The 56,191-nt window shown below is 49.8% G+C and carries 66 protein-coding genes, 2 tRNA genes, 1 pseudogene and 2 riboswitches (2 of these 71 cut by a window edge); of the genes and pseudogenes, 67 read left to right on the forward strand and 2 right to left on the reverse strand.

Annotation, left to right across the window (positions count from 1 at the left end):
- The 66 genes and pseudogenes from PHR44_03195 to purN form a co-directional block, all read left to right on the forward strand.
- Nucleotides 1–114, forward strand: the final stretch of a protein-coding gene (locus PHR44_03195) for a zinc ribbon domain-containing protein (GenBank protein MDD4909669.1). It extends 135 nt beyond the left edge of the window; only the last 114 of its 249 coding nucleotides appear in the window; its start codon lies beyond the left edge, outside the window; its stop codon occupies nt 112–114.
- A gap of 55 nt (nt 115–169) precedes the next feature.
- A complete protein-coding gene (locus PHR44_03200) occupies nt 170–814 on the forward strand; it encodes a hypothetical protein (protein ID MDD4909670.1) in 645 nt (214 codons plus the stop codon).
- Between the two features lie 91 nt (nt 815–905).
- Nucleotides 906–1,223, forward strand: a complete 318-nt coding sequence (locus PHR44_03205) for a DnaJ domain-containing protein (GenBank protein MDD4909671.1) — start codon at nt 906–908, stop codon at nt 1,221–1,223.
- Complete coding sequence (locus PHR44_03210; GenBank protein MDD4909672.1) at nt 1,220–1,840, forward strand: class I SAM-dependent methyltransferase; 621 nt, start codon at nt 1,220–1,222, stop codon at nt 1,838–1,840. Before PHR44_03205 ends, PHR44_03210 begins: the two co-directional genes overlap by 4 nt.
- 24 nt (nt 1,841–1,864) lie before the next feature.
- Nucleotides 1,865–2,575 carry an MBL fold metallo-hydrolase gene (locus PHR44_03215; protein MDD4909673.1) on the forward strand — a complete coding sequence of 237 codons (711 nt, stop codon included), beginning with the start codon at nt 1,865–1,867 and terminating at the stop codon, nt 2,573–2,575.
- Between the two features lie 84 nt (nt 2,576–2,659).
- A complete protein-coding gene (locus PHR44_03220; GenBank protein MDD4909674.1) occupies nt 2,660–3,433 on the forward strand; it encodes a sulfide-dependent adenosine diphosphate thiazole synthase in 774 nt (257 codons plus the stop codon).
- A gap of 49 nt (nt 3,434–3,482) precedes the next feature.
- A riboswitch (TPP riboswitch) is annotated at nt 3,483–3,594 on the forward strand.
- Between the two features lie 48 nt (nt 3,595–3,642).
- Nucleotides 3,643–4,464 carry a sulfide-dependent adenosine diphosphate thiazole synthase gene (locus tag PHR44_03225; protein MDD4909675.1) on the forward strand — a complete coding sequence of 274 codons (822 nt, stop codon included), beginning with the start codon at nt 3,643–3,645 and terminating at the stop codon, nt 4,462–4,464.
- 138 nt (nt 4,465–4,602) lie between these two features.
- Complete coding sequence (locus tag PHR44_03230; GenBank protein ID MDD4909676.1) at nt 4,603–5,034, forward strand: Rrf2 family transcriptional regulator; 432 nt, start codon at nt 4,603–4,605, stop codon at nt 5,032–5,034.
- An 86-nt stretch (nt 5,035–5,120) separates the two neighbouring features.
- Nucleotides 5,121–5,342, forward strand: a complete 222-nt coding sequence (locus PHR44_03235) for a DUF2061 domain-containing protein (GenBank protein ID MDD4909677.1) — start codon at nt 5,121–5,123, stop codon at nt 5,340–5,342.
- Between the two features lie 14 nt (nt 5,343–5,356).
- Nucleotides 5,357–6,064 (forward strand): phosphoadenylyl-sulfate reductase, encoded by a 708-nt coding sequence (locus PHR44_03240; GenBank protein ID MDD4909678.1) that lies wholly within the window; start codon nt 5,357–5,359, stop codon nt 6,062–6,064.
- 1 nt (nt 6,065) lies between these two features.
- Nucleotides 6,066–6,542, forward strand: a complete 477-nt coding sequence (locus tag PHR44_03245) for a bifunctional precorrin-2 dehydrogenase/sirohydrochlorin ferrochelatase (protein MDD4909679.1) — start codon at nt 6,066–6,068, stop codon at nt 6,540–6,542.
- Entirely contained in the window at nt 6,511–7,419 is a 909-nt protein-coding gene (locus tag PHR44_03250; GenBank protein MDD4909680.1) for a hypothetical protein, read from the forward strand. Before PHR44_03245 ends, PHR44_03250 begins: the two co-directional genes overlap by 32 nt.
- On the forward strand, nt 7,412–8,074 hold the full coding sequence (gene hemC, locus PHR44_03255) for a hydroxymethylbilane synthase (GenBank protein MDD4909681.1): 663 nt from the start codon (nt 7,412–7,414) through the stop codon (nt 8,072–8,074). Before PHR44_03250 ends, hemC begins: the two co-directional genes overlap by 8 nt.
- Nucleotides 8,020–8,757 (forward strand): uroporphyrinogen-III C-methyltransferase, encoded by a 738-nt coding sequence (gene cobA / locus PHR44_03260; protein MDD4909682.1) that lies wholly within the window; start codon nt 8,020–8,022, stop codon nt 8,755–8,757. The genes hemC and cobA overlap by 55 nt, the downstream gene beginning before the upstream one ends.
- Complete coding sequence (gene hemB / locus PHR44_03265; GenBank protein MDD4909683.1) at nt 8,717–9,673, forward strand: porphobilinogen synthase; 957 nt, start codon at nt 8,717–8,719, stop codon at nt 9,671–9,673. Before cobA ends, hemB begins: the two co-directional genes overlap by 41 nt.
- Nucleotides 9,658–10,905, forward strand: a complete 1,248-nt coding sequence (locus PHR44_03270) for a glutamate-1-semialdehyde 2,1-aminomutase (GenBank protein MDD4909684.1) — start codon at nt 9,658–9,660, stop codon at nt 10,903–10,905. Before hemB ends, PHR44_03270 begins: the two co-directional genes overlap by 16 nt.
- Nucleotides 10,893–11,609, forward strand: coding sequence for a hypothetical protein (locus PHR44_03275; GenBank protein MDD4909685.1), 717 nt, complete (start codon nt 10,893–10,895; stop codon nt 11,607–11,609). The genes PHR44_03270 and PHR44_03275 overlap by 13 nt, the downstream gene beginning before the upstream one ends.
- Before the next feature lie 47 nt (nt 11,610–11,656).
- A complete protein-coding gene (locus tag PHR44_03280) occupies nt 11,657–12,931 on the forward strand; it encodes a TolC family protein (protein ID MDD4909686.1) in 1,275 nt (424 codons plus the stop codon).
- Nucleotides 12,918–14,021 (forward strand): efflux RND transporter periplasmic adaptor subunit, encoded by a 1,104-nt coding sequence (locus PHR44_03285; GenBank protein ID MDD4909687.1) that lies wholly within the window; start codon nt 12,918–12,920, stop codon nt 14,019–14,021. Before PHR44_03280 ends, PHR44_03285 begins: the two co-directional genes overlap by 14 nt.
- A 5-nt stretch (nt 14,022–14,026) precedes the next feature.
- Complete coding sequence (locus tag PHR44_03290; protein MDD4909688.1) at nt 14,027–17,131, forward strand: CusA/CzcA family heavy metal efflux RND transporter; 3,105 nt, start codon at nt 14,027–14,029, stop codon at nt 17,129–17,131.
- Nucleotides 17,128–17,685 carry a YHS domain-containing protein gene (locus PHR44_03295; protein ID MDD4909689.1) on the forward strand — a complete coding sequence of 186 codons (558 nt, stop codon included), beginning with the start codon at nt 17,128–17,130 and terminating at the stop codon, nt 17,683–17,685. Before PHR44_03290 ends, PHR44_03295 begins: the two co-directional genes overlap by 4 nt.
- Nucleotides 17,686–17,691: 6 nt before the next feature.
- On the forward strand, nt 17,692–18,060 hold the full coding sequence (locus PHR44_03300) for a DoxX family protein (protein ID MDD4909690.1): 369 nt from the start codon (nt 17,692–17,694) through the stop codon (nt 18,058–18,060).
- On the forward strand, nt 18,041–19,039 hold the full coding sequence (locus PHR44_03305) for a permease (protein ID MDD4909691.1): 999 nt from the start codon (nt 18,041–18,043) through the stop codon (nt 19,037–19,039). Before PHR44_03300 ends, PHR44_03305 begins: the two co-directional genes overlap by 20 nt.
- Before the next feature lie 87 nt (nt 19,040–19,126).
- The gene (locus PHR44_03310; protein ID MDD4909692.1) at nt 19,127–19,759 is read left to right on the forward strand and encodes a redox-sensing transcriptional repressor Rex; all 633 of its coding nucleotides are present in this window, start codon (nt 19,127–19,129) and stop codon (nt 19,757–19,759) included.
- Nucleotide 19,760: 1 nt separating this feature from the next.
- Entirely contained in the window at nt 19,761–20,786 is a 1,026-nt protein-coding gene (locus PHR44_03315) for a 4Fe-4S dicluster domain-containing protein (protein ID MDD4909693.1), read from the forward strand.
- Nucleotides 20,779–21,600, forward strand: coding sequence for an FAD/NAD(P)-binding protein (locus PHR44_03320; GenBank protein MDD4909694.1), 822 nt, complete (start codon nt 20,779–20,781; stop codon nt 21,598–21,600). Before PHR44_03315 ends, PHR44_03320 begins: the two co-directional genes overlap by 8 nt.
- Nucleotides 21,591–22,163 (forward strand): 4Fe-4S dicluster domain-containing protein, encoded by a 573-nt coding sequence (locus PHR44_03325; protein ID MDD4909695.1) that lies wholly within the window; start codon nt 21,591–21,593, stop codon nt 22,161–22,163. Before PHR44_03320 ends, PHR44_03325 begins: the two co-directional genes overlap by 10 nt.
- Nucleotides 22,160–23,083, forward strand: a complete 924-nt coding sequence (locus PHR44_03330) for an NADH-quinone oxidoreductase subunit H (protein ID MDD4909696.1) — start codon at nt 22,160–22,162, stop codon at nt 23,081–23,083. Before PHR44_03325 ends, PHR44_03330 begins: the two co-directional genes overlap by 4 nt.
- 43 nt (nt 23,084–23,126) lie before the next feature.
- A complete protein-coding gene (gene nuoB, locus PHR44_03335) occupies nt 23,127–23,555 on the forward strand; it encodes an NADH-quinone oxidoreductase subunit NuoB (GenBank protein ID MDD4909697.1) in 429 nt (142 codons plus the stop codon).
- Nucleotide 23,556: 1 nt separating this feature from the next.
- Complete coding sequence (locus tag PHR44_03340; protein ID MDD4909698.1) at nt 23,557–24,036, forward strand: NADH-quinone oxidoreductase subunit C; 480 nt, start codon at nt 23,557–23,559, stop codon at nt 24,034–24,036.
- Between the two features lie 3 nt (nt 24,037–24,039).
- A complete protein-coding gene (locus PHR44_03345; GenBank protein ID MDD4909699.1) occupies nt 24,040–25,209 on the forward strand; it encodes a nickel-dependent hydrogenase large subunit in 1,170 nt (389 codons plus the stop codon).
- Between the two features lie 4 nt (nt 25,210–25,213).
- Nucleotides 25,214–26,866, forward strand: a complete 1,653-nt coding sequence (locus PHR44_03350; protein ID MDD4909700.1) for a proton-conducting transporter membrane subunit — start codon at nt 25,214–25,216, stop codon at nt 26,864–26,866.
- 8 nt (nt 26,867–26,874) lie between these two features.
- Nucleotides 26,875–27,420, forward strand: a complete 546-nt coding sequence (locus PHR44_03355; protein ID MDD4909701.1) for a DUF4040 domain-containing protein — start codon at nt 26,875–26,877, stop codon at nt 27,418–27,420.
- On the forward strand, nt 27,413–27,868 hold the full coding sequence (locus tag PHR44_03360; protein ID MDD4909702.1) for an MnhB domain-containing protein: 456 nt from the start codon (nt 27,413–27,415) through the stop codon (nt 27,866–27,868). The genes PHR44_03355 and PHR44_03360 overlap by 8 nt, the downstream gene beginning before the upstream one ends.
- An 11-nt stretch (nt 27,869–27,879) precedes the next feature.
- Nucleotides 27,880–28,215, forward strand: a complete 336-nt coding sequence (locus PHR44_03365; GenBank protein MDD4909703.1) for a sodium:proton antiporter — start codon at nt 27,880–27,882, stop codon at nt 28,213–28,215.
- Entirely contained in the window at nt 28,212–29,714 is a 1,503-nt protein-coding gene (locus tag PHR44_03370) for a monovalent cation/H+ antiporter subunit D family protein (GenBank protein MDD4909704.1), read from the forward strand. Before PHR44_03365 ends, PHR44_03370 begins: the two co-directional genes overlap by 4 nt.
- Before the next feature lie 16 nt (nt 29,715–29,730).
- Nucleotides 29,731–30,228: a Na+/H+ antiporter subunit E gene (locus PHR44_03375; protein MDD4909705.1), complete on the forward strand. Its 498-nt coding sequence runs from the start codon at nt 29,731–29,733 to the stop codon at nt 30,226–30,228.
- Nucleotide 30,229: 1 nt separating this feature from the next.
- Nucleotides 30,230–30,598 carry a cation:proton antiporter gene (locus PHR44_03380; protein ID MDD4909706.1) on the forward strand — a complete coding sequence of 123 codons (369 nt, stop codon included), beginning with the start codon at nt 30,230–30,232 and terminating at the stop codon, nt 30,596–30,598.
- Nucleotides 30,591–30,926, forward strand: a complete 336-nt coding sequence (gene mnhG, locus PHR44_03385; protein ID MDD4909707.1) for a monovalent cation/H(+) antiporter subunit G — start codon at nt 30,591–30,593, stop codon at nt 30,924–30,926. Before PHR44_03380 ends, mnhG begins: the two co-directional genes overlap by 8 nt.
- Nucleotides 30,923–31,534 (forward strand): 4Fe-4S dicluster domain-containing protein, encoded by a 612-nt coding sequence (locus PHR44_03390; GenBank protein MDD4909708.1) that lies wholly within the window; start codon nt 30,923–30,925, stop codon nt 31,532–31,534. The genes mnhG and PHR44_03390 overlap by 4 nt, the downstream gene beginning before the upstream one ends.
- A gap of 10 nt (nt 31,535–31,544) precedes the next feature.
- Complete coding sequence (locus tag PHR44_03395; GenBank protein ID MDD4909709.1) at nt 31,545–31,991, forward strand: hydrogenase 3 maturation endopeptidase HyCI; 447 nt, start codon at nt 31,545–31,547, stop codon at nt 31,989–31,991.
- On the forward strand, nt 31,973–32,215 hold the full coding sequence (locus PHR44_03400; protein ID MDD4909710.1) for a hydrogenase maturation nickel metallochaperone HypA: 243 nt from the start codon (nt 31,973–31,975) through the stop codon (nt 32,213–32,215). The genes PHR44_03395 and PHR44_03400 overlap by 19 nt, the downstream gene beginning before the upstream one ends.
- Before the next feature lies 1 nt (nt 32,216).
- A pseudogene (locus tag PHR44_03405) lies at nt 32,217–33,113 on the forward strand (HypC/HybG/HupF family hydrogenase formation chaperone).
- A 387-nt stretch (nt 33,114–33,500) separates the two neighbouring features.
- Entirely contained in the window at nt 33,501–34,964 is a 1,464-nt protein-coding gene (gene hydG, locus PHR44_03410) for a [FeFe] hydrogenase H-cluster radical SAM maturase HydG (protein ID MDD4909711.1), read from the forward strand.
- 12 nt (nt 34,965–34,976) lie between these two features.
- Nucleotides 34,977–36,173 (forward strand): MFS transporter, encoded by a 1,197-nt coding sequence (locus PHR44_03415; GenBank protein ID MDD4909712.1) that lies wholly within the window; start codon nt 34,977–34,979, stop codon nt 36,171–36,173.
- Nucleotides 36,173–36,619 (forward strand): hypothetical protein, encoded by a 447-nt coding sequence (locus PHR44_03420; protein MDD4909713.1) that lies wholly within the window; start codon nt 36,173–36,175, stop codon nt 36,617–36,619. The genes PHR44_03415 and PHR44_03420 overlap by 1 nt, the downstream gene beginning before the upstream one ends.
- 31 nt (nt 36,620–36,650) lie before the next feature.
- A riboswitch (cyclic di-GMP riboswitch) is annotated at nt 36,651–36,743 on the forward strand.
- A 105-nt stretch (nt 36,744–36,848) separates the two neighbouring features.
- A complete protein-coding gene (locus tag PHR44_03425) occupies nt 36,849–38,078 on the forward strand; it encodes a glycoside hydrolase family 1 protein (GenBank protein ID MDD4909714.1) in 1,230 nt (409 codons plus the stop codon).
- Nucleotides 38,079–38,162: 84 nt separating this feature from the next.
- Entirely contained in the window at nt 38,163–38,813 is a 651-nt protein-coding gene (locus PHR44_03430) for an endonuclease III (protein ID MDD4909715.1), read from the forward strand.
- A gap of 154 nt (nt 38,814–38,967) precedes the next feature.
- On the forward strand, nt 38,968–39,462 hold the full coding sequence (locus PHR44_03435) for a hypothetical protein (protein ID MDD4909716.1): 495 nt from the start codon (nt 38,968–38,970) through the stop codon (nt 39,460–39,462).
- Nucleotides 39,463–39,471: 9 nt separating this feature from the next.
- Entirely contained in the window at nt 39,472–39,768 is a 297-nt protein-coding gene (locus PHR44_03440; protein MDD4909717.1) for a hypothetical protein, read from the forward strand.
- A complete protein-coding gene (locus PHR44_03445; protein ID MDD4909718.1) occupies nt 39,769–40,407 on the forward strand; it encodes an NAD(P)H-hydrate epimerase in 639 nt (212 codons plus the stop codon). It abuts the gene before it with no gap.
- Nucleotides 40,408–40,621: 214 nt separating this feature from the next.
- Nucleotides 40,622–42,184 carry a sodium-dependent transporter gene (locus tag PHR44_03450; GenBank protein ID MDD4909719.1) on the forward strand — a complete coding sequence of 521 codons (1,563 nt, stop codon included), beginning with the start codon at nt 40,622–40,624 and terminating at the stop codon, nt 42,182–42,184.
- Between the two features lie 117 nt (nt 42,185–42,301).
- The gene (pssA, locus tag PHR44_03455; protein MDD4909720.1) at nt 42,302–43,000 is read left to right on the forward strand and encodes a CDP-diacylglycerol--serine O-phosphatidyltransferase; all 699 of its coding nucleotides are present in this window, start codon (nt 42,302–42,304) and stop codon (nt 42,998–43,000) included.
- Between the two features lie 2 nt (nt 43,001–43,002).
- Nucleotides 43,003–43,074: transfer RNA gene (locus tag PHR44_03460), tRNA-Phe, on the forward strand.
- 84 nt (nt 43,075–43,158) lie between these two features.
- The gene (locus PHR44_03465) at nt 43,159–45,510 is read left to right on the forward strand and encodes an ATP-binding protein (GenBank protein ID MDD4909721.1); all 2,352 of its coding nucleotides are present in this window, start codon (nt 43,159–43,161) and stop codon (nt 45,508–45,510) included.
- Nucleotides 45,511–45,527: 17 nt separating this feature from the next.
- On the forward strand, nt 45,528–45,896 hold the full coding sequence (locus tag PHR44_03470) for a response regulator (protein ID MDD4909722.1): 369 nt from the start codon (nt 45,528–45,530) through the stop codon (nt 45,894–45,896).
- Nucleotides 45,897–45,918: 22 nt separating this feature from the next.
- Nucleotides 45,919–45,991: transfer RNA gene (locus PHR44_03475), tRNA-Thr, on the forward strand.
- A 15-nt stretch (nt 45,992–46,006) separates the two neighbouring features.
- Entirely contained in the window at nt 46,007–47,269 is a 1,263-nt protein-coding gene (locus PHR44_03480; GenBank protein MDD4909723.1) for an MFS transporter, read from the forward strand.
- Nucleotides 47,257–48,531 (forward strand): electron transport complex subunit RsxC, encoded by a 1,275-nt coding sequence (gene rsxC, locus PHR44_03485; protein MDD4909724.1) that lies wholly within the window; start codon nt 47,257–47,259, stop codon nt 48,529–48,531. Before PHR44_03480 ends, rsxC begins: the two co-directional genes overlap by 13 nt.
- Nucleotides 48,528–49,040 (forward strand): RnfABCDGE type electron transport complex subunit G, encoded by a 513-nt coding sequence (locus tag PHR44_03490; GenBank protein MDD4909725.1) that lies wholly within the window; start codon nt 48,528–48,530, stop codon nt 49,038–49,040. Before rsxC ends, PHR44_03490 begins: the two co-directional genes overlap by 4 nt.
- 4 nt (nt 49,041–49,044) lie before the next feature.
- Nucleotides 49,045–50,016 carry an RnfABCDGE type electron transport complex subunit D gene (locus PHR44_03495; GenBank protein ID MDD4909726.1) on the forward strand — a complete coding sequence of 324 codons (972 nt, stop codon included), beginning with the start codon at nt 49,045–49,047 and terminating at the stop codon, nt 50,014–50,016.
- Entirely contained in the window at nt 50,016–50,630 is a 615-nt protein-coding gene (locus tag PHR44_03500) for an electron transport complex subunit E (GenBank protein ID MDD4909727.1), read from the forward strand. Before PHR44_03495 ends, PHR44_03500 begins: the two co-directional genes overlap by 1 nt.
- A gap of 14 nt (nt 50,631–50,644) precedes the next feature.
- Complete coding sequence (locus PHR44_03505; GenBank protein ID MDD4909728.1) at nt 50,645–51,253, forward strand: RnfABCDGE type electron transport complex subunit A; 609 nt, start codon at nt 50,645–50,647, stop codon at nt 51,251–51,253.
- A 14-nt stretch (nt 51,254–51,267) separates the two neighbouring features.
- Nucleotides 51,268–51,657 (forward strand): response regulator, encoded by a 390-nt coding sequence (locus PHR44_03510; GenBank protein ID MDD4909729.1) that lies wholly within the window; start codon nt 51,268–51,270, stop codon nt 51,655–51,657.
- Entirely contained in the window at nt 51,654–52,484 is an 831-nt protein-coding gene (locus tag PHR44_03515; GenBank protein MDD4909730.1) for an RnfABCDGE type electron transport complex subunit B, read from the forward strand. The genes PHR44_03510 and PHR44_03515 overlap by 4 nt, the downstream gene beginning before the upstream one ends.
- Complete coding sequence (gene purN, locus PHR44_03520) at nt 52,481–53,083, forward strand: phosphoribosylglycinamide formyltransferase (protein ID MDD4909731.1); 603 nt, start codon at nt 52,481–52,483, stop codon at nt 53,081–53,083. Before PHR44_03515 ends, purN begins: the two co-directional genes overlap by 4 nt.
- On the opposite strand, the gene PHR44_03525 is transcribed toward purN, so the two are convergent.
- Entirely contained in the window at nt 53,070–53,936 is an 867-nt protein-coding gene (locus PHR44_03525; protein MDD4909732.1) for a hypothetical protein, read from the reverse strand. The two genes, purN and PHR44_03525, sit on opposite strands and share 14 nt — an antisense overlap.
- A 2-nt stretch (nt 53,937–53,938) precedes the next feature.
- Nucleotides 53,939–55,621, reverse strand: a complete 1,683-nt coding sequence (locus tag PHR44_03530; GenBank protein MDD4909733.1) for an AAA family ATPase — start codon at nt 55,619–55,621, stop codon at nt 53,939–53,941.
- Nucleotides 55,622–55,753: 132 nt separating this feature from the next.
- Between PHR44_03530 and eno the strand changes: the two genes are divergently transcribed.
- Nucleotides 55,754–56,191 carry the beginning of a phosphopyruvate hydratase gene (eno, locus tag PHR44_03535; GenBank protein MDD4909734.1) on the forward strand. 840 nt of this gene lie beyond the right edge of the window, so only the first 438 of its 1,278 coding nucleotides appear in the window; its start codon is at nt 55,754–55,756; its stop codon lies off the right edge, out of view.

The following is a 56,191-nucleotide window of genomic DNA, read 5'->3' on the forward strand; positions in this document are numbered from 1 at the left end:
TTCGTGTCTAAAGGCGGCCGCATAATTGGCTCTCAGGGAGGGCAAACCTGCTGCGGCAGGACGGAAAGGTGCGATACGCCGCCTTGTTCAGGAGACGGGGTTTGTAAAAGATGAAATCAGCCTGATCGCCATTAGCGATGCAATGATCGGGAAGCGGCAAGGGGGGTGAATGTTGAAACAAATCTCTCAAGAATTAAAAAGACACACTCCTTTTACTATCTTTGGAGCAATAACAGGTATTGTAATAATGCTCATTTTCCAAAGATTTCCATCAAAGGCAGCCTACAATATTTTTTACATCTTACATCCTATCCACGTGGTTTTAAGCGCGCTTGTTACCTCCGCTATATATAAACTGCATTCTTGTCCTCCCGGCAGGCATATAAAAGGCAAATGTAACCTCTGGATGTTATTTATAATTGGTTATATAGGCTCTGTAGGCATTGCCACGATCAGCGATTCCATTATTCCCTACTTAGGAGAAGTATTGCTTAAAATGCCAAAAAGAGAAATACATTTAGGTTTTATTGAGAAATGGTGGCTGATTAATCCGCTGGCAATATCAGGCATTATCATCGCGTATTTTAAGCCGACAACCAAGTTCCCTCACGCAGGGCATGTTTTAATCAGCACCTGGGCATCGCTCTTTCATATCATTATGGCGACAGGCCAAGAATTAAATTTAGTTTCTTATATCGTCGTACTTTTATTTTTGTTTCTTGCTGTCTGGCTTCCCTGTTGCGTAAGTGATTTTATATTTCCTTTACTTTTTGTTAAGGAAGCAAAGATGACATTTCAAAAGAAAGGGGGATGAGAAATGGAAATTAATGTAAATGACAAGAATCTTAAACAAGAGGTATTGGAATCAAATACCTCTTTAATTAGAGCGTATTCAGGTGAAGACGATGGCAGATTTTAAGCAGATTGATGAAGCGAGGAAATTATTAGGATTAGGGGAATACGCAAGTTTGGAGGAAATAAAAGACGCTTACCGCGATCTTAGCCTGAAGTATCATCCTGATCGATGTAAAGAGGCGGACAAAAAGCGCTGCGAGGAGGCGTTCAAAAAGATAAACCATGCGATGGATATTATCGGCAGCTACTGCGCAAATTACCGCTATTCTTTTAATGAGAAAGAGGTCAGGAAAAACAGCATGTCGAAAGAGGAATATGAACACCTTAAGAGGTTTTTCGACGGCCTGTTTGGAGATCTGGATTTATGACTCATGTTTTCGATAGATATTATAAGAAATATGATGCCTGGTATGACAGGCATAGATTCGCGTTTTTATCGGAACTGGAGGCCATAAAAAAGGTGCTGCCGCGAGATGGAAAAGGGCTGGAAATTGGCGTAGGCACAGGCAGGTTTGCCGCTGCTTTAGGCATTACAACGGGGATAGACCCTTCGCGTAATATGCTTGAGATCGCTCAGGAGAGAGGCGTGAATGTCCGTTTTGGTTTCGGTGAAGACGTCCCTTTTTTAAACGATACCTTTGATCGCGTGGCGATTATTATTACTTTATGTTTTGTAAAAGACCCTCAAAAAGTTCTTAAAGAAGCCAAAAGGGTCTTGAAAAAAAGCGGCAGGATTATTATCGGCATCATAGATAAGGATAGTTTCTTAGGTAAATTCTATCAGAGAAAGAAAAGTATTTTTTATAAGCGGGCAAGGTTTTTCAGCGTTAAAGAGGCCGCGCGGTTGCTCAAAGAGGCAGGGTTTATTAATCTCTCTTATTATCAGACATTATTCAGGACTCCGGATAAGGTGGATTCAATTGAGAAACCCAAAAGAGGTTTTGGTAAGGGCGGTTTTGTGGCGATATCGGGAGAAAAGAGATGAGAGGTACTAACAGGTTTAACTCAAATGCAAATAAAAGTTATTTTTGATAAGAATGTTTCAAGCAGTGACATTTGCGCGGGTTGGGGCCTTTCGTTCTTGATAGACAACAGGGTCCTTTTTGACACCGGGCCCAGGGAAAGCTGTTTTCTCAGTAATATAGAGGCTTTGGGGGTAGATATTGATGAGTTAGAGGCAGTAGTAATATCCCATGAACACTGGGACCATGAGGGCGGATTGCCGGCAGTGCTGAAACGTAACAATAGGCTTAAGGTTTATGCCTGCCCCGGCTTTAGCAGGGAGTTCAAGCGAAGAGTAAGATCTTACGGAGCAGAATTAGTCGAAGCGGACAAGGTTGTTTCGATATGTAAAGATGTATGGAGCACAGGGGAGTTGCCCGGATTATATATCTTTCGCTATCTGCCCGAACAGTCGTTGGTCTTGAAAACGCAAAAGGGCCTGACTATAATGACCGGCTGCGCGCATCCGGGGATCGTAAAGATCATAGAGTATGTTAAACAAAATATTCCGGGGAATATCCATCTTGTATTGGGTGGTTATCATTTGATGGATAGGCCTAAAATGGTGATCGCGAGCATAGTGAGGAAGTTCAAGCGGCTGGGTGTTGAAAGGGCAGCGCCCTCTCATTGCTCCGGACAGAATGCCATAATGTTGTTTCGTAGAGAATACGGCAGTAATTTTTCCGAGGTAAAAGTAGGGGGGATTATAGAGATATAACTATAATATTGACATAGCGCGCGCCGCGTGTTTTAATAAATAAACCTCTATGGCTGCATAGGGGTAGTTTATTAAAGGAGGCATATGAAGTTAGACGACATTAAGATATCGCGGGCGATCATAGAAGCGTATTTTGAGAAACTGAAGGCGGCCTTAGAGGTGGATGTGGCAGTTGTGGGGGCCGGGCCCGCGGGCCTGACCTGCGCTTATTATCTGGCCAAGGCCGGAAAGAAGGCGGCTATCTTTGAAAGAAAGCTGTCTGTCGGCGGCGGGATGTGGGGCGGCGGCATAATGTTCAATGAGATCGTGGTGCAGAAGGATGCCAGGGCGGTCCTTGATGAGTTCGGCGTAAGGACGAAGGCCAACAGGGATGGTTATTATCTGGCGGATTCCATTGAGTGCGTTTCTACCTTATGTTCAAAGGCGGTAAAGGCAGGGGCGAAGATATTTAACCTTATCAGCGCCGAAGACGTAATGGTCAGGCAGAAGCGCGTACGCGGCCTGGTCCTGAATTGGACAGCGGTTGAGATGGCCCATCTTCATGTTGACCCGATCACTATGGCGGCTAAATTTGTGGTAGACGCCACGGGCCACGCCGCCGAGGTGGCGCGTATCGTGGAGAGAAAATCCGGCATACGGCTGAATACGAAGACAGGAAAGATCATGGGCGAACAGTCAATGTGGGCGGATAAGGCGGAAGAAACCATTGTAAAGAATTCAAAAGAGGTCTGCCCGGGCCTCTATGTGTGCGGTATGTGCGCCAATGCCGTATTCGGAGCGCCCAGAATGGGGCCTATCTTCGGGGGCATGCTTTTGTCGGGCAGGAAGGTCGCCCGGGACCTGCTGAAAAGATTGTAACGCGCGTTTTGTATTGACAGAACGCGGTGATCGTGGTTTAATGTGAACGGATTTAAAAACGGGGAGGCCGTAATGCGGCCTGAGAGTTCTGCAGAGTGAGCAGATTACCCGAAGAACCTGATCTGGATAATGCCAGCGTAGGGAAGGAAGAAGAAATGTGACCCTTATGCATCCGGCATAAGGGTTTTTTATTAACAAAGGAGGGCGGGATGTTTGAGAAGGTGACCGAAGCGCAGATCAGCAGGGCCATCGTGGGAGAGTTCAACAAGTGGTTTCAGGATTACATCGTTTCGGATGTGGTTATCGTGGGAGCGGGGCCCAGCGGCCTTGTGGCGGCGAGAGGCCTGGCGTCATCCGGGTTTAAGACGCTGATAATTGAAAGCAACAATTACATAGGAGGGGGGTTCTGGGTCGGAGGATACTTTATGAATACCCTGACATTCAGAAAACCGGCAGATGAGATCTTGGATGAGTTGAAGATACCCTATAAAGAAGTTGAAGCAGGGTTATTCATATCTGACGGGCCAAATGCCTGCTCCAAACTGATCTCCGCGGCCTGCGATGCCGGGGCAAAGATCCTTAACCTGACCAAATTTGACGACGTGGTTTACAGGAATAAGCGCGTGGAAGGCGTGGTGATCAATTGGGCGGCGGTCGCGGCCCTGCCGCGGCAGATCACCTGCGTTGACCCTATAGCCCTTGAGTCAAAGCTGGTCATTGACGCCACAGGCCACGATGCCTGGGTAGCAAAGAGTTTGGAGAGAAGGGGGATGCTGAAACTGCGGGATTTCGGGCCGATGGATGTCGCCACTTCTGAAGATTTAGTGGTAGAGAAAACAGGCCAGATACATCCGGGCCTGATCGTCTGCGGTATGGCAGCAGCTACTGTTTATGGGCTGCCTCGCATGGGCCCGACCTTCGCGGGCATGCTCTTTTCCGGAAAGAAGGCAGCTCAGGAGGCAGCAAAAATTCTTACCGGCAAAGAAAATAAAGTGTATTCCAACTCAAGAGAGGAAGCGGCAGTAGCTTAAGCGCTTATAGTGTCAGGTAAGATGGGGCGCATCCTTCAAGGGTGCGCCCTTGATTTTTTCAAAAAATACTTGACAGAGCCCTTTTCTTATGTATACTTATATTATCAACTAAGTAGTGTATTGAAGGAGTGATTTATTATGAGGTTGTCTGCTAAAGCTGATTACGCCTGCAGGGCGGTGGTAGAGCTGGCGCTGCGTTATAACGGGGATGCGCCTGTCCGGTTAAGCGTAATTTCACAGAGCCAGAGGATCCCCAGGAATTTTCTCACGCAGCTGCTCATACGCCTGAAAAATGCCGGTATCGTGAACAGCGCGAGAGGCATATCAGGAGGGTATTCTTTGGCAAGGCATCCATCCCTGATAACCCTTTTGGATGTCCTTAAGGCAATTGACAGCAGCATAGTTGATCGCCCTAAGCCGGGGAAGCCGTCGGCGAGGATCGACTCGCGCAAGATCATCTCGGATATAATGGATGAGATAAGCGCCGGAGCGGTAAAGCGCTTACAGGGGATAACGCTTGAGGCCGTGGCCGCTAAACTTAAGAACGAGCAGCCGACCTACTATATTTAAGGTAAGTGAGAGTCAGCCATTAAGCTGACATTATTTTGTCATATAAACATTACTAACTTGATTATGATTATAAGGTAAATGACGGCATGGAAGATCATAAGCGTAGTATCGCTAAAGCAGTAAGTTGGCGGTTATTGGGGTTTTGTTTTACCGCTCTTATCGTCTATATCGTAAGCAGGGACATGAAAAAGACCCTTATAATCGCCGGCAGCGCAGACGCGGTCAAGATAATCTTATATTATTTTCATGAGAGGTTATGGAACAAGGTTAACTTTGGCAGGCAAAAGCCGCCGGAATATCAGATCTAAACAAAGGAGGAGAAATGAGCCTGTTGCGAAACAAGGATGACTTAAGGTCATTGGTCGAAACACTTAATTTCAAGGAAAAGGTTGAAAGATCCAAACAGCTTATAAGGGAGGCATACGAGGTATACGGTGATTCGTTAGTCGTGGCCAACAGTTTAGGCAAGGATTCTGTCGCTGTATGGGATCTGGCCAAGAAGGTCAACCCCAAAATACGCGGTTTTATCGTTACTACCAGATTTAAGCCGCCTGAGACAATAAAGTTTATGAATGAAGTAGCCGCTGATTATCCCGAGCTTAAGATCTATAAGAGCGACGCGAAAATAGAGAACGGGCTTTACGGGAAGAATCCTGATCTGTGCTGTGATATCCTGAAGGTCGAGCCGGTGAAGCGCGCCGTAGAAGAGATGGGCGTAAAATGCTGGGTAACCGGCCTGCGCTGCACCGAAGGCAGGACGCGCACGGATTTTAAAGAGATAGAAGAAAGGGATGAGGGGCTGATCAAGCTCAACCCGATCCTGATCTGGAAGGAAAGGGAGGTGTGGCAATATCTGGCATTATACGGCGTTAAGGTCAATCCTTTATATGCTGAAGGATACAGGTCATTAGGCTGCGCCCCCTGCACCAGGATAACGAATGAAGACAATGAACGAGCGGGCCGCTGGATAGGCACTAGCAAATGCGGAGGAGAATGCGGTATCCACACAAGGCCGTTGAAATCCAAATAATATGAAAAGATATTATGCCATATGTGTTGATTTGGAAGACAAGCCTGCCGTTGTTGTGGGCGGAGGCAGGGTTGCCGAGCGCAAGGCAAGGGCGCTGCTTAAGACCGGGGCGGATGTCAGTGTCGTATCTCCGGTTTTGACCAAAGGCCTGGCGCGCCATGTTAAAGCAGGGCGGCTTAAGTGGACGCCGCGGCCAGTAAGATCAAACGACCTGAGGAGCGCCTGCATTGTCATTGCCGCGACATCCGACAGCGGCATTAATAAAAAGGTAAGCGCCTGGGCAAGGAAGCGCAAGGCGCTGGTTAATGTGGTGGATGCTCCGCGGATAAGCAGCTATATTTCGCCTGCCTTGATAGCAGTAAAGGGCGTGAAGGTCGCGGTTTATACTGACGGCAGGGACCCGGTATTAAGCAGGGATTTAAAGAATTTCTTAAAGGAGCGCTGGGATGTATTTTTATCTTATAGGAATAGATCATAAGACGGCCGACGTAAGTATCCGTAGCGCGCTATACCGCGGGCGTAAGGAGATAGAGGATTTTTGGGGGCGCGTAGCGTACGGAGGGACGGCCTTGCTTTTTACCTGCAACCGTATAGAGATATACGGAGTGGTTAAGGAGGCCGAAGACGTCTTTTATTATTTTGATGAGTTCGGCAGGCAATTTCCGGATTTCTTGAGGCGGGCGTATATCAAATATGGCCGACGGGATATTCTTTCTCACGCCTCGCGCCTGGCATCGGGCCTGGAATCTCAGCTTAAGGGAGAGCGCCAGATACTGAACCAGCTTGATTCCTGGTTGTCTAATGAGGGTTTTCCTTCCGCGCTTAAGGAGCTATGGCAGGAGGCGCTGCTGTTGTCTGAGGGCGCGCGCCTGAGCTCAGGGACAGGCAATTCTTCCCACAACATAGCCGGTGTGGTCTTTGACGACATAGGCCGCAGCATAAGATCAGGCCGGGCCCTTGAGATAACGGTCGTAGGCACTGGCAAAATAGCGGAGATCATTTCCCAATATCCCGTTAAGCCGGCGCGTATCAACTTTGCCGCGCATAAAAATTTCAGGAAGGCGGTGCTGCTGGCAAAGGGGTCGGGCGGTGAGGCGGTCAATCTCGCGGAGCTGCCGCGGTTACTGGCCGCGACAGATGTGTTGATCAGCGCGACGTTAAGCCCGCATTACGTTATCAAGGCAAAGGATGTTTCAGCGGCTGCTGTCGGACGCGCGGCCCCTCTTTACATTTACGATCTGGCTATGCCGCTTGATGTAGAGCCGGACGTAAGCGGGATCAAGGGGATAATCCTGAAAAATACAGATGATCTAAAGGACGCTTTTGAACGACATAATAACTTGATAGATGCGTAAATTAAGGACAGGCACGCGGCCGAGCCGGCTGGCGTTAAAACAGGTTGAAGAGATAGAAAGATTATTCCCCGGAATAAGATTCAAGGCAGTAACTTATCAGACCCCGGGGGACAGGGATAAACTAACTCCTATTTCCGAGATCGAGGGCTCTGATTTTTTCACCAGGGACATTGACCGGGCGCTTTTGAGGGGAGAGATAGATCTGGCAGTGCACAGCAGCAAGGACTTACCGCAGAGTTTGACGCCGGGTTTGGCGGTCGCCTTTGAGGCCGCGGCCTTAAGCCCCTTTGACGCCTTTATCTCAAAGGACGGGCTGGCATTAAAGAGATTGCCGGTGAAAAGCAGAGTGGGGACCAGCAGTAACAGGAGGAAAAGCCAGATCAAGGTTCTCAGGCCCGACCTTCAAATAGTCGATATCCGCGGCACCATTGAAGAAAGGATATCTCTCATCGCCTCCGGGAAAATAGACGGCCTTATTGTCGCTCACGCGGCTTTGATCCGGCTGGGTTTAGAGAAAGAAATATCGGAGGTATTTCCGCTGAACGTATTTCAGACGCATCCAAAGCAGGGCAGTTTATCAATAGTAACAAGAGAGGATATATGCGCAAAGCTAAGGTCTATCTTATTGGCGCCGGCCCGGGTGACTGGGAGCTGATCAGCGTCAAAGGCCTGAAGCGGCTGAGGCAGGCCGACGTCATATTGTATGATTTCCTGGCTTCAAAAGACCTTCTATGGTTTGCCAAAAAAGGCGCGGAGATAATCTGCGTGGGCAAAAAAGACGGGCTGCATCTATTAGAGCAGAGGCAGATCAATAAATTGCTTTATCAAAAGGCCGCGGAGAATAAGATCATCGCCCGCTTAAAAGGCGGCGACCCGTTCGTCTTCAGCCGCGGCATAGAAGAGGCGTTGTATCTAAAGAGGAAAGGCATTGATTTTGAGGTCATTCCCGGAGTTACTTCGGCCTTTGCCGCCGCGGAAAGTTTCGGCATCCCTTTGACCAAAAGAAAGGAATTTTCTTCCGTAGCGGTTTTGACCGGAAGAAAAAGCGGCGGCGGCCCCATTGACGCCCCTGCTTGCGATACCCTGGTTTATCTTATGGCGGTAGGGAATATAAACAACGTGGTTAATGCTGTGTTGAGATCGGGAATGGCCAAAAATACGCCTTGCGCGTTTATAGAGCAGGGGACGACCGACAGGCAAAGGATCACCGTAGGCACATTAGCGGATATCGCTTATAAGGCGCGTAAATACGCGGTCAGGCCGCCGGCGGTATTTATCGTGGGAGAGATCATAAAATATGGGGAAAAAATTTACGGACATGAATTTAAGGACCGCTGACTTCATTTATCCCTATTTTGTGACTGGCGGAAAGAACAAGAAAGAGGAGATCAATTCCTTTCCCGGCATATTCCGTTTTTCCCTTGACCGGCTGCTCAGTGATATAGGGGAAAGCAGAAAATTGGGACTGAATAAAATACTCTTGTTCGGCATCCCCGATACCAAAGACGCGAGGGGAACCACGGCTTATAAAGAAGACAACATTGTTTCTCTGGCAGTGGAGGGAATAAAGAAAAGATTCCCGGCTTTAATTGTGATGACCGATGTCTGCCTTTGCGCCTATACAACACACGGGCACTGTGGAATCTTGAAAGCGAAAAGCGCAAAGCGAAAAGCGCAAAACGGCGTTAACATTGATAACAAAAATACATTAGAAACCCTGTCTAATGTCGCCATTTCGCATGCTGAAGCCGGGGCTGACTGGGTCGCGCCCTCTGCAATGGCAAGGGGCCAGGTAAGAGCCATAAGAAGCGCGTTGGATAAAAACGGCTATAATAAGGTAAAGATCATGGGTTATTCCGCGAAATTCGCCTCAAATTTTTACGGGCCGTTCAGGCAGGCGGCCAATTCAGCGCCCGCTTTCGGCGACAGGAAAGGATATCAACTTGATTACAATGACGCGGAGGCGGCGATTAAAAGGATAGGCGATGATATCAGAGAAGGGGCGGGCGCGGTGATGGTTAAGCCGGCCCTGGCATATCTTGATGTGGTTAAGCAGGCCAAATTAAGATTTAAGCATCCGCTCGCGGCATATAATGTCAGCGGGGAATATTCTATGGTTAAATACGGCGCAAAGTCAGGCCTTTGGGATGAGAGAAAGATGGTGTTTGAGACCATAGGGTCGATCAAGCGAGCAGGCGCGGATCTTATCATTACGTATCATGCGAAGGACATAGCGAGATGGCTCAGGGAGTGACGAAAAACCTGTTAAATAGGGCACAACGGCATCTTGTCGGCGGGGTGAACAGCCCTGTGCGGGCGTTTAATTATGTCGGCGAAGAGCCGTTGTTGATCAAGAGAGGCAGGGGATGCCGTGTTTATGACTATGACGGTAAAGAATACATTGATTATGTGCTTTCCTGGGGAAGTTTAATTCTCGGCCATGCCTTTCCTTCCGTGATAAATGCCGTCAGTAAGGCGGCGCGATCCGGCTTGAGTTTCGGAGCTACCAATCAGCGGGAAATAGAGTTGGCAGAGATGATAAAGACGGCTGTTCCCTTTGTGGATAAGCTGCGCTTTGTCAGTTCCGGCACCGAGGCGGTTATGGGGGCGATACGGCTGGCGCGTGGCTGCACAGGCAGGGATAAAATACTCAAGTTCAATAATTCATACCATGGCCACGCGGACTATCTTCTTGCCTCGGCCGGTTCAGGCCTGGCTACTTTCGGCATTCCGCAGAGCAAAGGCGTGCCGCTTGACTTTATCCGGCATACATTGATCTCGCCTTACGGCGATATTGAAAGATTAGAGAGGGTTTTCAGGAAATACGGCAAGGATATTGCCGCGGTTATAGTTGAGCCGGCAGGCGCAAACTACGGGGTCGTTGTCCCGGATATCGCTTTTCTGAAGAGCGCGAGATCGCTGACCCGTAAATACGGGGTATTGCTGATCTTTGACGAGGTGATCACAGGGTTTCGTTTCCATTTCGGGGCGCTTGCCTCTATTTCAGGCCTGACCCCTGATCTGGTCTGTTTAGGCAAGATCATCGGCGGCGGCTTACCCGTAGGCGCGTATGGGGGCGGCCGGAGGATAATGCGGAATCTCGCTCCGGAGGGCAGGGTTTATCAGGCATCCACCTTTGCCGGCAATCCTGTTGTGATGGCTGCCGGTATAGCAACGCTTAAAACACTTTCAGCATTAAGGCGCGGGTATAAGGGGCTGGAGCTCCTGACAGCGCGTCTTACGGATGGGATAAAAAGAGAGGGGGTTTCCCGCGACATAGATTTCGAGATAAGCCGCTTTGGCGCGATGTTCAGTTTTAAATTCAAGCGCAAAGGCGATTTTGAGAAATTTTATGGCGCCATGCGGAAACTTGGCGTATTTTTCGCGCCTTCTGAATTTGAGGCAAACTTTTTATCTTTTTCCCACACAAGAAAAGATGTCGATAAAACGCTGGCTAAGGCAAGAGAGGCATTATGGAAAATATAGATTATGACGCGCTGAAGCAGCGCGGATTCTTGAGGCAAAAACAGGAAGGTTTTTTTGTATTAAGGACGCGTATGAGCAGGGGCATATACAGTAAAGAGCAGCTGGATAAGTTCAGCGAAATCGCCTCAAAATACGGCAGGGGCTTTATCCATGCCACCACAAGGCAGGGGTTAGAGGTGCCGTTTATCCGGTTTGAAGACATAGACAGGGTAGAGCAGGAGCTTAAGTCCGCTGGCATACTTACCGGCACATCGGGGCCGCGCCTTAGGACCACTACCTGCTGCCCGGGAAATAATTGGTGCAAGTCAGGGCTGGTCAATACTTTTTCGCTTGCCGAGAGAATAGAAAAAGAGCTGGGGATAGCGTGCGGATTGAATCTGCCCCATAAGTTCAAGATAGCCATATCCGGCTGCCCCAATGCCTGTGTGCGGCCTCAAACTTCAGAGATAGGGCTGCACGGCGCGGTCGATGCCTCGGATCCGAAGAATCCCCGATTTGGATTCGTCGTATATCTGGGAGGCTGCGGCGGCAGGACGCCCAGGAACGCCTTTAAGCTGGATAAGGTCCTCAGCGAAGATGAGGTCCTGCCTTTAATTGGGAAAGTGGTCAAGTTCCATAAGGAGCACGCTAAGCCCAGGCAGCGCCTGGCATTGCTGATAGAGGAGTTCGGAAGGGATAATTTCCTAAAAGAAATTGCAGTTTAGATGCGCTGTGATATATTATGCTTATGATAAATGGAGGGCTGCATAAAATGATAAGGCAGGTTGTGTCCGTATTCTTGATTTGTATTTTATTGTTCAGTTGTGCCTCTGTTTATGCGCAAGAGGGGCTTCGCCTTGAGCCGCTTATAGAAGTGGCGTTAAAGAATAACCCCGAAATCCTGGCGGCGAAAAAACGCTGGGAGGCGTCGCTGGCAAGGGTGCCTCAGGCAAAATCCCTGGATAATCCCAGTATCGGCTTCTCCTTTGAGAAAATGCCGGGCGGCACATTGAAGCTGGATAAGACCATGTCCTCAGACAGGATGCTTAACATATCCCAGATGTTCCCCTGGTTCGGCAAGCTGGCGCTTAAGGGAAAGATCGCGATCGTGGAATCACAGATGATGGCCGCGGATTATAAGGATAAAGAGCTGGAAGTCATAAGCATGCTGAAAAAAGAGTATTATGAGCTATTCATGAATTATAAGGAAGACGAATTAAGCCGGGCAGGACTGGCCATGCTGCAGGATATATCCAGGATCGCGGAGGCGAGATACGCGGTGGGTGAGATACCGCAGGAGATGGTATTCAAATTGAATCTGGAAATAGCGCGTTTAGACAATCGCATCCAGAATCTTAAAGAAGAAAGGTCTGCCTCCGGGACGCGGGTCAACACTATATTGAATTTTAGCCCGGAGGCGCCTTTGGGCGTTCCTGAGCCGCGTCAGGACCTGTATTTCAAGGCCGATATAGAGGAGTTATACAGATTGGCTCTGGGTAACCAGCCGGCGCTTGCCGTGTTTTCTTACGCCATAGAAAGGAACAGGCAGGCAAAGGCCCTGGCCAAGCGCAGTATCTTTCCCGATGTTATGGCGCAGATAGGGCTCAGAGGTTTTACCGGAGGCGGCATAGGGCCGTGGGATCTGATGCTGGCGTTCAGCGCTCCGCTCTGGTTCTGGACAAAGCAGCGCTATGAGATAAAAGAGGCGGTCATAAACCTTGAAGAGGCGGAGGCGGTGTACGCGGCAATGAGGAATAAGGCAATGTCGGAGACCAAAGAGTTGTTTTCCAGGGTCAATATCGCCGCTAACAAGGTCCGGCTTTACAGGGACAATCTGATACCCGTATTGGAAAGTTCGATTTCTTCATCGCTTGCCGCTTTCCGTTCGGGAGACGGGGATTTGATGATGATCATTGATAACGAACGAATGCTTATTGACCTTAAAATGGATCACTATAAGTCAATAGTGGAATACAATATGAGCCTGGCTGACCTGGAGAGGGCTACAGGCGTACGTTTGACGGAGGCGAAAGATGAAAAAGAATAGAATTATTATAGCCATTTTGCTGATGGCGTTATCAGGGGGGATCTCTGTTTTTGTATTCTTGAATAGAGTTAAATCTTCCGATAAGAAGGGGCAGATAGCCGGCTTAAGATCCGGACAAGATGAAAAGGATGTCAAATATTGGACCTGTTCCATGCATCCTCAGGTGAGGAGCGATTCTGCCGGCAAGTGCCCCATATGCGGGATGGAATTGATCCCCATATATAAGGAAGACGCCGGTAAGATCGTCCTGGAGAAATCAGTGGCAGATAAGATCGGTATAAGGAGCGAGCCGGTCCAATACAGGCATCTTATAAAGGAGATCCGGCTGCCTGGCAAGGTCAGCCATGACAAAGAGCTTTATGTGCTTCAGCAGGAATATTTAAGTATTCTGGCAAGTTACAGGCGCCTGTCGCAGACCGCTTCAGAGGATATCATAAGCAGGGAGAGGTCTCTTCTGGAAGCCACCGAGCTGCGGCTTAAGCTCCTGGGGTTTAAGGATGAACAGATCAAAGAGTTCAGCGGGATGTCTTCTCCCGATGAGAGCCTGATTTATCCGGCTAAAGGCAGGGCCTGGATACACGCCGATGTGTATGAGCAGGATTTAAATCTGGTAAGGTCAGGGCAAAAAGTGAAAGCGGCGATAAAGGGCTATGAAGGCGGGGAGTTTAGCGGGGAGATCAAGGCCATAGAAGAGGTCTTGAGCCCTCAGACCCGTTCTGCCAAAGCGCGCATAGAAGTGCCCGACCAGGATAATAAACTGAAACATGAACTTTATGCCGATCTAACGGCAGAAATAGATCTGGGCAGGCGTTTAGGCGTTCCGGTTAACAGCCTCATTGATACCGGGGTGCGCAAGGTGGTATATGTAGACCTGGGGGGCGGCCGCTATCAGATGAGGCAGGTAAAGACAGGCGTCATCGCCGGAGCTTATACAGAGGCGGTCGAGGGGCTTAAAGAGGGCGATAAGGTTGTAACGGATGGTAATTTCTTCCTGGATTCCCAGAGCACCTTAAGCGGCGGGCAGTCGCTTTTGTATGGGGCAGCGGAAGAGGTTGAGGCAGGCGCAGCGCCTCCTCAGCACAAACATTAACGCTTATGATAAACCGATTGATCGAATATTGTTTGAAGAACCGGTTTGTGACCATAGTGTTCTTCCTGACCATCGCCGTATGGGGCATATACGCGGTAGGCAGGATACCTGTTGATGCGATCCCCGATATAGGAGAGAATCAGCAGGTTGTCTTCACGGACTGGCCGGGCAGGGACGCCAAGACCATAGAGGATCAGGTTACCTATCCTTTGACCACCCGGCTGTTCGGATTGCCCGGAGTAAAGTCCATCCGCGGCTCTTCCGCCTTCGGGTTCTCGATGGTATATGTAGTGTTTGACGACTGGGTTGATTTCTACTGGGGCAGGTCGCGTATATTGGAAAAGCTGCAGCAGGCATTCATATTTTTACCCAAAGGGGTGCTTCCTGTGTTGGGCCCTGATGCCACGGGTTTAGGCCAGGTGCTCTGGTATACGATCGAAGGCGGAGGGCTTAACCCCGCCGAGTTAAGGACGCTGCAGGACTGGTATATCCGCTATCAATTAAGTTCGGTGGAGGGGGTTTCGGAGGTCGCCTCGGTCGGCGGGTTTATAAAACAGTACCAGATAGATGTCGACCCCAATAAGCTCTCCGTTTATAACATACGCCTCGGCGACATATTTAACGCCGTGCGCACATCAAATATTGATGTGGGGGCAAAGGTCTTTGAGCAGGGCGGGATGGAATTCATAATCAGAGGGGTCGGTTTCATAAAGACGCTGGAAGATGTTGAGAATATAGTCGTAGGCCTGGATAAGGGCACGCCGGTTTACCTGAAGAGCATAGCCGATGTCAAATTAGGGCCGGAGTTCCGCAGGGGCGCTTTGGATAAAGGCGGCAGAGAGGCCGTCGGCGGCGTGGTTATTGTGCGTTACGGAGAGAACCCGCTGGAAGTTATCAAGAGAGTAAAGCAACGCCTTGAAGAGATAAAGATCGGCCTTCCGCAGGGGGTAAAAATAGTCCCCTTCTACGACCGGACAGACCTGATCAAGCGCACGATCAATACTTTGAGAGACACGCTCATTCTTGAGCTGATCCTGACCATCGCCGTAATATTCTTATTTTTGGGGCATCTGCGTTCCAGCTTAATAGTATCGCTGACCCTGCCGCTGGCGGTACTGGTATCTTTTGTCGTAATGTATTATCTTAAGGTGGACGCCAATATCATGTCTCTCTCCGGCATAGCCATTGCCATAGGCACCCTGGTGGATATGGGCATAATTATGACGGAGAACGCCTACCGCCGCCTGGCGATGGATACAAGCGGCAGGCCGCGCCTCCAGATAATCTTTGAGGCGGCATCTGAGGTGGGTTCGGCGGTAATAACCGCCATACTCACTACCGTGGTATCCTTCTTTCCTGTATTCGCCCTGGTATCGCAGGAAGGAAAGCTCTTTAAGCCCCTGGCATATACCAAGACATTCGCCTTATTGTCTTCGGTATTTATCGCGCTTACACTGGTGCCTGTGCTGGCTTATTTCTTTCTGAAAGGCAAGCTAAAACCCATAGAAGAGAATGCGTTCGGCAGGAATCTGGTCGCTGTTTATGAAAGGATCCTGAGATGGGTCCTTGGCCACAGGAAGGCGTTTTTATCAATACCGCTTGCCATACTTATATCGGCGGTGCTGCTGGGAAGAAATATAGGAAGAGAGTTTATGCCTGCCTTTGACGAGGGCGCCATACTTTTTATGCCTGTTGTCAGCCCGTCTGTGTCGCTCACCGAGGCAATTGAGATCATGCGCAAGCAGGATGAAATAATCAAGGGTTTTCCCGAAGTAGAGACGGTGGTCGGCAAGGCAGGCAGGGCGGATACGGCTACGGACCCGGCGCCCATAGAAATGTTTGAGACGATAATAAACCTTAAGCCGAAAGAACACTGGCGTAAAGGAATGACTAAAGAGAAGATCATTCATGAGATGGACGCGGCCTTAAAATTTCCCGGCGTGGCGAATATCTGGACACAGCCGATCGTAAACCGCGTAGATATGCTTGCCACCGGAATACGCACATCCGTGGGTGTTAAGATATTCGGCTCCGAGATAAAGGAGTTAGAAAGGATAGCGGAAGAAATAAAGTCGATCGTCCAGAATGTAAAGGGCGCCGAGGACCTGTACGCGGAGAAGATCAGCGGCAAGCCGTACCTGGAGATTATCCCTGACAGGGTAGAGATCGCCCGCTATGGGCTGACCATACAGGACGTGCAGGACGTTATTGAGTTAGGCATAGGCGGAGAGAACCTGACCACGACCATAGAAGGCAGGGAGCGTTACCCGGTGCGCGTGCGTTTCTCAAGAGAGTTGCGGGATTCCCCTCAGGAGATAGGGAGGGTACTCGTACCCACGCCCTCAGGAAATTACATACCGTTAAATCAAGTCGCCAAAATAAATCTTACGGAAGGCCCGGCAATGATCAATTCTGAGAACGGGATGCTTCGGGCGTACGTCCTGATGAATGTGAGGGGAAGGGATATGGTGGGGTTTGTGGAGGAGGCATCGCGGCTGGTGGCCGAGAAGATGGCCGGACGCCTTCCCAGCGGCTATTCTATCCAGTGGTCAGGCCAGTTTGAAAACCAGGTAAGGAGCGGCAAGGTGCTGTCTCTGCTCATACCGTTGAGCTTATTCGTAAACTTTATGATACTTTTCATGAACTTCAAGTCCTTCCCCAGGGTATTTATGATCTTTACGGCCATACCCGTAACCCTGGCAGGAGGGGTTCTGCTTCTTGCGCTTTACGGATTTAATTTTTCCGTGGCGGTCTGGGTGGGTTTTATAGCGCTCTTCGGCATAGCCGTTGATGACGGCGTATTGATGACCACGTATTTAGACCAGCTGTTTGAATCACGCAAGCCCAAAACCAGGCAAGAGGTGATCGAGGCGACCGTAGAGGCGGGCAAGGCGCGCATAAGGCCGGCGTTTATGACCACTGTGACCACAATATTGGCTTTGCTTCCCATATTCATTTTCGGCGGCACCGGTAAGGAGGTAATGCGTCCGATGGCCATCCCTACTTTCGGAGGCATGATCATAGAGACAATCACCTGGTTTATTATACCCACGCTTTATTCCTGGTATAAGGAGCGCGGGCTGGCAAAACAAGAAGGAGGCGCACTGTGAAAAATACAATCATGGCAATAACAACAGTTGTGTTTTTGGCTCTCACGCTTGTTGCTTACGGAGAGGATATGCAGGCAGGCCACCATCATATGATGGGCGAGATGGAGCATTCTATGGAAACAGGCATGATGCACGATGAAGATATGGGAATCTGTCCGGTTATGCACAACAAGGCGAGCAAAGAATATTCTTATACATATGAAGGCAAGACCTACTACTTTTGCTGCCCGATGTGCATAGAAGAGTTCAAGAAAGACCCTGAGAAGTATATTTCCAGAATTAAAGAGGTAGATCTGGAGGCGTTTCAGTTCGGATTTTCTCCCGATATGATAACAGTCAAGAAAGGCGACATCGTAAAGATATACGCAACGTCGCGCGATGTGGCCCACGGATTTTCCATCAAGGAATACGATATCAACGTGCCGCTGGAAAAAGGGAAGGCGGAAAAAATAGAATTCCTGGCGGATAAGGCAGGTGAGTTTGATATCGTCTGTTCTGTGTATTGCGGCGCAGGCCACGGCAATATGAAGGCAAAGCTGATAGTGGAGGAATAGCGCCTGGTGAGAGCGAAGATCGCGTATTTTATTTTACGGACGGGCCTGGGAGTTGTCTTTTTGATTTTCGGCATCGGTAAATTCAGGGGCGACATATGGGCTCAGACAATGGTGGCTATGGACTTTTTTCGCAATCTGCCCTGGAGCGCAGCGGTATCGGTAACCGCTGTAGGCGCGTTGGAGACCGTGACGGGAATATGCCTGATTATCGGCTTGTTTACCCGTTTTTTCGCCCTGCTGGCAGCGTTGCAGCTTACAGCCATCCTTATTTTGTTAAAATTTCAGGAGATAAGGGATGTAGGATTACTGGGAGCGGCTTTGTATATAATGATGGTTAAGGCAAGGGAAGTAACTTATGTCTCGAAATCCGAATAAGACCTTGATTGTTGCCGCGATTTTAGTATCGTCGGCGCTCTTATCCTATTTATTTGAATTTCTTGTGCCTTTCAGGCAGACGCTGTGGCTGTATTTTAAGACCATATGGTGGGCTGTCGCGCTGGGACTGTTTTTGGGCGGCGTAATTGAACATTACATACCGCGGGAATATATCTCGCATGCATTATCCAAACCCAGAAAGCGCACGATCTTTTACGCGGTTCTGCTGGGATTCCTTATGAGCACCTGCTCTCACGGGATACTCGCACTCTCCATTCAATTGCATAAAAAAGGCGCGTCCAACCCGGCGGTAGTGGCGTTTTTGCTTGCCTCGCCATGGGCAAATATAGCTATTACGATCATGTTGATAGGCTTCTTCGGCCTAAAGGCGTTGTTCATTATATTATCCGCCATTGTCGTGGCATTGACTACCGGCCTTGTCTTTCAGTTCCTGGACGCGAAGGGATTGATAGAGAGAAATAAGAATATCGCGCAGACAGGGGAAGATTTTTCCATAACGGCCGATATTAAGAAGAGGATGGGGGCGTATCAATTTTCCCTCAATACATTAAAGTCGGACATCAAGGGCATATATAAAGGGATGATCTCTCTGGGCAATATGGTGCTGTGGTGGATCATGATAGGCATGGCTATTGCCAGCGCTGCCGGCGCCTATGTGCCTATGGGCATATTTAATAATTTTATGGGCCCGACCATGTTCGGGCTTGTAATAACGCTTATAGTGGCTACCGTGATAGAGGTGTGTTCAGAGGGTTCCTCGCCGATGGCGTTTGAGATCTTCCGCCAGACAGGCGCCCTGGGTAACAGCTTTGTCTTCTTGATGGCAGGCGTAGTTACCGACTATACGGAGATAGGGTTGCTTTGGCACAACGTCGGCAAAAAGACCGCCATATGGCTTCCTATCGTCGCGGTCCCGCAGGTAATAGTCCTCGGTATTATCGCCAACGCGCTGTTCTAAAATAATGGATATTTTTTTCTTGACAGGGTATTTTTTATTTGCTATAGTTTGTGACAATTGGCACAGAGTTTGTGACTATTATTACGAATGACACAGGCAAAAAGGGTACCCGAAGGCACAATATCCCGCCTTTTTATTTATCTCAGGGAAATTACCGAGTTAGCAAGGTTGAATATCCGCACGGTATCCTCCGCTGAGTTGGGCGAACGGGTTAATCTAAGCGATGCCCAGGTGAGGAAGGATTTAGGGCATTTCGGCCAGTTCGGCGTAAGCGGCTCGGGCTACGATACGGCGGAATTGAAGGCCGCGCTTGAGAAGATATTAGGCAAGGACAAGAGTTGGAACGTGGCCATTGTAGGCGCCGGCCATCTGGGTTCCGCGCTTATGACCTATCCCGGATTTAAGGAGCGCGGCCTGAACATTGTGGCCGCTTTTGATATAGACGCAAAGAAGGTCGGAAAGCAGATAAAGGACATAACGATCCAGTTCATAGAGGACTTGCCTAAAGTAATCGCGGAGAAGAAAGTGTCCATAGGCATTATCGCTGTCCCGGCAAAAGAGGGGCAGGAAGCGGCGGATAGATTAGTGAAGTCAGGGGTCGCCTGCATATTGAATTTCGCGCCTGTCACCTTAACGGTGCCCGATAATATAAAGGTAAAGGACGTGGACTTATCAAGAGAGCTGGAAACGCTCTCTTATTTTTTGGCCAATAGAAAATAAGATGCGCGCGTATATTTCAGAAAGTGATCTATTTAAATTGTTAGGCAGGTTAAAGCCGGGTTACGATGTTTTTATCCCCGTCAAGAAGGGCCAACAGCGCTTCTATAAGCGTTATGACGCCCCCGAAGACGGCATCGTGATAGGAGAGGTCAGGCCGTTTGAGCCGCTTAAGGCCTTTTTTAGTAAGGCAAGGCAGGTGGTTGCTGAGGGTTTTCAGGACACCGCGCCCTCTGCGGGCAAGCCCTGTTGCATTGTAGGGGTCAAGGCATGCGACCTCAAAGGGTTCAAGGTCCAGGACTTCGTATTTAAGGACCACGATTATCAGGACCCGTTTTATCTTGCTGCCCGCGCGGATAATCTTATTATATCCTCTGACTGCACCTGCGCGATAGAGACCTGTTTTTGCCTGGCTTTAGGCATTAAGCCATACCCTCAAGAGGACTTTGATATCAATCTTTCTCAGATAAGCGGCGGATTTGTCGTGTTGAGCGGTTCCACTAAAGGCGAAGACCTTATAAAGAATAATCCGGATCTGTTCAAGGCCCCGCCCGGCGGAGCAGACAGACAGGTTGAGGATGTAAGGATGCGGGTCTCAAAAGAGGTTGATAAGAATATCAGGGATAATAATATACCACATCAGGATGCCTTGAAAGGCGCTATGGAGCGCCAGTATAAGTCGGATATATGGGAGGATGAGGCAAAGACCTGCGTTGAGTGCGGCGCCTGCAATACCATATGTCCTACCTGCCATTGTTTTCTGCTGTATGATCAGAAGGACGCCGGCCGGATGGAGCGTTTCCGTATCTGGGATTCCTGCCTGGTAAAGGATTTTGCCAAAGTAGCGGGAGGCGCCAATCCCCGCCCTAAACTCTGGATGCGCCTGAGGAACAGGTTTGAAAAGAAATTTGATTTTTTTCCCAAGGTAGCAGGCGTGTACGCGTGCACGGGATGCGGCCGCTGTATTTCGGCCTGCCCGGCAAAGATAGATATAAGGAAGGTCTTAAGGAGATTGGCAGGCAATGCGTAATCTAAACCCATACAGGCCGATCAAGGCGGATGTCTTAGACGTCATAACGGAAACGCCCTCCATAAAGACGATAAGGTTTAAACCGGCGGAGCCGATAAGTTTTAAGACCGGGCAGTTTGTGGAGATCACCATACCGGGAGTGGGAGAGGCGCCGTTCACTCCTTCATCAAAGCCGTCGGTAAAAGACATAATGGAAGTAAGCGTGATGAAGGTGGGCAAGGTCACCGAAAAGATCCATGGGCTTGGCAAGGGGGACGTGATCGGCGTAAGAGGGCCGTTCGGCAAGGGCTACCCCGTAGATGACTTCAGGGATAAAGAAGTGCTGATCGTCGGCGGAGGATGCGGTTTTGCCCCTTTAAGGAGCTTAATGTATGAATTTTTTGAACGCAGCGGACAGTTTAAGAAATTATTTTTCAGGGGAGGGTGCCGTTCGCCAAAGGAGTTGGTTTATAAAGAGGAATCTAAAGAATGGGCAAAGAGAAAGGATTTTGACATAGAGATCACCGTTGATAAAGGCGATGAGGAATGGACCGGCCACGTTGGATTGGTTACCGCGCTTTTAGATAAGGTGGATATGGATTATAAGAGCGGCATAGGCGTGGTATGCGGGCCGCCGATCATGATGAAGTTCGCCACCAGGAAACTGCTTGAATTGGGATTTAAGGAAAGTAATATATATCTTTCTATGGAGAAAAATATGTCCTGCGGCATCGGTAAGTGCGGCCATTGCCGCATAGGCACGTATTACGCCTGCAAGGACGGGCCGGTGTTTAAGTACAGCCAGATAAAGGATTTTCCGGAGATATGGGATTGAGGGCCAGCGCGGAGCAATTACATCAAGGCAGGTTAAACGTCAAGCCGCAAAAAGGCAAGGATAAGAGGTTATTTGTAGACCTTGATATCTGCAGCAGCGGCCAGTGCGAGAAGTGCGTTATACGGTGCAGTTATTATTATCACCAGCAGGGCCCGGGCAATAACGGTATTGTTTCGGTAGCGGAACTGGCAACCTACGCGGTCATATGCCGCAAGTGCGAGCAGCCGCATTGCGTTGCCTCTTGTCCTGTGGACGCCCTTGAGCAGCAGAAGGACAAGGATAAATTGCTTATAAGGCACAACATGCGCTGTATCAGCTGTAAGTCCTGCTCCAACGCCTGTCCTTACGGCACGATCTATCCGGAAAACGTCCCTCTGCTGATCCACAATTGTGATTTCTGCTTAGACAGAAGGAGCCATATTTTTGAACCGTTGTGCGTAAAGAGCTGCCCTTACGGCGCCTTGCAGCTGAAGGAGGCAGACGCGGACTTAGGCGAGAATACCTTTCTTGTAGGCGATAATATAATAGTCCATTCCGCGCATTGGGAGCGGGAAAAGGCATGATTTACGTATTTTATCTTTTATTCTATGGTTTTATAGTAACGGCTGCGCTGGGGCTTCTGGCAAGCTGGGTTGACAGAAAGGTTACGGCGCGTGTACAGTATAGAGTCGGGCCGCCTTTGCTTCAACCGCTGACAGATATTGTAAAACTTTTAGGCAAAGAGACGCTTATACCCGAAGGCGCGTCTAAAGCGATGTTTATTGCCAGCCCGGTAATAGGCTTGGCGAGCGTGATATTGGTATCTACGCTTCTGTGGGTAAATAATGTCAACCCGTCGTCGGGTTTCCTGGGGGATATAATAGTCGTTGTATACCTGCTGGCGGTCCCTTCTATAAGTATTATGCTCGGAGGGTTCGCCTCTGCCAATCCCTTTGCCAGCATCGGCGCCTCGCGCGAGATGAAGCTTATTTTGAGCTATGAACTACCCTTTCTGCTGGCTGTGCTGGTCGCGGTGATAAAATCGGGATTCTCCATCAGATTGGGAGAGGTCCTGGCTTATCAGGCCCAAAACGGCGCGTATGCGGGCAGCTTATCCGGTATATTGGCGCTGGCCGTAGCAGTTATGTGCGTGCAGGCAAAGCTGGCGTTGGCGCCTTTTGACATACCGGAGGCGGAAACAGAAGTTATAGGCGGGCCCCTGATAGAGTATTCAGGCGCGGGGTTAGCGGTTTACCGGCTTATGAAAAATATGCTGCTTTTTACTTTGCCTTTGTTTTTAATAATTTTATTTATGGGGGGCCTGAGATCGGGCGGCGTTCAGATCATCTGGAGCATTTTGAAGGCCTTGGGGCTGGTGGCCTTGATCACCGTGATAAGGAATACCAACCCACGCGTGAGAACCGACCACGCGGTGAGGTTTTTCTGGGGGCCGATGACAATAATCGCGATAATCGCGGTTGTGCTAGCGCTGGCAGGGAAATAACAAGCGGACCCCACACTTACGTGTGGGGAATAAGAATTTTGCTATGTCTGTAAAACTAAAAGCATTGCTAAAATCTCCTTGGGTTTTTCACCTCTCCACCGGCAGTTGCAATAACTGTGATATAGAAATATTGGACTGCCTGACTCCCAGGTTTGACGTGGAGAGATTTGGCATGCTTCTGGCAGGCAGCATTAAACATGCCGACGTGCTTTTGATAACCGGCTCAGGCAACAGGAAAACAATGGAGAGGGCGAAAAGGGTTTATGAGCAGATGCCCAAGCCCTGCCTGGTTGTGGCAATAGGGGAGTGCGCGCTTTCAAGGGGCATGTTCATAAACAGCTATAACTGCCCGGTGCCGGTTGACCACATTATACCGGTTGATGTTTATATCCCTGGATGCCCGCCGAAACCGGAGGCGATAATCGCGGGCGTGGTAAAACTGATAGAAAAGATCAAGGAGAAGACAAAATAGCATGGACAGAGAAGATGTCTTAAAGGATATAGAGGAAAGGTTCAGCGGCGACATCGTAGATATATCCGACAGATCGCCGAAGAGGGTATATATTGAGATCAAGCCGGATTCCCTCAGGAAGGTCGCGCGTTATGTATTCAGGGGCCTGGGCGCGCGTTTTAATATCGCTTCAGGCGTTGATATGCGTTACCATATGGAGATACTCTATCATTTTACCGTTGAGGAGATCGACCTGGTCATTTCGTTAAGGGTAAAGCTGGATAAGGATAAGCCGCTTGAGATAGATTCCATCGCGCCGGATATGGAAGCGGCTAACTGGATAGAAAGAGAGATACACGAGATCCTGGGCGTGGATTTCAAGGGCCATCCCGATCTAAGACGGCTGCTGTTGCCCGACAATTGGCCTGAAGGCGTGTATCCCCTTCGCAGGGATTATGAAGAGTGGGATAATGACGCGATCAGAGACAGAGGGATAAAATAATAAATGGCAAAGACAATAATACCGATAGGCCCGTATCATCCGCTCCTGGAGGAGCCGGAATTTTTTACTCTTACCGTTGACGGCGAGACCGTGGTGGATATAGACGTTAAGATCGGCTATAACCACAGAGGCATAGAGAAACTTTCCGAGATGAAGACGTTTGACCAGTCGGTCTTTGTAGTAGAGAGGATCTGCGGCATATGCTCTACCAGCCACCCCTACGCCTTTACGCGCGCGGTTGAAGATATTGCCCCGGTAGAGGTGCCTGAGCGCGCGAAGTTCATAAGGACGATAATAGCGGAGGGTGAGAGGATACATTCGCACTTGTTGTGGATGGGCCTTGCCGGGCACTTTCTGGGTTACAATACGGTATTTATGTGGGCATGGAAGCTAAGGGAAGAGATCCTGGACGCGATGGAGATACTGTCAGGCAACCGCAATAATTACGCGATGTTCCGGCCCGGAGGCGTGCGCCGGGACATAAAGCAGGAAGATATCCCCGCCGTGCTTAAGAAAATTGATTCCATACCGCCTACATTAACGATGTTAAAAAAGGCCGTTACGGATGACCCTGTGCTGCACGCCAGGACCAAAGGCATAGGCATACTTTCCAAAGAGGATGCCATAGATTTCAGCGCCCTCGGGCCAACTGCCCGCGCTTCAGGCGTGGCGCGCGACGTGCGGAAGGATTCTCCTTATGGGGCATACGATAGGGCGCAGTGGGATATGATAGTTACCCAAAACGGCGATGTATTTGATAAGCTGGTTGTGAGGGTGCTTGAGTTATTTGAGTCAATAAAGATCATGAAGTGGTGCCTTAACAATCTGCCGCAAGGCGATATAGACGCTGACATCAAAAGCATACCGCCGGGAGAGGGTATCGGCCGTATTGAGGCGCCGAGGGGCGAGTGTTTCCATTATGTAATAAGCGACGGCACAAACAGGCCCGCGCGGCACAAGGTAAGGGCGCCTACCTTTATGAACCTTCCCACATATAAGGCGACGGTAGTGGGCGAGTCCATTTCAGACGCGACGATCATCCTCGCGGCGATCGACCCATGTTATTGCTGTACTGAAAGGATGATAGTGCGCGACACAAAAGGAAAGAAGGTTTTCACCGGAGAGGATCTGGTCCGCCTTTCACAGCAGAAAACCGAGAAATTGAGGAAATAGGCCAATGAGTATGGGGCTGTTCAAATTTGATAATCTCTCTATTTTTATAGGCGTATTTATCGTCTTCTTTTCCGCGCTGGCTGTTTTGTATTCCTCCGGTTTTATGCGCGGCCGGAAAGGGCTGATACGTTATTATTCCTACCTTATCCTTGTCATGTTCGCGTCGCTGGGCGCGGTATTTTCCAATCATTTGATACTGTTCATGGTATTCTGGGGGTTCCTCGGCCTGCTTCTTTATCTTTTGATAGATTTCGGCGAGAAGGAAACTACCGCCCGCACGGCTAAGAAGGCGCTTATAATCATAGGCGGCACAGACGCCCTGATGCTTCTGGGGCTGGCGCTGCTGTTCAGGATCTCCGGCTCTCTGCGGATGGATGACATAAATATCGCCGTCTACAGCAGGATGTCTTTTTACGCGTATCTATGTTTCGCGGCAGCCGCCTTTGCCAAGGCAGGCGCGATGCCTTTTCATACCTGGGTCCCGGACGCCTCCCAGGACAGCCCTGTTCCCGTAGCCGCGTATCTCCCGGCGTCGTTAGATAAATTGTTAGGCATATACTTTCTTTATCGCGTTACCATTGATATTTTCAGGGCAAGCGCGTTGGTCAATGGTTTTTTGATGCTGGCAGGCAGTGTTACGATCATCGCCGCGGTCATGATGGCGCTTATTCAGCATGATCTAAAACGCCTTTTGGGGTATCACGCGGTAAGCCAGGTCGGCTATATGGTGCTGGGCCTGGGCACGGGTAATCCTATAGGTATTGCAGGCGGGCTTTTCCATATGCTTAACCACGCCATATACAAGTCCTGTTTATTTTTCTCAGGCGGCGCGGTTGAGAAGAAGGCCGGCACGACCGAGCTGGATAAATTGGGAGGAATGGCAAAGATAATGCCTCTTACCTTTATTACCTTCCTGATAGCGTCTTTTGCCATATCCGGGGTGCCTCCTTTTAGCGGCTTTGCCTCAAAATGGATGGTGTATCAGGGGATAATAGAATCAGGCAGGCAGGGAGGGCGGTTGTGGGTATTATGGCTGGTGTGCGCCATGTTCGGAAGCGCGCTTACGCTGGCAAGCTTTATGAAATTGATCCACGCCGTATTTTTAGGACAACAGTCCAAAGAGTTAAAAAGCAGGGGCTGGGTAAAGGGAGAGATCGGCCCGGCCATTACAATACCGTCTGTCATATTAGCGGGATTATGCGTTATTTTCGGCGTGTTCGCCTACCAGGTCCCCTTGAAGCTTTTTATATTCCCCAGCTTAGGTTCAATACCGGCATTTTCAGGGATATGGGACGCGGGGCTGGCAACAGCGCTGATCATAGCGGCGATAATGCTCGGTTTTATGGTCTATCTTTTGGGGCAGAAGGCAAAACTGAGCCGGGCGCCGATGTTCGTCGGCGGTGAGGTATTGGAATACCAGCCGGATATGCGGGTCTCCGGCACGGGGTTTTACAATACGATCAGAGAAATAGGTATTTTGAAGTTCATCTACGGCATGGCAGAGAAGAAGATGTTTGATATATATGAGGTAGGCGCCAAGGCCACTTTTGGCCTGAACGGGATCTTGCGCTACATGCATAACGGCGTGCTGCTTACGTATCTTGCCTGGTGCCTTTTAGGCGGCGCCATAATGCTGTATATATTATTAGGTAAGTGAGGATATAAGTGCTTGAGCTTTATATTTTATTGGTATTCATGATCATCGGGGCGATAATCGCCGTGGAGGTCAAGGACCTTCTTTCTTCGGTGGTAACGGTAGGGGCGGTGGGGCTGGCTCTTTCCATGGCATTTTTGGTGCTTAAGGCGCCGGATGTGGCGATCACGCAGCTGGTAGTAGAGATCCTCTGCCTTATTATTTTGATAAGGGCCACGATCAAGAAAGACCTGCCTTTTGCCGCTACAGGCAGATGGTTTCTGAATACCGTCATTACGGTAGGTTTTATCTTCGTATTTTTGATGGTCTGCGCTAAATGCCTCAAGGATCTGCCCGCGTTCGGTTATCCTTTAATGCGGGTTGCCGGGACATATATAAAGGAAGGGCTTATGCAGACAGGCGCCACTAACCTGGTTGCCGCGGTCATACTGGACTACCGCGCTTACGACACCTTGGGTGAGGCCACGGTTTTATTTACGGCGGTAATGGCGGTTCTGGCGGTTGTGCGCGTGAAGGGCAGGAAGGACCCCAACGAAGAAGAGGCCGGAGATGAGTAAAGAGCGCGAACAGGGGATGTCGCTTATCGTCAAGACGATCACGCGCCTGACGGTAGGGCTCATACTGCTTTACGGCATTTACATTGTTTCGCATGGCCATGTCTCTCCCGGCGGCGGGTTTGCCGGAGGGGTTATCATTGCTTTGTCTTTTGTGCACCTTATGCTTGCCTATGGCAAGGACGTGGCCCTGAGAAAGCTGCCTAAGGCGGCGGCATCATTCTTTGAGGGCATGGGCGCGATGCTGTTCTTAGGCATTGCCTTACTGGGGTTTACGGGCGGCTATTTCTTCCTGAATTTTATTTCCAAGGGTGAGCCGTTCCGGCTGTTCAGCGCCGGCATAATACCTTTGTGCAATGTGGCAATTTCCTTGAAGGTCGGTTCGGGGTTGTTCGCCATTTTCGTGGCGTTGGTTTTGTTGAAGGTCGGTTCGGAAAATAAGGATATTTAAGAGAGGGATCAATGATCTATATTCTCTGCCTCGCGTTTTTCTGCGTGGGTATTTACTGCATCTTGAGGAAGCGCAACGTCATAAAGATCATAGTAGGCATTATCATCGCGGAATACGCCGTAAATTTATTTTTTATACTGATCGCCTACCGCATGGAAGGAAGGTCTCCCATTCATTCGTCCGACAACCAGATCTTGAACATGGTTGATACCCTTCCTCAGGCGCTGGTGCTTACTTCCATCGTCATAGGGCTGGCGACGACGGCGCTGCTTGTGGCGATCGCCATGCGCATATACGAAAAATACGGCACGTTTGATATTACAGAGATCAGGGAGTTGAGGGGATGACGCATAGCGCCGATATAATACCGCTTTTTGTCGTTATGCCTCTGATAGGGGCGTTCCTGCTGTCTTTGATCGGCAGAAGATTAAAGAGCTTACCGGATATCATAGGCAGCCTCACCGCGTTCATCTTATTGTGTGTTTCCGTAGCCGCGGTCTTTGCCGTGAATAAATATGGCGTCCTGGTCTACAACGTGGGGCTTTGGAAGCCGCCTATCGGCATAGCTCTGGTCCTGGACGGGTTGACGGCATTTATGGTAGTTACCATAAACCTCGTGGCCTTTCTGATAGCGTTGTTCTCTGTGAATTACATGAGGAAGTTTACCGCCAAATGGAAATTCTATACGCTTTTCCTGCTGATGCTGGCGGGGATGAACGGCGTAGTCATTACCGGAGACCTGTTCAACCTGTTTGTATTCCTGGAGATCGCCTCGGTTGCCAGTTATGCCCTTGTGGCATACGGTACCGAACGCCATGAGCTGGAGGCGGCTTTTAAATACGCGGTAATGAGCGCGGTAGGGTCGCTTTTCATACTTCTGGGCATTGTCTTGCTTTATAGCTATACATCTACATTGAATATGGCTGATATGGCGGCGGTCCTTTTGGGCAAAGGAGGGGGCAATATAGGCCTGTTGGTGGCGGTCATGTTTCTTATGGGTTTTGGCCTTAAGGCGGCGCTGGTGCCTTTTCACGCCTGGCTGCCTGACGCGCATCCCTCGGCGCCCGCGCCTATATCCGCGATGCTTTCGGGCGTTTTGATAAAATCTCTGGGGGTGTACACCTTGTGCAGGATATTTTATAACGTGCTGGGTGTGGGGCATGACATCTCTTCCATATTGATGTTCTTAGGCGCCCTTTCCATGGTCATAGGCATATTGCTGGCTATAGGCCAGAACGACCTGAAACGATTCCTTGCCTGCAGCTCGGTGAGCCAGGTAGGGTATATTATTTTAGGCATAGGCCTGGGTACGCCGCTTGGCATATTGGGCGGGTTATTCCATCTTTTTAACCACTCGGTCTTTAAATCGCTTTTGTTTCTGAATTCAGGGGCGCTGGAATATTCTGTGGGCACGCGAGATTTACGCAAGATGGGCGGGCTGGCAGAGAGGATGCCCTGGACCGCGACAACCGCGTTCACGGCTTCAATGTCTATCGCGGGCGTGCCTCCGTTCAGCGGATTCTGGAGTAAGCTTATTATTATTCTGGCATTAGCCGAGGTGGGCCATTACGGGTACGCGTTATTGGCAGCCGTGATAAGCATATTAACCCTTGCCTCGTTCGCGAAGGTTATGAAGCAGGCATTTCTGGGAAAACTCGGGGGTGGGTTGGAAAATGTAAGGGAGGCGCCGTTCTTTATGAGGTTGTCAATGTCTATGTTGGCAGCGATCTGCCTTTTGAGCGGCCTTTTGCTGCTTTCCGGCCTCCATAAGGTTTTCCTTAACATGGCCTCCGAGGTTTTATTGCAGGGAAGGCAGTACGCGGTCAGTGTTTTAGGGTCGCTGTAAAGCGTGAGGCGCGTAGATGAGAAGTAGAATTATATTGTTTATTATCGGGTTTATATCCTGGTCGCTGCTTAACTGGGTGCCGGATACGCAGCATATAATAGTAGGCCTGTTCGTGTGCGCCTTAGTGGCTTATGTGACCGGGGATCTATTTGTGCGCAGGCCCCATGTCTTTAAGCATCCCCGCCGCTATTGGTATTTCCTCTTTAGTTATCTGCCGCTGTTTTTGTGGGAATGCGTTAAGGCAAATATTGATGTCGCCCGCAGAGTGCTGCATCCGCGCCTGCCGATAAACCCGGGCATAGTCAAGGTGAAGACAGCGCTTAAGACAGACACGGGCCTGACGTTTCTGGCGAATTCAATAACGCTTACCCCCGGCACGCTGGTCGTGGATATTGACAGAGAGGAAGGTATTCTATACGTCCATTGGATCGATGTGAAGGCCAAAGACGTCGAGGCGGCTACGGAGAAGATCGTTGAGCGTTTTGAAAATATTTTAAGCAAGATTTTTGAATAATATGAAAAACATAAGATGGTTTATAGGCGCGCTGGTGATCGCGGCGGCTCTCTGGCTGGTGCTGCTGCGCCCGCTGCCGTTCTTATTCTATAAGGACCTGCCTTATCTTGGCTTTCTGGGCAGGGCGCTTTATATCATTATCCTCGCGTCGGTCTTTTGCCTTTATCGTATCGCGAGAGGGCCTACCGGCGCAGACAGGATCGTGGCGGTAGATATATTCGGCATTATGATAGTGGGGCTATGCGCCGTATTGACTATTTCAACGCGCAGGTCATGGTATATAGACATAGGTATTGCCTGGGCGCTGCAGAGTTTTATAAGCACGCTGGCGCTTTCAAAATTTTTAGAGGGAAAGGATTTTGATGAATAGTATCCTGGGTCTTGTGTTTATCGCGGCGGGCCTTGCCTTTAATTTATTCGGCTGTTTGGGCCTGGTGCGGCTTCCTGACGTTTATAACCGGTTGCAGGCAGCGACAAAATGCGTGACGCTGGGGACTTGTAGTATACTTTTCGGCACATTTCTCCTCGTGGGTTTTACGGCCGCCGGAATGAAGTCGCTTCTGTGCATGGGGTTTCTGATATTGACTTCGCCGGTTGCCGCCCACGCGGTAGCGCGGGGCGCGCACAGGTCAGGCGTCAAACTGTGGGAGAAGAGCGTGGTGGATAGATACGCTGAAGATAAGGAAGGGGAAGCGTGAGATTACCAAAGATAAGAGAGTTGATAGAGGCAATAAGAGCGCTGATAAAGGGGCCGTATACATCTAAGTTTCCCAGGGAGGCGCATAAGCCGCATCCTAATTTTAGGGGCCAGCCCAAATATAACGAAGAGAAATGCGTGGGCTGCCTTGCCTGTGAAGAGGTATGCCCCGTAGGCGCGATAGGCCATCAGGACCTGATCGGAGATAAGGATGGCCCAAAGAGGCGCATAGAACATTATACGGACACCTGCATATTCTGCGGGCAGTGCGAGGCCGCCTGCATCGCCGGCCATGAGGGTATAAAACTTTCCAACGACTGGGAACTCTCCTTTTTTGACAGAAAGCAGTCAAGCGAACATATCCATAAGGACTTGCAGCTGTGCGAACTCTGCGGTTCGGTCATCGCCTGCAAAGACCATTTAAAATGGATAGCGGAGAAGATCGGCGAACTGGCCTATTCCAGCCCCACGCTTTATTTCTCACGCCTGAAAGAGCTCGGCATAGTAGATGAGAACATCCTTTCCGTAATGAAGGATTACGGCCGGTCTGACAGGGTGAAGATCCTCTGCGCCCGCTGCCGCCGCGAGACCACGTTTACCACCAAATAGATCTTACGGGATGTTTAAAGATATATTTAAAGGCAGGGTTGTCATCGTCGGTATCGGCAACGTGCTGCGCGGGGATGACGGCTTCGGCCCGGCATTTATCGCGGCCGTGAAGGATAAAATAAAGGCATGCTGCATTGACGCGGGGACTACGCCGGAAAATTATATAGGGAAGATAATAAAAGAGCGGCCGGATACTGTTTTGCTTGTTGACGCGGCGCATTTAGGATTAAGGCCGGGGGAGCATGCCGTCTTGAGAAAAGGAGATATCCTTAATGTCGGTTTTACCACGCATGATATGCCGCCCCATATGTTTATTGAGCGCTTAGAGAGCGAAACAGGCGCAAGCGTATATATGCTCGCGCTTCAGCCGGAAAACGTTGATTTCGGCGAAGGGCTATCAGGCAGCGTGAATAAGTCGCTTCAGGAGATGATCGAAAGATGCACGAATCCCATTTGATCGAGCCCATAATAAAAGGCATATCAGAGCATGCGGGAAAGGAAGGCGCCGCAAAGGTGATAAAGGTGCGCCTGAAGATCGGCACCCTCTGCGGTGTCAGCGAGGATTCCTTCAGGGAGACCTTTAAGGTCCTGGCAAAAGATACCATCCTTAAAGACGCGGAGCTTGAGATAGTGTTTTTCCCCAGCGCAAGGGTTGATGTCGTATCTTTTGACATAGAATAATATGTGCTACGCGATACCGGGAAAAGTAAAACAGATACAACAAAAGACAGTAGTCGTTGATTACTTCGGCGAGGAGAAAAGGGCGCATAACGAGCTGTACGATATCTCTATCGGCGATTACGTGTGCGCCCAGGGAGGCTTTGTCATAAAGAAGGTCTCCGCCCCTGAGGCGGAAAGTATTTTATCGGCGTGGAGGGAGCTGTTTTTTCATCTCCAGGATGTGGACTTACGCCTTTCTCGCATAGACCGGAAAGACAACGCCGACAGGAAACTTGCCGTTTTGCTTGATAAGGCGCTGGAAAACGCGCCTTTGACACAGCAGGACCTGTTATACCTTTTGGGCCTTACAGACGAGGGTTCATGCCGATTGTTCTTTAACGCCGCCAACTTCTTGCGTCAGAAATACCATAAGAACTCCTGCTGCGTGCACGGCATAATTGAGATATCTAATTATTGCTCTGGCCCCTGCGCATACTGTGGTATATCCTGCCATAATAGACAGCTGAAACGTTATCGTATGAGCCCCGAAGAGATAATAAACGCGGCCGTTAGCGCTGTGCAAGAATACGGGTTTCAGGCGCTTGTCCTGCAAAGCGGAGAGGACCCCGGATACAGCGTGGATGAGCTCGCCGGTATCATAAAAAGCATAAAAGAAAAAGCCCCCTGCCTTATATGCGTCAGTTTCGGAGAGGTCGGCCTGGGCGGATTGGAAAAGCTTTACAACGCGGGGGCGCGCGCGCTTTTGATGCGTTTTGAGACGTCAAACCCTAAACTATACGAAGACCTGCATCCGCGGCGATCTTTGAATACAAGGATAGAACATATCAAAAGGGCCCACGAGCTGGGGTATCTTATAATAACCGGTTCTCTGATAGGGCTACCGGGCCAGACACGGCAGGATATTATAAACGACATATATCTGGCGAAAAATCTGCGCGCGGAGATGTATTCTTTCGGCCCGTTCCTGCCGCATCCGCGGACGCCGCTTTCGCGCCATAGGCCGCCGTCGGAATTGGATGTCCTGAAAACATTGGCATTGATCCGGCTCATTGACCCGGAGAACGCCAAGGTCCTTGTTACAACGGCGCTGGAGACGCTTTCCGGCGCGGCCAGAGGGAAGGCCCTTATGTGCGGCGCCAATTCCCTTATGCTTAACGCCACCCCGTTTCAATACAGCAGGCACTATTCTATCTATCCCGATAAGGCCCATACGGATGAGCCATTAGAGAAGCAGATAGACGAGTCGCTTTCTCTTCTTAAGTCATTAGGCCGCGCCCCGACTGACCTGGGGATCTCGGCCGCGGAAGAGAAGCCGGATAAATACCTTAAGGATCAAAAGGATTTTATCAATGAGGAACTGATAAACAACGCGCTTGCCTTGAATAAAGGCGCCGAACCGAAAAGGATAGAGGATATACTTGATAAGGCCCTGTCAATACAGACATTGACGCTTGATGAAACCGCGGCCTTGCTTAATGTCAGAGATAAAAATACCTGGGACAGGATGAGGGAAACCGCCGCCAGGATAAAAAATAAGGTCTACGATAACAGGATAGTCACCTTCGCGCCGCTTTATTTAAGCAACCTCTGCGTTAACAACTGCTCCTATTGCGGCTTCAGAAAAGACAATGAGAAGATCAAGAGAAGGACCCTGGGTCTCGATGAGGTGGCCAGGGAAACAGAGGTGCTGGCAGGTAAAATAGGCCATAAACGTCTTATAGCGGTTTATGGAGAGCATCCCACAACAGGTATTGATTACATTGCTTCAACATTAAGGGCGATTTACGATGTAAAGGTAAAGACAAAAAACGGGTTTGGCCAGATAAGAAGGGTAAATGTGAACGCGGCGCCTATGTCCGTGGAAGACCTGAAGGCCTTAAAGAAATCCGGCATCGGCACATATCAGGTATTTCAGGAGACATATCATCACGCGAGTTACCGGAAAGCGCATCCCGAAAATACCTTAAAATCAGATTACAGTTGGAGGCTGCGCTGTATGCACAGGGCCCTTGAAGCGGGCATAGACGATGTCGGCATAGGCGCGCTTTTTGGCTTATACGACTGGAGATTTGAAGTGCTGGGCCTGGTTTCTCACGCGAGGGAACTTGAAGATAAATTCGGAATAGGGCCTCATACGATCTCCTTCCCAAGGCTTGAGCCGGCGTTTAACACGCCGCTTGCCCAAAACGCGCGCTTTAAGGTAAGCGACGAAGATTTTGAAAAGCTGGTCACTGTAATAAGGATCGCGGTCCCTTATACAGGGATGATCTTGACCGCGAGAGAAAATGCCCGAATGAGAAGGAGGGTGATGCCTTTGGGATGTACTCAGACAGACGCCTCTACCTGTATCGGCATAGGCGCTTATAGCGACAGGTATGCCGCGCAGGAAGGCCAAAGGCAGCAGTTCTTCCTGGGAGATACAAGAGGCCTGGATGAGGTGATAAGAGAACTTGCCATGATGGGATATATCACATCATTTTGCACTGCGGGTTACCGCTGCGGCAGGACAGGAGAGCATATTATGTCCCTTCTTAAGACAGGCGCTGAAGGCAGGTTCTGCAAGATAAACGCGGTTTTGACATTCCGAGAATGGCTTGACGATTTTGCCGGCGAGCAGACCCTGGCGGCGGGCGAAGCGATAATAGAAAAAGAACTGAACGCGATAAAGTCGAAGATACCTTCTTTATATCCCAAGGTTTTAGAATACTACGAAAGGATCAAAAAAGGCGAAAGAGATTTATTTTTATGATATAATCTCTTTATGTTTTCTTCGTTAAAGATCCGCAACTTCAGGATATATTGGCTGGGCATGCTGATCTCGCTTATCGGCAGCTGGGTGCAGATCACGGCGCAGGCCTGGCTTGTATTTGACCTTACCAGATCATCCTTCCTTTTAGGCATTGTCGGTTTTTCCAGTTATATCCCTATTTTCGCGCTTTCTCTATTCGGCGGCGTTGCCGCCGACAGGTTTTCAAAACGCGGCATACTGCTGGTCACCCAGGTCGGGCTTATGGCGCTGGCATTTGTCCTCGGTATTCTGGTAGTGGCAGAGAAGGCGGCGGTCTGGAATATTGTTTTGATCTCTCTCCTTAACGGTTCATTTATGGCATTTGACGGCCCGGCCAGGCAGGCCTATATCATAGAGCTTACCGGCAGAGAGCATGTACTGAATGCCCTGGCGTTGAATTCCGCGGCATTCAATTCAGCCAGGATAATCGGCCCGGCGCTAGCCGGTATATTGATCGCCTCGGTGGGCATGGCAGGGTGCTTCTTCGTTAATGCCGTATCGTTCCTCGCCGCGATAGCCGCCTTGGCGATAATAAGAGCCGCCGGCAGCCGGGGCGTGAGGCAGAATAAGCATATTTTTGTTGAGTTGTGGGAGGGATTGAATTTCATCAGGGGCCACCGGCTTATACTCGCGCTTATGATCATAGTCGCGGTATCCAGTTTGTTCGGGTTTTCTTACGTTATATTAATGCCGGTGTTCGCCGATTCCGTATTCGCCAAAGGCGTCGGCGGATTAGGCACGCTTATGTCAAGCGCGGGATTCGGCGCTTTAATTGCCGCGCTTACTATCGCGGGGCTGGGCGATTTTAAAGGCAAGGGCAAGCTCCTTATGGCTTCGGCGGTAGTGTTTTCTCTGGCCTTGTTCGCGTTTTCTTTTACCAGGATATACTGGCTTTCCTTGCTGCTTATATGTTTGGCGGGCTGGGGAGGCGTTTCCACGATGGCCCTTGTAAATACCTTATTGCAGATCAATGTGCCGGATAGTTTCAGGGGCAGGGTAATGGGGCTGTTTATGCTGACGTTTGCCGGGATGGTCCCTTTCGGCAACCTCCTGGCCGGCTCTGTCGCGCAGTTGGCGGGCGCGTCTGTTACATTGGCTATCGGCGCCGGTATATGCCTGGCGTTCTTTTTATGCGTTAATATTATGTTTCCGAAAATAAGGGATATCTGATGAGGCCGCGCTACCATGTGGTTTCGTCGCTTGCCTTCGGTATAGGTTTTTGGAAGGCCTCCGGCGATCTCAAGGCGTCACTTGCCTGTCTGTTGGCGGGTATATTAATAGATATTGACCACGTAATTGATTTTTATATCCATAACCGGATAAAGATGGAGAGCCCGCTTAGGGCCTATAGACGGTTGCGCGATTGGTGCTTTGGGCTGAAGTTTGACGCGTTGTATATATGCCTGCATTCAATAGAATTGCTATTGCTTATCTGGCTTTATGTCCTTATATTGAAACCGGGTATATTCTGGCTTGCCATCGCGGTGGGGTTAACGCAGCATATGATCCTGGATATTATTTTTAACAGCAGGAGATTCATCCCTCCTCGAGGCTATCTCTTTTTCTATCGCATGAAAAAGGGGTTTAAGAAAGACGCCCTGATGCGGCGCCCTTGAAATCCGCTTGAAAATGTGTTATACTTATAGTAGCCGATAAAGGTAAACCTTGGGAAACCAGGGGACGCAAAGCCGCAAACCTAAATCCAGAAGTCGGCAAGGACATGGTGGTTGGGCTGCAGTTCGGAGGTGAGTATCGCAGAACAAGAAAGACACCTTTATCGGCTCCTTTTTTTATCCCAACAGTTTTGTTGGGATTTTTTATTTTCGGGTGTTATAATAATAAGATATGACCGATTTTCCTGAGGGGTTTTTATGGGGCGCGGCAACCAGCGCCCATCAAGTTGAGGGCAATAACAGTAATTCCGACTGGTGGGAATGGGAGCTTGCCGGCAGGGTAAAGGAGGCGTCAGGCAGGGCAGACGGCCATTATAAGCTGTTTGAGGTCGATTTTGAACTGGCGGTAAAGTTAGGGCACAATGCCCACCGTTTTTCCATAGAATGGAGCAGGATACAGCCGGGCCCCGATGAATTCTCTGATAAAGCGATAGAACATTACCGGCGTGTTATAAAGGCGCTGAAGATACGGGGGATCGAGCCGATAGTCACGCTGCATCATTTTACCGTCCCCCTATGGTTTGCCCGGCAGGGCTCCTGGTTAAACAAGGAGGCGCCGGAGACCTTCTGCCGTTACGCGGGCAGGGTGATCGGGGAACTGGCAGGCGACGTAAAGTACTGGATAACCATCAACGAGCCGTTGATCCTGTGTTATTACGGTTACGTGGAAGGGCTCTGGCCGCCGGGGGAGAGTTCTTTTAAAAAAGCAAAAGAGGCGCTTAAAAATCTTGCCTTGGCGCATCTGGAAAGTTACCGTCTTATAAAAGACGTATACAGAAGGAAAAACCTGCCTTCTCCTATGGTGAGCATAGCCCAGAATATACGGCTGTTCCACCCCTGCCCCAGCCGCGCGCGCATTTTGAATAAACTACCGGTATATTTGCGGGATAAATATTTCAATTACGGCATACTTGATCATCTGATCGGAAAGAACGCCCTGGATTTTATGGGCATTAATTATTACGGCAGAGAGTTTATCAGATTCTCCCGCGCCAACGCAAGAGGCCTTTTTGCCGATAACTGCCTGTGCCCCGAGCACAGCAGGGACGCCCTGCGTAATTCCCTCGGTTGGGAGATCTATCCCGAAGGCATCCTGGAGATCATGTTGAGGATAAAAAAATACGGGCTGCCGGTAATAATAACCGAAAACGGCATATGCACCGATGACGACAACCTCAGATGGTACTATATCAGCGAGCACCTGAAGAATCTGGCGGAGGCGATAAAGCTGGGCGTTGATGTGAAGGGGTATCTGTATTGGTCGCTGCTGGATAATTTTGAGTGGCATGAAGGATTCAAGCCCCGCTTCGGCCTCATAGAGGTCGATTACAATGATCTTAAAAGGCATATAAGGGACAGCGCGTTGAAGTATGCCAAGGTGTGCAGGGAAAATAGGATATAGAAGATACCCCACACTTACGTGTGGGGAATGGCAATCTTAAGTATAGACAGAGGATACTACACACGTAAGTGTGTAGAGGAAAAGTTGCGACGAATAGATAAGATAATTGAGATCTTACGGAAAGAGACAAAGAAATACCGCGTTCCGGTGGTGACGGAGATGGCGCAAAGGTGGGGGGAGCCGTTCTATGTTCTGATCTCCTGCATCCTCTCTTTGCGCACGAAAGACGCGGTAACGCGGGCTGCTTCCGAAAGGATATTCAGCATTGCCGATAGCCCAGTGGATATGTCGCGTTTATCCGCGGGAAAGATAGAGAAGGCGATCTATCCCGTGGGGTTTTACCGCACGAAGGCAAAGAATATACTCAGGGTCTGCCGGATATTGGCGGAACGATTTAGATCGAAGGTCCCCTCTACCATTGATGAATTGCTTGCTTTGCCGGGAGTGGGCAGAAAAACAGCAAACCTTGTTGTCACGCGGGGATTCGGAAAACTCGGCATATGCGTAGACACCCATGTTCACAGGATATCAAATCGTTTAGGGTATGTCAGGACGCGGACCCCCGAACAAACAGAGTTCGCCTTAAGAAAGATATTGCCTAAGCGTTACTGGATTGAGTATAATGATTTACTGGTCACATGGGGCCAGAATGTCTGCGCCCCTGTTTCACCGTTCTGCGGTCAGTGCGCGATTGTCAAATATTGTAAAAAGGCAGGCGTTAGTAAAAGCAGATAAGCGTTAAAAGCGGATATCAGGTGATTAGGGGATTGGGGTCTGGAGATTGGGATATTAGGGAATTGGGGACAATGTCCCTAATACCCAAGTCTCCTGATACCCAGATCCCAATATCCCAATTACCCAATCACCACATTTAGCAGATGGAGGGTTTATGAATATCAAGAGATATGTATGTATGCTTATTGCGATCCTCTCAATTTCCGGCTGCCTTGCCGGCGAGGAGTATGCCAGGAAGGTCTTAGGGGTTTCCACGGAGGATCTGGAGGTCCGGCGCTCTACAGGCATAAAGAAGAATTTTGATATGGATTTTGACTCATGTTTTGAGAGGGCGCAGGAGGTCCTGAAAGATATAGGCGCGTATATCTATGCCAGGCAGAAATGGAATGAGTTGATCGCCATTTACAGGACTGAGAAGGATACTACGCCCGTTGGCGTATTCTTCAGCGCAGTTTCAGGCAAGGTTACGGAGGTTGAGGTGGTTTCTCCCAGCTCATTCATCGCCGAGGAGGTATCCCAGAAGTTGTTTTTGGGGCTGGAAGGCAAGCCCATACCTGTCTCCCAGAAGGAAATAGAGGAACTAGAGAAGGAAAAGGAAGAAGAAGAGAAGCAGAAGGCAAGTTCCACGGTTGATTTAGGCGTGGATTGAAAGGCAAAAATGGAAAACATTGACGACTTGATCAAGGAATGCCACAAAGTAGCTAAGGAAAAGGGCTGGTGGGATACGGATAGAAACGACGGCGAACTTATCGCGCTTATGCATTCGGAATTATCGGAGGCGCTTGAGGCGATGCGCCAGCACGCCGCGAAAGAGGCGGTGGCAGAGGAATTGGCTGACTGCTGCATAAGGATCTTTGATTACTGCGGCGCGCGCGGGATAGACCTTCGGGAGGCGCTGAATAAAAAGATCGACCATAACAAGACCAGGCCGTACAGGCACGGGAAGAAGTTTTAAGTGCAATTTATAACTTCGGATAGGGCCAAAGAGATAGACCGGCTGGCGCGGGAGCGTTACAGTATGCCCGCGCTCCTGCTTATGGAGAACGCCGGGCGCTCGGTCGCGGAGAGCGCTTTAAATATGTTGCGGGGCAAAAACAGGATAGCCGTAGTGTGCGGCAAAGGCAATAATGCCGGCGACGGCTTTGTCTGCGCGCGCCATCTCCTGGCCAAAGGTAAGAAGGTAGACATATTTCTGTTCAATTCTCCCTTAGATATTAAAGGCGATGCCGAGATCAACCTGAATATCCTGATGCGGCTTGGCAAGAAACCGTTGCAGATAGACGGGCATGGGCTTACTTCTCTGGATTTTTCCGAGTATGACCTTATCATTGACGCAATATTCGGCATCGGTATTAAAGGGGAGGTATCGGGCCCGATAAAAGAAGTGATCGCGAAAATAAACGCCTCAAAAATACCCGTCATTTCAATAGATGTTCCTTCCGGCTTGAACGCCGATAGTGGTGTTGTCCTTGGCGCCTGCGTCAAGGCAGAGCGCACCGTGACATTCGTGGCGGTAAAACGCGGCCTTATGATGGCTGACGGGCCTAAGTATGCCGGCAAAGTCACCGTCGCGGATTTAGGCATACCGCTGTAGCAATTTTTGCGTCTGGCTTGTCTGTATTTCTCGGGAACGCTCGGCGCGCCCCATAATAAATTCTCCTTGTAGAGCCATAAGTTGGTAGGTATAATAAATGGCGGTGCTGTTTCCGCCAAGAAGATATTGGATGATACCCCACACTCACGTGTGGGGAATGACAAGCCCAAGGATTCTACACACGTAAGTGTGTAGTGGAAAGGATTTAGATTTAGTGAGAAAAAAGAGGGATTCCTGGGGGTCGCGGTTAGGCATCATAATGGCGGTTGCCGGAAGCGCCGTTGGCTTGGGCAACTTCCTGAGGTTTCCCGCGAAGGTCGCCGCAAACGGCGGCGGCGCCTTTATGATACCCTATTTTGTGTCTATTTTGCTCCTTGGCATTCCGCTGATGTGGATTGAGTGGACGCTCGGCCGTTACGGAGGCGGTTTTGAACACGGTACAGCCCCGGGCATATTCCACAGCATCTGGCAGAAAAACCGCTTCATTAAATATTTCGGCGTGATCGGCATATTCGGTCCGCTGGTAATATTCATTTACTATACCTACATTGAGTCCTGGGCCCTGGCATACAGCGTATTCTCTTTGATGGGAAGATTCCAGGGATTAGACAGCCAGGCAGCGCTTCAGTCGTTCCTGGCGGGTTTCCAAGGTGTAGAGAAAAATCAGTTCTTTGGCAATATCGGCTACGCGTATTTTTTCTTTCTGGTTACCTTCGCGATCAACATCGCCGTAGTATATTACGGCATAAAGGCGGGGATTGAGCGGCTCTGCAAGATAGCGATGCCCGCGCTCTTTATTCTCGGTCTGATACTTTTGATCAGGGTGGTGACGCTGGGAACGCCGGATCTAAGCAGGCCGGCCTGGAATGTGGGCAACGGCTTCGGCTTTATCTGGAATCCTGATTTTGCCGCCCTGAAGAATGCCAGGGTATGGCTTGAGGCGGCAGGACAGGTGTTCTTTACGTTAAGCGTAGGCATAGGCGTGATCCTTACCTACGCGAGTTACCTCTCTAAGGGCGACGACGTTGTCTTATCGGGGCTGTCCGCGGTGAGCATGAATGAGTTCTGTGAGGTCATATTGGGCGGCAGTATTATTATACCGGCGGCGTTTGTCTTTTTCGGTCCGGTAGATATCCAGAGCATCGCGAACTCCGGCGTGTTTAACCTCGCCTTCGTCACCATGCCCATGATACTGGGTAAGCTTCCTCTGGCGGCGCTGTTTTCTTTTCTCTGGTTCTTTCTGCTGTTTCTGGCAGGGGTGACGTCTTCGGTGTCATTGGCGCAGCCGGCAGTCGCGTTTTTAGAGGATGAATTTGACATAGGCAGAAAAAAGGCGGTTTCTATATTCGGCATAGTGTGTTTTATATTATGCCAGGCAGCCGTATTCTTTCTGGCAAGGGGAGTGGTTGACGAGCTTGACTTCTGGGGAGGGACGTTCTTTCTTGTGGTGTTCGCCGCGGTTGAGACGATACTTTTCGCCTGGGTGTTCGGGATAGAGAGGGCCTGGGACGAGATACATAAAGGAGCTGATATGGCGGTCCCCAGGGTCTACAGGTTCATAATCAAATACATAACGCCGGCATTCTTATTTATCATTTTAGGCGCGTGGTTTTATCAGCAATGGATCCCCATAATACTTATGAGAGGCGTATCTGCCGATAACCGGCCGTTCATACTGGCAACGCGCGTAGGCCTTATCGCGCTTTTTTCCGTCCTTTGCGTGCTGGTGAAGCTGGCCTGGAATAAAAGGCGAAAAATTCAGGAGCGGTTAAGATGAACGCGCTCGGATGGGCGTTTATGATCTTATCATGGCTTGCTATCTTGGCCTTGGCGGTATTCTGCTTTTATAAGGTACTTTCAAAGAAGGCCTTGAGATAAAGGAGGGCACAGACAGATGCATTACCAATTTATCGCCAACATAGTTACTATTTTAAGCTTGATATTCGGCTTCTCTTCTATTTTCCTGGCCCTCAACCTGAAATACAGCATGGCGAGCTGGTTTATAATATGGGCGGTGTTGTGCGATATAATTGATGGCAAGATCGCGCGCCTGAGCCCCACGCCCAGCGAGTTCGGAAAGGAATTTGATTCTCTCGCCGATATGGTCTCTTTCGGCGTGGCTCCGGCCGTGCTGGTATATATGCTTGCGTTCGGAAATCAGTTTAACATACAGAATATATTTGTGGTCTGCCTATATCTGTCATGCGGCGCCTTCCGCCTCGCCAGGTTTAACATTTATTCCAAAGGCAGGCCGCGCGGTTATTTTAAAGGTCTGCCTATTACCGCCAGCGGAGCATTTCTGGCTTCTTTTGTGCTGTGGGCGCACAGGTTTGACATAGGCGTAAGGCAGGAGATCTTCTGGTTGGTCCTCCTCATACTTTCTTTGCTTATGGGCAGTAATATACGCTACCCTAATTTCAGCAACTTCAAGGCCGCCAGAGGGTTTATCGGCGTATCACTTCTATTATTAAGCATTATAGCGGCCCTGATGAGCAAGGGGGTGGCGCTTTTAATAATTTTCTTTACTTATGTGGCTCTAAGCCCTATCATAGTAGGGGATAAAGACACCCCCATACAAATAGGTAATGCTTGATTGCCGAGGTAGCTCAGTGGTAGAGCGCGGCCCTGAAAAGGCCGGCGTGGGAAGTTCGATTCTTCTCCTCGGCACTTTAATTTACGCCAGGTGCCGGCCCCGAGCCAAGGCGAGGGGTCCTGGCATTTTTCATTATATGGATACCTTAAGAGGCGGCGATGAAGTTTAAATACAACCTGCAGCAGAAGATCATGTTTATTTTCTGCGCGGGCGCGTTATTTCTCGTATTGCTGGGCGTTGGTTTCGGGTATTTTATGGGCTTTGGCCTGATCCGGGATATAGCCCGTAAGGACCACGCGAAGATGGCTGCTTTGATATCAGAGGCGGCAAAGAGGATCGTTGAGGAAGGCATCAGTGACGCGGTTGTCTATTCGCGCAGCCAGTTGTGGCTGGAGCATGTCAAAGCGGCAAATCTCAAGTATGAGAGTCAGGGGCTTCAAGCAGAGGATGTTAAAAAGGAACTTTTGGCTATTGATAAACAATGGGCTGCCGCTCCGGATGACAGCGATCTGGTCAGGGATTATCTGGGCGGCACACTGGGCCAGAGATTGAAGAGGGTGGTCGAGGATGATGCCGACATATCAGAGATGATCATCACCGACAGACAGGGGGCGTTGGTGGCTGCCTCGGCCAAGACATCCGATTTTTATCAGGCAGATGAACGGTGGTGGCAGGAGGCGTTCAATAACAAGAAGGCCATCGTGGAGGATATCGCCTTTGATGAATCCAGTAATACCTTCAGTATGGCGGTCGCTATCCCCTTACAAGGCGAAGGCGGCGATGTTATCGGGGTATGCAAGGTGGGGCTTGAGGTGGGCCGGGTTTTGTCGGTGTTTGAGAATTTCAGGATCGGTAATACAGGCCGCGCGGTCTTAGTCAACAATGACGGTTACATCATATACCGTTCCGGCGCCCGGCCGTTCCAACAGAGATTCCTTAGCGAAGAGGCCTTCCGGGATATTTCAAAGAAAGAATCCGGCTGGCTTATAAGCGGAGATCCCCATGACCGCGCAGGAGGCGTATTCATCTCTTATGTCGGCGTGAGGAGCGGCATCCTTGCGGAGAATAACATACGTTGGAAGGTCTGCATAGAACAGGATATGGCAGAGGTCTTCGGTTCTCTCAACGCGCTTAGATGGCAGATGATGCTGCTTATCGCGGTCCTGTTGGTATCGCTTACTCCCGTTTCTTATGTTATTGCCAGGATATTGCTGGGGCCGATAAAGAACCTGCGCAAGGCAGTAGACGCGGTCGGCGCGGGCAATTTTGATTACAGGATAGGCAGCAGGTCCCATGATGAGATAGGCCAGCTTTTAAGGGCATTTGATAATATGGTGCGGGAACTTCAGCAGACCACTACTTCCGTAAAGAGGCTTAACGCAGAGATCGAAATACGCAAGAAGGCGGAGGAGCGCCTGCGCGAGTTATCCCGCGCGGTTGAACAGAGCCCGAGCATAGTCGTCATTACAGACCTGAAGGGCGATATTGAATATGTCAACCCCAAGTTCACGGAGGTCACCGGTTACAGCATGGAAGAGGTCCTGGGCAGGAATCCGCGCATCCTCAAGTCAGGGGAGATCTCGCCTGGAGAGTATAAAAAACTATGGGAGGCCATTGTCTCCGGAGGTGAATGGCGCGGGGAGTTCCATAATAAAAAGAAAAATGGAGAACTGTATTGGGAGTCAGCCTCGATATCGCACATAAAGGACGGTGCGGGGCGTATCGCGCATTTCCTCGCCGTCAAAGAAGACATCACCGCCCGCAAGAAAGCGGAGCAGGCGCTGCGGGAGGCGAAGGAAGAACTGGAGAAGAAGAACAGGGAACTTAGCAAGCTGGATGAATTAAAGTCGGATTTCATTTCTACTGTTTCGCATGAGCTGCGCACGCCGCTTTCCATCATTAAGGAGGGCATAGGCCTTGTCTTAGACGGCATCACCGGAGAGATAAACGAAAAACAGAAAAACGTGCTTAGCGCCTCCAGCTCTAATATAGACAGGCTGGCGCGGATCATAAACGAGCTTCTTGATATCTCCAAGATAGAGGCGGGCAAGGTTGAGCTGAACAGGAGGCAGGTCAATATAGCGGATCTGGCCAGGCAGGTGGCGGCCTCTTTTGAGCCGAAAATAAAAGAGGCAGGGCTTAGATTGATGGAGGAATTTCCCGAGGAAGCAGCGGACGCCTACGTCGATCCGGACAAGATTGTCCAGGTATTTACCAACCTGGTCGGCAACGCGCTGAAGTTTACCAGGCTGGGCCATATAAAGATCTCTATACAAAAGAAAGACAGGGGGGTTGAATGTTCTGTGAGCGATACCGGCGCAGGCATTACCAAAGAAGACCTGCCCAAGGTGTTTGATAAGTTTCAGCAGTTCAGCCGCACTACCGGTTCCGGAGAGAAGGGGACCGGTTTAGGGCTTTCTATCGCCAAGGGCATTGTGGAGATGCATGGCGGCAAGATATGGGTTGAGAGCGAGCTCGGCAAGGGGACAAAGTTTTCTTTCACGCTTTAAAATAGAGGTGGTGAGCGATGTCTAAAAAGAGGATATTAGTAATAGAGGATGAAGCCCAGATGGTTGAAATGGTAAAGATGCGCCTGGAGGCGAACGGCTATGATGTGCTGGCCGCGTATGACGGCGAAGAAGGGCTTGATAAGGCGCGCAAGGAAAGGCCTGATCTGATCATATTGGATTTAATGCTTCCTAAGATTGATGGCTACAAGGTCTGCGGTTTGCTCAAGAAGGACGCGAGATATTCCAAGATACCCATAATTATGTTTACCGCGAGGGCGCAGGAAGAAGATGTGAACCTTGGCAGGGAACTGGGCGCGGATGCCTATATTACCAAGCCCTTTGAGCCGCAGGTCCTTCTTTCTAAGATCCAAGAGTTGTTAAAGTAATGTTATATTGAGTATTCATTTTGCTGGCGTAGCTCAGTCGGTAGAGCAGCGCTTTCGTAAAGCGCGGGTCGGAGGTTCGATTCCTCTCGCCAGCTTTAACTCACGTTATCATGTCTAAGATCTCAAAGGTCCTGCGTAACCGCGATTTTATGCTGCTCTGGATAGGCCAGATAATATCCCAGGTGGGAGACCGGCTTGACCAGATGGCCATAATCGGGCTGGTCTATGCCAGGATGCCGGGTTCGCCGCTGCAGATCGCCAAGATCCTCTCTTTTACAATTATGCCCGTATTTCTCATCGGGCCGATGGCGGGGGTCTATGTTGACAGGTGGAACAGAAGAAGGACGATGTATGTCTGCGACTTTTTAAGGGCGTTGCTGGTGTTCAGTATCCCGTTTTTTCTGCTCAAGGGCGGCACATTTATACCTATATACTTTTTGATCTTCCTTTCTTATTCCACGGGCAGGTTCTTTATACCCGCGAAGATGTCCATAGTGCCGGATCTGGTGGAAAAAGACGACCTGCTTCTGGCTAATTCTCTGGTCAATACCACCGGGATGATCGCGGCGATAATGGGCTTCGGGATCGGCGGTATCGTTGTTGAATGGCTGGGGGCCAGGGGCGGATTTATGATCGATGCCTTCAGTTTTTTTATCTCGGCGCTTCTGGTGTTCCTGATCTCAAAGAAGGTAAACTCGCATATAAGGCGCGAGTCCATAGGGCAGGTAAGCAAGGAGATCGTGGAGGTTATCAGAAAATCGGTGATGCAGGAGTTTGTGGAGGGCATCAAGTATTTCTTTACCCAGAAGGATCTACGTTTTACCGCGAATATGATGTTCCTGCTTATGGCCGCGCTCGGCTCGGTGTATGTCGTGGTCATCGTCTTTGTTCAGAGCGCCCTGCAGTCGGCTACCCGCGACCTGGGGTTTCTTATAATGTTCCTTGGCACGGGCTTATTTATCGGCTCCATACTTTACGGTAAATTCGGCGGCAGGTTCTCGCAGCGCAAAGTGATTTTCACTTCCCTGTGCGTAAGCGGTATAGTGCTTGTCAACTTTACCTTGAGTTTGCGCATTATCCCGCATTTCTTTCTGGCCGCGGCATTTTCCCTGGCATTAGGCATTTCCGTATCGCCCATAATGATCGCCTGCAATACCATAATCCACCGCGTAAGCGACAATCAGATGATGGGCAAGATATTCAGCTCTCTGGAAATAGTAATGCATCTGGCATTCCTTTTGTTCATGCTGATAAGCAGTTTTCTCGCGGAAAAAATAGACAGCGTCTGGATATTGATGGTAGTCGGCATAATACTTACCATTACAGGAATAAGCGGATTGAATATGCGAAGGAAAATAGAGTGGTTAGAATAAGAGAAAATAAGGAATATACGGAACATAAAGGCATTGAGGCGGCGCCTTTACCTGAACAGGTCCATATACCTTTGAGCCAGCATTTAGGCAAGCCGGCCGCTGCCTGTGTCAAGGCAGGCGATAGCGTGCTTATGGGCCAGTTGATCGCGCGGCCGCAGGGCCATATTTCTTCGTGCGTTCATTCTTCCGTTTCAGGCGTGGTTAAGTCAATAAGCGACTGGCCCCATCCTGTTCTGGGCAGGTTCCAGGCGGTTGCGATCGAGAATGACGGCCTTGACAAGGCCCAGGTTCTGCCTCTGAGAAGCAAAGACGAGATAGAAGGGTTGACAGCAGAGCAGATACGCTCAATCGTCCTGGACGCGGGCATTATAGGCATGGGCGGAGCGGCGTTCCCCGCGCACGTTAAATTAAACCCGCCAAAACCGGTTAAATATTTGATCATAAATGGGGCGGAGTGCGAGCCGTATCTTACCTGCGACAGCCGCCTTATGGTTGAAAAGGCGGAGGAGGTAATCAAGGGCGCGGGCTTGATAGCGAGGTGTGTCAGCCCTGAAAATGTGTATTTCGCCATAGAAGAAAATAAGCCGGAGGCGATAGAAAAAATAGGGGCATTATTAGGCCGTACCGCTTATAAGCTGAAAATACTGAAAAGCCGCTATCCGCAGGGAGGGGAGAAGCAGATTATCAAGTCAGTGCTTGATAAAGAAGTGCCTTCGGGAAAATTGCCGTTTGACATAGAGGCATTAGTCCATAACGCGGCTACGGTATACGCTGTTTATGAAGCGGTTTATAAGAGCAAGCCGGTTTATGAAAGGGTTCTAACCGTAACCGGCTCCTGCCTTGATGAGCCGCGCAATCTCCTGGTCAGGATAGGCGCTTCCATAGGAGAGTTGATAGAATTTTGCCGGCCCAGGAGGGGATTCGCCAAGGTCGTAATGGGCGGGCCGATGATGGGGCTGGCGCAGTATTCCCTGGATACGCCGGTAATAAAAAGCACATCGGGAGTATTGCTGCTTACGGAAAAAGAGTCAGAAAAGGGGCGGGAGGAATTTTGCATACGCTGCGGCCAATGCGTGTATAACTGTCCGGCCCGGCTTATGCCGACAATGATAAACCTTGCCTCTTCTCATGAGGACTGGGAAGCGGCCAAAGAATACGGCGCGCTTGACTGTATTGAATGCGGGCTTTGTTCTTATGTGTGCCCTTCCGGGATCAATTTAGTCCAGTCCATAAAACTCGCGAAGATAAAGGCGGGCAGATGAAGGAATACGCGAAGTTTTCTTTGACCCTGTTTGTTATCTGTTTAGTTTCGGCGGCATTTTTAAGTATTGTCTATAGCGTTACCGAGCCGGCGATCAGGAAGCAGGCGCAGGCAGCCGAGGTCAGCAGTCTGAGGAAGGTCGTTCCCGAAGCCGCGGATTACAAGCAAGAGGCGTTGGGCCAGAATAAGTTATTTACCGTATTCGACGCGGATAAAAAGTGTATCGGCTACGCCTTTTTATGCGAGGCGCAGGGTTACTCCGGAGCGATCAAGATAATGGTCGGCATAGACGCCGCGGGCGATATAAAAGGCGTGGATATAGTGGAGCATAGTGAAACGCCCGGCCTGGGTTCCAGGATCCAGGAACAGGGTTTTCTTTCGGGTTTTAAAGGCAGGAGTTATAATGATATTCAGGGCGTGGATACCATAGGCGGGGCAACGATCTCCTCCGCGGCAGTGATAAAGGCGGTTGAAGAGAGCCTTAAAGAGGTTATCAAATCAATAAAGTAAATATATGAAAGACAAATTTATCGTATCGGCTTCGCCGCATATTTATAGCGGCGAGTCGGTAACGCGCATAATGTGGTCGGTCATTGCCGCGCTTATCCCATCAGGGATCGCCGCCGTGATGATCTTTGGCGCGCGCTCTTTATCGGTAATAGCGGTTTCCATACTTAGCGCCGTCCTTTGTGAATGGCTGATCCTTTCGCTAAGAAAAGAGAGGATCCGCGTATCGGACGGAAGCGCGCTGCTTTCAGGGCTTCTTCTCGCCTATAATCTTCCCGCGAATGTGCCTCTGTGGATCCCGGCCATAGGCGCGTTTTTCGCTATAGGCATAGCGAAACAGGTATTCGGCGGACTGGGCAAGAATATCTTTAACCCCGCTCTTGCTGCCCGCGCGTTCCTGCTTGTGTCCTGGCCTCAGTATCTTACCGTCTTTCCCAAACCGTTCGGCGCGGATGCTGTCGCGTCCGCTACGCCGCTTATGCTGCTTAAAGAGGGAAAGGCGGGCACGATAGCTGAAATGGGCGTTTCCTATCTGGATCTGTTTCTAGGCAACAGAGGCGGTTCATTGGGAGAGGTCTGCATCGTTGCCTTAGCCCTTGGCGCGTTGTTTTTGCTGCTGAAAGGATATATTTCCTGGCATACGCCGTTTAGTTTCGTAGCGGGTTTTGGCCTGTTGAGCTGGCTTTTTTCAGGCGGCGAAATATTAACGGGTGACTGGCTGTTCCACATATTATCCGGCGGCGTTATACTGGGCGCCTTTTTCATGGCTACGGACTATGTGACTACGCCGCTTACAAGGAAAGGGCAGGTTATTTTCGGGGCAGGATGCGGCCTGTTGACATTTGTCATCAGAAAATGGGGCGGGTATCCGGAGGGGGTTTCTTTTGCCATTCTGATCATGAACGCGGCAGTGCCCATGATCGACAGGTACACGAAGACGAGGATATTCGGTACTGGAAGGCTACATAAGGTTACATAATGTTACAGGATTTCACAAAAGGTATCTTTAAAAACAATCCCATATTCGTGACTGTGTTGGGGCTCTGTCCCACGCTCGCCGTTACGACATCTCTGAATAACGCGCTGGGTATGGGCGCGGCCGTAATATTTGTCCTGGCATTTTCCAATACGATGATCTCTTCTATCAAGGGATTCGTGCCGCGGCAGATACGCATCCCTTGCTTTATAGTCGTTATCGCCTCTTTTGTCACGATAGTAGAGTTGGTCATGAAGGCATATGCTCCGGCGCTTTCGCGTCAACTGGGGATCTTTGTGCCCCTGATAGTCGTAAACTGCATTATATTGGGCAGGGCCGAGGCGTTTGCCTCGCGCAATTCTGCCGTCCGCTCCATGCTTGACGGCCTTGGTTCCGGTGTGGGCTTCTTCTGTTCGCTTCTGGTGATATCTTTTATAAGGGAGGCGCTCGGCACGGGGACGGTATTTGGCTTCGAGCCGCCTTTTAATTTTCACCCGGCGTCTATAATGATACTGGCTCCCGGCGCGCTTCTTACTATGGGCCTTCTGCTCGCCATTATAAACAGCTGGAAGATCAAGAGGGGCGGGAAGGCGAAAGAAACTACCGGATGTCATTGAGTTAAGGAGATATAATGGACTTATCCAGGTTTATAACGATCATAGTCGGCATGGTGTTCATAAACAACTTTGTGCTCTCCAAGTTTCTGGGTTTATGTCCGTTTTTCGGGGTCTCCCGGCGCGCAAAGCCGGCCTTGAGCATGGGGCTGGCAGTTATCTTTGTCATGACTGCCTCAAGCATGATCACATGGCTGGTGTACCGCTTTATCCTTATTCCCTTTGATATAATTTACTTAAGGACCATATTCTTTATTCTTGTGATCGCCGCGTTCGTTCAGTTCATCGAGATGTTCATCCTTAAAAAGTCGCCTGTTCTTTACCGGGCGTTGGGCATATACCTGCCGTTGATCACTACAAACTGCGCTGTTCTGGGCGTTACCGTATTGAATATTGACAGTTTCTTTATCAACGGTAAGCCGGCAGCGGGCAGTTTCTTATTTTCTCTCGCGCAGGCATTCTTCGCGGGGGTTGGCTTCGCGTTTGTGCTCTTATTGATGTCCGGGATCCGCGAACGCCTTGATTATACGGATGTGCCTCAAGCGTTCAAAGGGGTGTCCATCGCTTTTATAATCGCGGCCTTAATGAGCCTTGCCTTTATGGGATTCGCGGGTTTTAAACTTTAAGGGAGGTGGTATTCATGGAAACGCAGAAAAAGATCCTGGTCATAGATGATGAGCCGGATCTATGCGACCTGGTCAAGATCGTCCTGGAGAAGCAGAAGAAGTTCAAGGTGGTTGTCTCTACAGAGGCAGTCAAGGGCATAGAGCTTGCCAAAGCGGAAATGCCGGACCTGATCTTGCTTGATATCATTATGCCCGATATGGACGGAGCGGATGTATGCCGTATTTTGTCCGAAAATGAGGCGACAAGGCATATACCGGTCATATTTTTAAGCGCCATAGCCGGTAACGGTGATATAACCAACGCTCCCGGGAGGATAGGCAGGAGGGAGTTTATCGCCAAGCCCGTGACTCCCGAAGAATTGATAAAGCGCATTGAAGTCGTTTTAGAGGAAGAGCAAGAGTGAATATACTGGTGCCTGTGTTGTCGTTAGGGTTCTTGGGGTTTATCTTTGGCATAGTGCTTGCCTGGGCGGCAAAGAAATTCTGCGTGCGCCGCGATAAGAAGGCGGAACAGGTGCTTGATAAGCTGCCCGGCGCTAACTGCGGCGCCTGCGGTATGCCCGGCTGTATGGGGTTTGCCGAAGGCCTGATAAAGGGGACGTGCACGCCTGACGGCTGCGTTGTTGCCAAGGACGAGACCAGAGAAGAGATATCCAGGATCCTCGGTTTGGAGCATAAAAAGAAAGAGAAGAGGATCGCCACATTGCATTGTAACGGCGGCAAAAGGGTCAAGGACAGGTTTTTGTATCTGGGTATTGAAGATTGCGCCGCGGCAAACATAGTGTCCGGCGGACAAAAGGAGTGTGTATGGGGGTGCCTGGGGTTTGGCACCTGCGCCAGGGCCTGCCCTTTCGGCGCTATAGAAATGGGCGAAGACGCCCTTCCCCACGTTGACGAAGCAAAGTGCACTGCCTGCGGCAGGTGTGTTAAGGCCTGTCCAAAGAACCTGTTTACCCTTATAGCCGCCGGTCAGCCGATATACGTTGCCTGCTCTTCTCATGACGCGGCCAGGGCAACAAGGGATGCCTGTTCCGTGGGCTGCATTGCCTGCGGAAAGTGCGAATCCGCCTCTGTAGTGAAAGGGGCAGTGACCATAGAAAATAACCTCTCCGTATTTCATTATAATATGAGTTCTGATTTTGAGGCCACTGTTTCCGTGTGCCCGATGCGTACGATAAGGGATAAGAGAAGGCCGGGATACCCCAAGGATGAGGAGATATATAAGAAATGAAAAATCTCGCGGTATTTGTTTCAGGCAACGGCAGCAATCTTCAGGCGATAATTGACGCCGTAAAGAACGGTAATCTGAAAGTGAACATAGCGCTTGCGCTTTCCGACAACAAAGACGCTTACGCGTTGGCGCGGGCAAAAGAGGCCGGTATAAAAGGCATATTTATTGACCCGAAGATCTATAAAGCGAAGAAGGAGTTTGAGCGGGAAATTATCTCCGTTTTAGAGAAGGAGAAGGTTGAGGCGATCGCGCTGGCGGGCTTTATGAGGATATTGAGCCCTGAATTCATCTCCAGGTATAAAAACAGGATACTTAATGTCCATCCGGCGCTGCTGCCTTCATTTAAAGGCGCGCACGGCATCAAGGACGCGTTTGACTACGGGGTCAAGATGACAGGGGTAACTATACATTTTGTAGATGAAAATATGGACCATGGCCCGATCATCCTGCAGGAGGCGCTGCGCGTAGATGACGGCGATACCTTAGGATCGCTTGAAGAGAAGATTCATAAGGTAGAACATAAACTCTATCCGGAAGCGATCAGATTATTCAGCGAAGGAAAACTAAAGGTAGAAGGGAGAAGGGTTATAATTCTTTGAGCTGCTCTAATTCAAGGCGGCTCTTTGTCGCCCGGCTTCCTTTTGTTATATTGTTTATGACCACCCGGTTAAACCCCCCGAATTCATAAGTAGCCATACAATAAGCGGTGATCCTGAATATTTCTTCCTCCGGGCTCGCGCATAAATTAAAGTCGGTTTCCGCGTCGGTGAATTTTATGCGTATGCGCTGCACAACCTGGTCCGCGAGGAATTTAGTGAATTTTACCCCATGTTGTTTTAAATGGCGCCCCGCCTTATCGCCTACGATGTCCGGGTTTCCCCTTATTTCCTGCAGAAGCCTTTTGTAGTATTCTTCCGAGGCAATGGCGGAGTTGAAGATCTTCCTGAGGTCTTCGTTATAAATTGTGTAGATGATCTCCACGCCGTTATTGATGTCGGCCATCACTATTACGTAGAACTCCGGCTGTTTTTCGGCGTTAAAATAAACCCTGTATATCACGTTCAAGAGATTATAGAAATCCTCGTTTAGCTCGTCTATTGTGCCTGAGGTGAAACCTTTGTCTTTTTCTGTCCGGAAAAGCGGAGATATCTGGTATTCAAACTGGAACGCGCCTTCGGAAAAGGCGCCATCAACATAACCGACAACGCAATTGCTCTTTTGCGGGAAGGTGTTCGCCTTGTATTTGAATATATCCTTTTCGTAAGGGATGTATACCCAGAAGGTATTGTCAACCAGGCGGGTAGATGCCTGCCACTTATACTCTTCCTCGCAGATTTGAAGAAATTTGGCTTCCGCCTCGTTTATAGAATAGGGCCTGTCTTCTTTGAGGCCGCATCCCGAAGTTAAGAGAGAAAAAGATAAGGCGCAGAGGAATAATCTTGCCGGGGTCATCTTCAGGTGGTTTGGGGGCGGCTGAGGCCGAATTCTTTGAATATCGCCTCTATTTCATCGTAGTTGAGTTCTTCTTTGGCGACTAACTCCTTGCCTAAGCGTTCAAGCAGCGGGTCATGTTTTTTAAGCAGCTCTTCAACGTCCCTGAGGCAGGACTGAAGTATATCCTGCACGTCTTCATCCAGCCGCCTTTTCATCTCTTCGGACATCATCGGCATGTTGTTCCTGTCTTTGGGCAGGCCGTAGAAGTTTCCTATGATGCCGGATCTTCCCATACCCCAGCGCCAGACCATGTTGTGAGCATACCAGATGGCAGTTTCAAAATCGCCGGTTACTCCGCCGGTAGTAAAGCCGATCTTCAGCTTTTCCGCGGCATATGAACCCAGGCAGGCCTTGATCTCTCCCGCGTAGTGGTTCCTATCGTGGATGAATATCTCTTCTCTTTCCGGTGTCCATGTCACCCCGCCCGTATGCCCGCGCGGGGTAATGGTTATTTTGAATACATCCTGTGAGGGGACAAGCAGGTAGGTGATGATGGCGTGCCCTGCCTCGTGATAGGCGGTGTGCAGTTTCTCGCGCTGGCTCAACCTTATCCTGCGCTTAATGCCAAGGGCGATCCTTTCCCGCGCCTCGTCTATTTCTTTCATTGAGATCAGCGTTTTCTTGTTGCGCACGGCAATAAGCGCGGATTCCCTGACGAGATTGGCGATATCGGCAGGGCTCTGGTCCACTGTTATGCGCGCCAGCCGGTCAACCTTGACGTCATTGGGATCATATTTTACTTCTTTGAGATAGTAAGCAAATAATTTCTCGCGGTCTTCAAGGTTTGGTTTGTCCACATATATTTTCCTGTCAAACCTTCCCGGCCTTAAGAGCGCCGGGTCAAGGAATGATTCCGGGGCATTGGTCGCGCCCATTACGATAATGTTGTAGTCCTTTTCCTTAAGGCCGTCCATTTCTACCAGGAGTTGGTTCAGGGTGGTGTTGAATTCCGACTGTCCGCCAAAGCCGGCATCCACGGCGCGGCGGGCGCCCACGGCATCAAGCTCATCAATGAAGATCACGCAGCCGCCTTCTGAATAAGCTAATTGCCTTGCCCGTTTGAACAATTTTCTTACGCGGCTTGAACCTACGCCTACGAACATCTCTACGAATTCCGAGCCGGACATGGACAGGAAGGGGATATTGGCTTCGGTTGCCATTGCCTTGGCAAGATATGTTTTACCGCATCCGGGCGGGCCGATCATCAAAAGGCCCCTCAATATCCTGCCGCCGATACGCTGCAGTTCCGCGCGGTCTTTTATCAATCTTACCACTTCCAGGGCTTCCTGTTTTGCTTCATCCATTCCCACAACGTCATTCCAATGGATGTTTATATCGTCTTTCCTGGTGGTTTTTTTGAGCATCGAGGTCATCTTGAAGCTGCCTCCGCGGAACATCAGCCAGTACCAGAACAGGGCGTATATGGGCATGCTGATGACTTGCGAGACAAGGATGACATAGAAAAACACGGAATACTGGGCAAGCATCTGCCTTTTAGTGTAGCGTTCGGAGAGGATCCAGGCGCCGATAGAGTAACGCAGGAATATTATCAGGGAGATGGCTATGGCAATACAGCCGATAGCTACCACTATCTTGACCCAGTGGAATTTGAGGAATAATTTCATTTTTCGCATATTTATCATACGTTTTTCTCCTTTATAGATGGCAGTTTTAAGATTAACATAATCGCCGATAGAAGTCAAACATATCTTTCGCTTGACTATTCTGTGATGCTATGGTAATTTATAACCCTGTTCTTACTATGGAGGGAATATATGCAGAAAATTAAGCAGTTAAAGGCAAGGGAAATACTGGATTCCAGGGGCAACCCTACCCTAGAGGTAGACGCGATACTTGATGACGGCCATTTTGGCAGGGCTGCCGTTCCTTCCGGGGCATCTACCGGAGAAAAGGAGGCGCTGGAACTGCGGGACGGCGACAAAAAGCGTTATTTAGGAAAAGGCGTATTAAAGGCGGTTGAGAATGTAAATACTGCGATAGCCGCCAGGGTCAAAGGGCTTGAGCCGGATTTCAGGAAGATAGATAAACTCCTGCTGGATTTAGACGGCACAGAGAACAAGTCAAAATTAGGCGCGAACGCCATACTCGGGGCGTCAATGGCAGTCGCGAAAGCAGCGGCGATAGCGGAGAATAAGCCGCTTTATGAATACCTGGGCGGCGGTGACGCGAAGATCCTTCCGGTTCCTCAGATG

Source organism: Candidatus Omnitrophota bacterium (assembly GCA_028707125.1).
Taxonomy (GTDB): domain Bacteria; phylum Omnitrophota; class Gorgyraeia; order Gygaellales; family JAQTUX01; genus JAQTUX01.

Coding starts and splice junctions, on each gene's coding strand:
- PHR44_03395 (MDD4909709.1), top strand. CDS start 31,545: ATGTTTAAAGATATATTTAAAGGCAGGGTTGTCATCGTCGGTATCGGC.
- PHR44_03380 (MDD4909706.1), top strand. CDS start 30,230: ATGAAAAACATAAGATGGTTTATAGGCGCGCTGGTGATCGCGGCGGCT.
- PHR44_03315 (MDD4909693.1), top strand. CDS start 19,761: ATGCGCGCGTATATTTCAGAAAGTGATCTATTTAAATTGTTAGGCAGG.
- PHR44_03345 (MDD4909699.1), top strand. CDS start 24,040: ATGGCAAAGACAATAATACCGATAGGCCCGTATCATCCGCTCCTGGAG.
- PHR44_03480 (MDD4909723.1), top strand. CDS start 46,007: ATGTCTAAGATCTCAAAGGTCCTGCGTAACCGCGATTTTATGCTGCTC.
- PHR44_03375 (MDD4909705.1), top strand. CDS start 29,731: ATGAGAAGTAGAATTATATTGTTTATTATCGGGTTTATATCCTGGTCG.
- PHR44_03425 (MDD4909714.1), top strand. CDS start 36,849: ATGACCGATTTTCCTGAGGGGTTTTTATGGGGCGCGGCAACCAGCGCC.
- PHR44_03470 (MDD4909722.1), top strand. CDS start 45,528: ATGTCTAAAAAGAGGATATTAGTAATAGAGGATGAAGCCCAGATGGTT.
- PHR44_03400 (MDD4909710.1), top strand. CDS start 31,973: ATGCACGAATCCCATTTGATCGAGCCCATAATAAAAGGCATATCAGAG.
- PHR44_03285 (MDD4909687.1), top strand. CDS start 12,918: ATGAAAAAGAATAGAATTATTATAGCCATTTTGCTGATGGCGTTATCA.
- PHR44_03215 (MDD4909673.1), top strand. CDS start 1,865: ATGCAAATAAAAGTTATTTTTGATAAGAATGTTTCAAGCAGTGACATT.
- pssA (MDD4909720.1), top strand. CDS start 42,302: ATGCATTACCAATTTATCGCCAACATAGTTACTATTTTAAGCTTGATA.
- PHR44_03275 (MDD4909685.1), top strand. CDS start 10,893: ATGGAAAATATAGATTATGACGCGCTGAAGCAGCGCGGATTCTTGAGG.
- PHR44_03370 (MDD4909704.1), top strand. CDS start 28,212: ATGACGCATAGCGCCGATATAATACCGCTTTTTGTCGTTATGCCTCTG.
- PHR44_03305 (MDD4909691.1), top strand. CDS start 18,041: ATGTCTCGAAATCCGAATAAGACCTTGATTGTTGCCGCGATTTTAGTA.
- hemC (MDD4909681.1), top strand. CDS start 7,412: ATGCGTAAATTAAGGACAGGCACGCGGCCGAGCCGGCTGGCGTTAAAA.
- PHR44_03205 (MDD4909671.1), top strand. CDS start 906: ATGGCAGATTTTAAGCAGATTGATGAAGCGAGGAAATTATTAGGATTA.
- PHR44_03495 (MDD4909726.1), top strand. CDS start 49,045: ATGAAAGACAAATTTATCGTATCGGCTTCGCCGCATATTTATAGCGGC.
- PHR44_03505 (MDD4909728.1), top strand. CDS start 50,645: ATGGACTTATCCAGGTTTATAACGATCATAGTCGGCATGGTGTTCATA.
- PHR44_03250 (MDD4909680.1), top strand. CDS start 6,511: ATGTATTTTTATCTTATAGGAATAGATCATAAGACGGCCGACGTAAGT.
- purN (MDD4909731.1), top strand. CDS start 52,481: ATGAAAAATCTCGCGGTATTTGTTTCAGGCAACGGCAGCAATCTTCAG.
- PHR44_03500 (MDD4909727.1), top strand. CDS start 50,016: ATGTTACAGGATTTCACAAAAGGTATCTTTAAAAACAATCCCATATTC.
- PHR44_03270 (MDD4909684.1), top strand. CDS start 9,658: ATGGCTCAGGGAGTGACGAAAAACCTGTTAAATAGGGCACAACGGCAT.
- PHR44_03310 (MDD4909692.1), top strand. CDS start 19,127: ATGACACAGGCAAAAAGGGTACCCGAAGGCACAATATCCCGCCTTTTT.
- PHR44_03420 (MDD4909713.1), top strand. CDS start 36,173: ATGAGGCCGCGCTACCATGTGGTTTCGTCGCTTGCCTTCGGTATAGGT.
- PHR44_03510 (MDD4909729.1), top strand. CDS start 51,268: ATGGAAACGCAGAAAAAGATCCTGGTCATAGATGATGAGCCGGATCTA.
- cobA (MDD4909682.1), top strand. CDS start 8,020: ATGCGCAAAGCTAAGGTCTATCTTATTGGCGCCGGCCCGGGTGACTGG.
- PHR44_03350 (MDD4909700.1), top strand. CDS start 25,214: ATGAGTATGGGGCTGTTCAAATTTGATAATCTCTCTATTTTTATAGGC.
- nuoB (MDD4909697.1), top strand. CDS start 23,127: ATGTCTGTAAAACTAAAAGCATTGCTAAAATCTCCTTGGGTTTTTCAC.
- PHR44_03245 (MDD4909679.1), top strand. CDS start 6,066: ATGAAAAGATATTATGCCATATGTGTTGATTTGGAAGACAAGCCTGCC.
- PHR44_03360 (MDD4909702.1), top strand. CDS start 27,413: ATGAGTAAAGAGCGCGAACAGGGGATGTCGCTTATCGTCAAGACGATC.
- PHR44_03325 (MDD4909695.1), top strand. CDS start 21,591: ATGGGATTGAGGGCCAGCGCGGAGCAATTACATCAAGGCAGGTTAAAC.
- PHR44_03235 (MDD4909677.1), top strand. CDS start 5,121: ATGGAAGATCATAAGCGTAGTATCGCTAAAGCAGTAAGTTGGCGGTTA.
- PHR44_03490 (MDD4909725.1), top strand. CDS start 48,528: ATGAAGGAATACGCGAAGTTTTCTTTGACCCTGTTTGTTATCTGTTTA.
- hemB (MDD4909683.1), top strand. CDS start 8,717: ATGGGGAAAAAATTTACGGACATGAATTTAAGGACCGCTGACTTCATT.
- PHR44_03320 (MDD4909694.1), top strand. CDS start 20,779: ATGCGTAATCTAAACCCATACAGGCCGATCAAGGCGGATGTCTTAGAC.
- PHR44_03210 (MDD4909672.1), top strand. CDS start 1,220: ATGACTCATGTTTTCGATAGATATTATAAGAAATATGATGCCTGGTAT.
- PHR44_03365 (MDD4909703.1), top strand. CDS start 27,880: ATGATCTATATTCTCTGCCTCGCGTTTTTCTGCGTGGGTATTTACTGC.
- PHR44_03525 (MDD4909732.1), bottom strand. CDS start 53,936: ATGACCCCGGCAAGATTATTCCTCTGCGCCTTATCTTTTTCTCTCTTA.
- PHR44_03230 (MDD4909676.1), top strand. CDS start 4,603: ATGAGGTTGTCTGCTAAAGCTGATTACGCCTGCAGGGCGGTGGTAGAG.
- PHR44_03200 (MDD4909670.1), top strand. CDS start 170: ATGTTGAAACAAATCTCTCAAGAATTAAAAAGACACACTCCTTTTACT.
- PHR44_03290 (MDD4909688.1), top strand. CDS start 14,027: ATGATAAACCGATTGATCGAATATTGTTTGAAGAACCGGTTTGTGACC.
- PHR44_03465 (MDD4909721.1), top strand. CDS start 43,159: ATGAAGTTTAAATACAACCTGCAGCAGAAGATCATGTTTATTTTCTGC.
- PHR44_03530 (MDD4909733.1), bottom strand. CDS start 55,621: ATGATAAATATGCGAAAAATGAAATTATTCCTCAAATTCCACTGGGTC.
- PHR44_03440 (MDD4909717.1), top strand. CDS start 39,472: ATGGAAAACATTGACGACTTGATCAAGGAATGCCACAAAGTAGCTAAG.
- PHR44_03330 (MDD4909696.1), top strand. CDS start 22,160: ATGATTTACGTATTTTATCTTTTATTCTATGGTTTTATAGTAACGGCT.
- mnhG (MDD4909707.1), top strand. CDS start 30,591: ATGAATAGTATCCTGGGTCTTGTGTTTATCGCGGCGGGCCTTGCCTTT.
- PHR44_03415 (MDD4909712.1), top strand. CDS start 34,977: ATGTTTTCTTCGTTAAAGATCCGCAACTTCAGGATATATTGGCTGGGC.
- PHR44_03220 (MDD4909674.1), top strand. CDS start 2,660: ATGAAGTTAGACGACATTAAGATATCGCGGGCGATCATAGAAGCGTAT.
- PHR44_03225 (MDD4909675.1), top strand. CDS start 3,643: ATGTTTGAGAAGGTGACCGAAGCGCAGATCAGCAGGGCCATCGTGGGA.
- PHR44_03240 (MDD4909678.1), top strand. CDS start 5,357: ATGAGCCTGTTGCGAAACAAGGATGACTTAAGGTCATTGGTCGAAACA.
- PHR44_03435 (MDD4909716.1), top strand. CDS start 38,968: ATGAATATCAAGAGATATGTATGTATGCTTATTGCGATCCTCTCAATT.
- PHR44_03280 (MDD4909686.1), top strand. CDS start 11,657: ATGATAAGGCAGGTTGTGTCCGTATTCTTGATTTGTATTTTATTGTTC.
- PHR44_03340 (MDD4909698.1), top strand. CDS start 23,557: ATGGACAGAGAAGATGTCTTAAAGGATATAGAGGAAAGGTTCAGCGGC.